This window comes from Shewanella sp. FDAARGOS_354, from assembly GCF_002209245.2.
Lineage (GTDB): Bacteria > Pseudomonadota > Gammaproteobacteria > Enterobacterales > Shewanellaceae > Shewanella > Shewanella xiamenensis.
This window is the reverse complement of record NZ_CP022089.2, coordinates 4,180,857-4,238,527: the sequence shown is the minus strand read 5'-3', so window position 1 is coordinate 4,238,527 and position 57,671 is coordinate 4,180,857. Positions and strand designations below refer to the sequence as shown.

At 47.3% G+C, this 57,671-nt stretch carries 56 protein-coding genes (2 of these 56 cut by a window edge); 30 read left to right on the top strand and 26 right to left on the bottom strand.

All coding sequences use genetic code 11. The features are described 5' to 3' along the window. The 3 genes in view from CEQ32_RS19135 to CEQ32_RS19125 are tightly spaced (at most 11 nt apart) and all read right to left on the bottom strand, a layout consistent with a single transcriptional unit that may run on beyond the window. Window positions 1-681, bottom strand: partial view of an SPFH domain-containing protein gene (locus CEQ32_RS19135; RefSeq protein ID WP_037422379.1) — the 5' portion only. Its footprint begins 252 nt before the window's first position; only the first 681 of its 933 coding nucleotides appear in the window; it begins with the start codon at window positions 679-681; its stop codon lies off the left edge, out of view. After that, on the bottom strand, window positions 681-1,616 hold the full coding sequence (locus tag CEQ32_RS19130) for an SPFH domain-containing protein (protein ID WP_037422376.1): 936 nt from the start codon (window positions 1,614-1,616) through the stop codon (window positions 681-683). Before CEQ32_RS19130 ends, CEQ32_RS19135 begins: the two co-directional genes overlap by 1 nt. A gap of 11 nt (window positions 1,617-1,627) precedes the next feature. Beyond that, complete coding sequence (locus tag CEQ32_RS19125) at window positions 1,628-2,098, bottom strand: NfeD family protein (protein WP_055648046.1); 471 nt, start codon at window positions 2,096-2,098, stop codon at window positions 1,628-1,630. 488 nt (window positions 2,099-2,586) lie between these two features. On the opposite strand from CEQ32_RS19125, the gene CEQ32_RS19120 reads away from it, so the two are divergent. Next, complete coding sequence (locus tag CEQ32_RS19120) at window positions 2,587-3,339, top strand: outer membrane protein OmpK (RefSeq protein WP_055648047.1); 753 nt, start codon at window positions 2,587-2,589, stop codon at window positions 3,337-3,339. 108 nt (window positions 3,340-3,447) lie between these two features. Here CEQ32_RS19120 and udp read toward each other — a convergent pair whose 3' ends face one another. Then, window positions 3,448-4,206, bottom strand: a complete 759-nt coding sequence (udp, locus tag CEQ32_RS19115; protein WP_037422367.1) for a uridine phosphorylase — start codon at window positions 4,204-4,206, stop codon at window positions 3,448-3,450. Window positions 4,207-4,619: 413 nt separating this feature from the next. On the opposite strand from udp, the gene CEQ32_RS19110 reads away from it, so the two are divergent. Further along, the gene (locus tag CEQ32_RS19110; protein ID WP_037428200.1) at window positions 4,620-4,832 is read left to right on the top strand and encodes a YdcH family protein; all 213 of its coding nucleotides are present in this window, start codon (window positions 4,620-4,622) and stop codon (window positions 4,830-4,832) included. Window positions 4,833-4,894: 62 nt separating this feature from the next. Here CEQ32_RS19110 and CEQ32_RS19105 read toward each other — a convergent pair whose 3' ends face one another. Both CEQ32_RS19105 and CEQ32_RS19100 read right to left on the bottom strand, forming a co-directional pair. Next, window positions 4,895-6,070 (bottom strand): type III PLP-dependent enzyme, encoded by a 1,176-nt coding sequence (locus CEQ32_RS19105; protein WP_037428201.1) that lies wholly within the window; start codon window positions 6,068-6,070, stop codon window positions 4,895-4,897. A gap of 418 nt (window positions 6,071-6,488) precedes the next feature. Beyond that, window positions 6,489-6,971: a hypothetical protein gene (locus tag CEQ32_RS19100; RefSeq protein ID WP_037422362.1), complete on the bottom strand. Its 483-nt coding sequence runs from the start codon at window positions 6,969-6,971 to the stop codon at window positions 6,489-6,491. A gap of 236 nt (window positions 6,972-7,207) precedes the next feature. Between CEQ32_RS19100 and CEQ32_RS19095 the strand changes: the two genes are divergently transcribed. After that, window positions 7,208-8,746, top strand: a complete 1,539-nt coding sequence (locus tag CEQ32_RS19095) for a tetratricopeptide repeat protein (protein ID WP_122040777.1) — start codon at window positions 7,208-7,210, stop codon at window positions 8,744-8,746. Between the two features lie 64 nt (window positions 8,747-8,810). Here the strand turns inward: CEQ32_RS19095 and CEQ32_RS19090 are convergent, their stop codons facing one another. Next, window positions 8,811-9,650, bottom strand: a complete 840-nt coding sequence (locus tag CEQ32_RS19090) for a LysR family transcriptional regulator (protein ID WP_088586608.1) — start codon at window positions 9,648-9,650, stop codon at window positions 8,811-8,813. 159 nt (window positions 9,651-9,809) lie between these two features. Here CEQ32_RS19090 and CEQ32_RS19085 point away from each other — a divergent pair, with 159 nt between their 5' ends. The 5 genes from CEQ32_RS19085 to CEQ32_RS19065 all read left to right on the top strand — a co-directional run bounded on the left by CEQ32_RS19085 (window position 9,810) and on the right by CEQ32_RS19065 (window position 16,141). Then, on the top strand, window positions 9,810-10,541 hold the full coding sequence (locus CEQ32_RS19085; RefSeq protein ID WP_055648049.1) for an SDR family oxidoreductase: 732 nt from the start codon (window positions 9,810-9,812) through the stop codon (window positions 10,539-10,541). 493 nt (window positions 10,542-11,034) lie between these two features. Next, window positions 11,035-11,364, top strand: coding sequence for a c-type cytochrome (locus CEQ32_RS19080; protein ID WP_011718452.1), 330 nt, complete (start codon window positions 11,035-11,037; stop codon window positions 11,362-11,364). A gap of 178 nt (window positions 11,365-11,542) precedes the next feature. After that, the gene (locus tag CEQ32_RS19075) at window positions 11,543-13,273 is read left to right on the top strand and encodes a DUF3373 domain-containing protein (protein ID WP_055648050.1); all 1,731 of its coding nucleotides are present in this window, start codon (window positions 11,543-11,545) and stop codon (window positions 13,271-13,273) included. A 47-nt stretch (window positions 13,274-13,320) separates the two neighbouring features. After that, window positions 13,321-14,709 carry a tetrathionate reductase family octaheme c-type cytochrome gene (locus CEQ32_RS19070; protein WP_055648051.1) on the top strand — a complete coding sequence of 463 codons (1,389 nt, stop codon included), beginning with the start codon at window positions 13,321-13,323 and terminating at the stop codon, window positions 14,707-14,709. A 271-nt stretch (window positions 14,710-14,980) separates the two neighbouring features. After that, the gene (locus CEQ32_RS19065) at window positions 14,981-16,141 is read left to right on the top strand and encodes a putative sulfate/molybdate transporter (RefSeq protein WP_055648052.1); all 1,161 of its coding nucleotides are present in this window, start codon (window positions 14,981-14,983) and stop codon (window positions 16,139-16,141) included. Window positions 16,142-16,201: 60 nt separating this feature from the next. On the opposite strand, the gene CEQ32_RS19060 is transcribed toward CEQ32_RS19065, so the two are convergent. The 3 genes from CEQ32_RS19060 to CEQ32_RS19050 are packed head-to-tail and all read right to left on the bottom strand — an operon-like array spanning window position 16,202 to window position 18,983. Beyond that, the gene (locus CEQ32_RS19060) at window positions 16,202-17,206 is read right to left on the bottom strand and encodes a polysaccharide deacetylase family protein (protein WP_088586606.1); all 1,005 of its coding nucleotides are present in this window, start codon (window positions 17,204-17,206) and stop codon (window positions 16,202-16,204) included. After that, the gene (locus tag CEQ32_RS19055) at window positions 17,203-17,847 is read right to left on the bottom strand and encodes an ester cyclase (protein WP_055648054.1); all 645 of its coding nucleotides are present in this window, start codon (window positions 17,845-17,847) and stop codon (window positions 17,203-17,205) included. Before CEQ32_RS19055 ends, CEQ32_RS19060 begins: the two co-directional genes overlap by 4 nt. After that, window positions 17,847-18,983 (bottom strand): alkene reductase, encoded by a 1,137-nt coding sequence (locus tag CEQ32_RS19050; RefSeq protein WP_055648055.1) that lies wholly within the window; start codon window positions 18,981-18,983, stop codon window positions 17,847-17,849. The genes CEQ32_RS19055 and CEQ32_RS19050 overlap by 1 nt, the downstream gene beginning before the upstream one ends. Window positions 18,984-19,094: 111 nt before the next feature. On the opposite strand from CEQ32_RS19050, the gene CEQ32_RS19045 reads away from it, so the two are divergent. Continuing rightward, the gene (locus CEQ32_RS19045) at window positions 19,095-20,006 is read left to right on the top strand and encodes a LysR family transcriptional regulator (RefSeq protein WP_055648056.1); all 912 of its coding nucleotides are present in this window, start codon (window positions 19,095-19,097) and stop codon (window positions 20,004-20,006) included. Between the two features lie 78 nt (window positions 20,007-20,084). Here CEQ32_RS19045 and CEQ32_RS19040 read toward each other — a convergent pair whose 3' ends face one another. After that, window positions 20,085-21,890 carry a sensor histidine kinase gene (locus tag CEQ32_RS19040; protein WP_088586605.1) on the bottom strand — a complete coding sequence of 602 codons (1,806 nt, stop codon included), beginning with the start codon at window positions 21,888-21,890 and terminating at the stop codon, window positions 20,085-20,087. 208 nt (window positions 21,891-22,098) lie between these two features. On the opposite strand from CEQ32_RS19040, the gene CEQ32_RS19035 reads away from it, so the two are divergent. The 8 genes from CEQ32_RS19035 to CEQ32_RS18995 all read left to right on the top strand — a co-directional run bounded on the left by CEQ32_RS19035 (window position 22,099) and on the right by CEQ32_RS18995 (window position 29,879). Continuing rightward, window positions 22,099-22,701 (top strand): response regulator transcription factor, encoded by a 603-nt coding sequence (locus CEQ32_RS19035; RefSeq protein WP_055648057.1) that lies wholly within the window; start codon window positions 22,099-22,101, stop codon window positions 22,699-22,701. A gap of 424 nt (window positions 22,702-23,125) precedes the next feature. Then, entirely contained in the window at window positions 23,126-23,713 is a 588-nt protein-coding gene (locus CEQ32_RS19030) for a type II secretion system protein (RefSeq protein WP_047540133.1), read from the top strand. 244 nt (window positions 23,714-23,957) lie between these two features. Further along, the gene (gene fliB, locus CEQ32_RS19025) at window positions 23,958-25,136 is read left to right on the top strand and encodes a flagellin lysine-N-methylase (protein WP_055648058.1); all 1,179 of its coding nucleotides are present in this window, start codon (window positions 23,958-23,960) and stop codon (window positions 25,134-25,136) included. A 248-nt stretch (window positions 25,137-25,384) separates the two neighbouring features. Then, window positions 25,385-25,909, top strand: coding sequence for an ATP-dependent protease subunit HslV (hslV, locus tag CEQ32_RS19020; RefSeq protein ID WP_011073856.1), 525 nt, complete (start codon window positions 25,385-25,387; stop codon window positions 25,907-25,909). 18 nt (window positions 25,910-25,927) lie between these two features. After that, window positions 25,928-27,256 (top strand): ATP-dependent protease ATPase subunit HslU, encoded by a 1,329-nt coding sequence (hslU, locus tag CEQ32_RS19015; protein WP_055648059.1) that lies wholly within the window; start codon window positions 25,928-25,930, stop codon window positions 27,254-27,256. A 145-nt stretch (window positions 27,257-27,401) separates the two neighbouring features. Next, entirely contained in the window at window positions 27,402-27,788 is a 387-nt protein-coding gene (locus CEQ32_RS19010; RefSeq protein ID WP_055648060.1) for a gamma-butyrobetaine hydroxylase-like domain-containing protein, read from the top strand. Window positions 27,789-28,081: 293 nt separating this feature from the next. Next, window positions 28,082-28,669, top strand: a complete 588-nt coding sequence (locus tag CEQ32_RS19005) for a DUF4375 domain-containing protein (RefSeq protein ID WP_088586604.1) — start codon at window positions 28,082-28,084, stop codon at window positions 28,667-28,669. Between the two features lie 745 nt (window positions 28,670-29,414). Then, window positions 29,415-29,879: a hypothetical protein gene (locus CEQ32_RS18995; RefSeq protein ID WP_088586603.1), complete on the top strand. Its 465-nt coding sequence runs from the start codon at window positions 29,415-29,417 to the stop codon at window positions 29,877-29,879. A 277-nt stretch (window positions 29,880-30,156) separates the two neighbouring features. On the opposite strand, the gene CEQ32_RS18990 is transcribed toward CEQ32_RS18995, so the two are convergent. Continuing rightward, window positions 30,157-31,053: a GGDEF domain-containing protein gene (locus tag CEQ32_RS18990; RefSeq protein ID WP_088586602.1), complete on the bottom strand. Its 897-nt coding sequence runs from the start codon at window positions 31,051-31,053 to the stop codon at window positions 30,157-30,159. Between the two features lie 124 nt (window positions 31,054-31,177). Between CEQ32_RS18990 and CEQ32_RS18985 the strand changes: the two genes are divergently transcribed. Continuing rightward, window positions 31,178-32,386 carry an IS4-like element IS10A family transposase gene (locus CEQ32_RS18985; RefSeq protein WP_001206290.1) on the top strand — a complete coding sequence of 403 codons (1,209 nt, stop codon included), beginning with the start codon at window positions 31,178-31,180 and terminating at the stop codon, window positions 32,384-32,386. On the opposite strand, the gene CEQ32_RS18980 is transcribed toward CEQ32_RS18985, so the two are convergent. Then, window positions 32,370-32,651 carry a hypothetical protein gene (locus CEQ32_RS18980; RefSeq protein ID WP_088586601.1) on the bottom strand — a complete coding sequence of 94 codons (282 nt, stop codon included), beginning with the start codon at window positions 32,649-32,651 and terminating at the stop codon, window positions 32,370-32,372. The two genes, CEQ32_RS18985 and CEQ32_RS18980, sit on opposite strands and share 17 nt — an antisense overlap. A 94-nt stretch (window positions 32,652-32,745) precedes the next feature. Continuing rightward, a complete protein-coding gene (locus CEQ32_RS22990) occupies window positions 32,746-32,916 on the bottom strand; it encodes a hypothetical protein (RefSeq protein WP_192959132.1) in 171 nt (56 codons plus the stop codon). Between CEQ32_RS22990 and tnpA the strand changes: the two genes are divergently transcribed. From tnpA to CEQ32_RS18955, 5 genes are all read left to right on the top strand, one after another. Next, window positions 32,915-33,199, top strand: a complete 285-nt coding sequence (gene tnpA, locus CEQ32_RS18975; protein WP_088585668.1) for an IS66 family insertion sequence element accessory protein TnpA — start codon at window positions 32,915-32,917, stop codon at window positions 33,197-33,199. The two genes, CEQ32_RS22990 and tnpA, sit on opposite strands and share 2 nt — an antisense overlap. 2 nt (window positions 33,200-33,201) lie before the next feature. Further along, a complete protein-coding gene (gene tnpB / locus CEQ32_RS18970) occupies window positions 33,202-33,558 on the top strand; it encodes an IS66 family insertion sequence element accessory protein TnpB (RefSeq protein WP_057786146.1) in 357 nt (118 codons plus the stop codon). 92 nt (window positions 33,559-33,650) lie between these two features. Then, a complete protein-coding gene (tnpC, locus tag CEQ32_RS18965; RefSeq protein ID WP_088585667.1) occupies window positions 33,651-35,210 on the top strand; it encodes an IS66 family transposase in 1,560 nt (519 codons plus the stop codon). A 914-nt stretch (window positions 35,211-36,124) separates the two neighbouring features. Continuing rightward, window positions 36,125-37,702, top strand: coding sequence for a cryptochrome/photolyase family protein (locus tag CEQ32_RS18960; RefSeq protein WP_088586600.1), 1,578 nt, complete (start codon window positions 36,125-36,127; stop codon window positions 37,700-37,702). Window positions 37,703-37,726: 24 nt separating this feature from the next. Then, the gene (locus tag CEQ32_RS18955) at window positions 37,727-38,437 is read left to right on the top strand and encodes an SDR family oxidoreductase (protein ID WP_088586599.1); all 711 of its coding nucleotides are present in this window, start codon (window positions 37,727-37,729) and stop codon (window positions 38,435-38,437) included. Window positions 38,438-38,481: 44 nt separating this feature from the next. Here the strand turns inward: CEQ32_RS18955 and CEQ32_RS18950 are convergent, their stop codons facing one another. From CEQ32_RS18950 to CEQ32_RS18935, 4 genes are read right to left on the bottom strand one after another with little or no spacing between them, the layout of a single operon-like run. Continuing rightward, the gene (locus tag CEQ32_RS18950) at window positions 38,482-38,958 is read right to left on the bottom strand and encodes a hypothetical protein (protein WP_122040775.1); all 477 of its coding nucleotides are present in this window, start codon (window positions 38,956-38,958) and stop codon (window positions 38,482-38,484) included. Between the two features lie 36 nt (window positions 38,959-38,994). Continuing rightward, window positions 38,995-39,540 carry a response regulator transcription factor gene (locus CEQ32_RS18945; RefSeq protein ID WP_037428969.1) on the bottom strand — a complete coding sequence of 182 codons (546 nt, stop codon included), beginning with the start codon at window positions 39,538-39,540 and terminating at the stop codon, window positions 38,995-38,997. Then, window positions 39,537-40,820, bottom strand: a complete 1,284-nt coding sequence (locus tag CEQ32_RS18940) for a sensor histidine kinase (protein WP_088586598.1) — start codon at window positions 40,818-40,820, stop codon at window positions 39,537-39,539. The genes CEQ32_RS18945 and CEQ32_RS18940 overlap by 4 nt, the downstream gene beginning before the upstream one ends. A gap of 2 nt (window positions 40,821-40,822) precedes the next feature. Then, window positions 40,823-41,743, bottom strand: a complete 921-nt coding sequence (locus CEQ32_RS18935) for a dTDP-4-dehydrorhamnose reductase family protein (RefSeq protein WP_088586597.1) — start codon at window positions 41,741-41,743, stop codon at window positions 40,823-40,825. A gap of 180 nt (window positions 41,744-41,923) precedes the next feature. Between CEQ32_RS18935 and CEQ32_RS18930 the strand changes: the two genes are divergently transcribed. Further along, on the top strand, window positions 41,924-43,771 hold the full coding sequence (locus CEQ32_RS18930; protein ID WP_088587013.1) for an alkaline phosphatase D family protein: 1,848 nt from the start codon (window positions 41,924-41,926) through the stop codon (window positions 43,769-43,771). Window position 43,772: 1 nt separating this feature from the next. Here CEQ32_RS18930 and CEQ32_RS18925 read toward each other — a convergent pair whose 3' ends face one another. From CEQ32_RS18925 to CEQ32_RS18910, 4 genes are all read right to left on the bottom strand, one after another. Continuing rightward, window positions 43,773-44,129, bottom strand: a complete 357-nt coding sequence (locus CEQ32_RS18925; RefSeq protein ID WP_088586596.1) for a hypothetical protein — start codon at window positions 44,127-44,129, stop codon at window positions 43,773-43,775. Between the two features lie 147 nt (window positions 44,130-44,276). Next, on the bottom strand, window positions 44,277-45,194 hold the full coding sequence (locus tag CEQ32_RS18920; protein WP_088586595.1) for a pseudouridine synthase: 918 nt from the start codon (window positions 45,192-45,194) through the stop codon (window positions 44,277-44,279). A gap of 52 nt (window positions 45,195-45,246) precedes the next feature. Further along, entirely contained in the window at window positions 45,247-45,822 is a 576-nt protein-coding gene (locus CEQ32_RS18915) for an LON peptidase substrate-binding domain-containing protein (RefSeq protein ID WP_047536660.1), read from the bottom strand. Between the two features lie 141 nt (window positions 45,823-45,963). Then, entirely contained in the window at window positions 45,964-47,019 is a 1,056-nt protein-coding gene (locus tag CEQ32_RS18910; RefSeq protein WP_088586594.1) for an alpha/beta hydrolase, read from the bottom strand. A 306-nt stretch (window positions 47,020-47,325) separates the two neighbouring features. Here CEQ32_RS18910 and CEQ32_RS18905 point away from each other — a divergent pair, with 306 nt between their 5' ends. From CEQ32_RS18905 to CEQ32_RS18890, 4 genes are all read left to right on the top strand, one after another. Then, window positions 47,326-49,719, top strand: a complete 2,394-nt coding sequence (locus CEQ32_RS18905) for a TonB-dependent receptor plug domain-containing protein (protein WP_088586593.1) — start codon at window positions 47,326-47,328, stop codon at window positions 49,717-49,719. Window positions 49,720-49,845: 126 nt separating this feature from the next. Next, entirely contained in the window at window positions 49,846-50,307 is a 462-nt protein-coding gene (locus CEQ32_RS18900) for a YhcH/YjgK/YiaL family protein (protein WP_011624946.1), read from the top strand. A 130-nt stretch (window positions 50,308-50,437) separates the two neighbouring features. Beyond that, a complete protein-coding gene (locus tag CEQ32_RS18895; RefSeq protein ID WP_055647626.1) occupies window positions 50,438-51,358 on the top strand; it encodes a manganese-dependent inorganic pyrophosphatase in 921 nt (306 codons plus the stop codon). Between the two features lie 168 nt (window positions 51,359-51,526). Then, a complete protein-coding gene (locus CEQ32_RS18890) occupies window positions 51,527-52,138 on the top strand; it encodes a DedA family protein (protein ID WP_037422677.1) in 612 nt (203 codons plus the stop codon). Between the two features lie 63 nt (window positions 52,139-52,201). Here CEQ32_RS18890 and CEQ32_RS18885 read toward each other — a convergent pair whose 3' ends face one another. The 4 genes from CEQ32_RS18885 to CEQ32_RS18870 all read right to left on the bottom strand — a co-directional run bounded on the left by CEQ32_RS18885 (window position 52,202) and on the right by CEQ32_RS18870 (window position 56,010). Beyond that, window positions 52,202-53,644 (bottom strand): hypothetical protein, encoded by a 1,443-nt coding sequence (locus tag CEQ32_RS18885; RefSeq protein ID WP_055647627.1) that lies wholly within the window; start codon window positions 53,642-53,644, stop codon window positions 52,202-52,204. A 140-nt stretch (window positions 53,645-53,784) separates the two neighbouring features. Then, complete coding sequence (locus CEQ32_RS18880; RefSeq protein WP_088586592.1) at window positions 53,785-54,825, bottom strand: MJ1255/VC2487 family glycosyltransferase; 1,041 nt, start codon at window positions 54,823-54,825, stop codon at window positions 53,785-53,787. 72 nt (window positions 54,826-54,897) lie between these two features. Further along, on the bottom strand, window positions 54,898-55,410 hold the full coding sequence (locus tag CEQ32_RS18875; RefSeq protein ID WP_088586591.1) for a phosphatase PAP2 family protein: 513 nt from the start codon (window positions 55,408-55,410) through the stop codon (window positions 54,898-54,900). A 351-nt stretch (window positions 55,411-55,761) separates the two neighbouring features. Next, the gene (locus CEQ32_RS18870) at window positions 55,762-56,010 is read right to left on the bottom strand and encodes a YgjV family protein (protein ID WP_011073879.1); all 249 of its coding nucleotides are present in this window, start codon (window positions 56,008-56,010) and stop codon (window positions 55,762-55,764) included. Between the two features lie 323 nt (window positions 56,011-56,333). Here CEQ32_RS18870 and rraA point away from each other — a divergent pair, with 323 nt between their 5' ends. Together rraA and CEQ32_RS18860 are read left to right on the top strand one after the other, a co-directional pair. Further along, complete coding sequence (gene rraA / locus CEQ32_RS18865) at window positions 56,334-56,819, top strand: ribonuclease E activity regulator RraA (RefSeq protein WP_037422666.1); 486 nt, start codon at window positions 56,334-56,336, stop codon at window positions 56,817-56,819. 130 nt (window positions 56,820-56,949) lie between these two features. After that, on the top strand, window positions 56,950-57,671 hold the 5' portion of the coding sequence (locus CEQ32_RS18860) for a formimidoylglutamase (protein ID WP_088586590.1). Its footprint extends 331 nt past the window's final position; the window shows 722 of its 1,053 coding nt (coding positions 1-722); it begins with the start codon at window positions 56,950-56,952; its stop codon lies beyond the right edge, outside the window.

Here is a 57,671-nt window from a genome sequence, read left to right as displayed (position 1 = left end):
ACGCTGCATTTCCCCCTCAGAACGGTTAATCGTTTCCGCTTTAATCCCTTCGGAACGATTGATCTTACTCTGCTTATCACCCTCACTCTTTGCCAGTAATGCACGGCGCTCACGCTCGGCATTCACTTGCATTTCCATGGCGTTTTTCACCGTCTCGGGCGGCGTGATGTTCTTAATCTCATAACGATGCACGCGGATCCCCCACATGGCGCCTGCTTGGTCGAGCACTTCGACTACCTTGGCCGAAATCACATCCCTCTCTTCAAAGGTGCGGTCGAGATCTAAAGTGCCGATCACAGAGCGCGTGGTGGTCTGTGCCAGCTGGATAGCCGCATAACGATAGTCGGTGATGCCGTAGCTTGCCTTCACAGGATCGGTAACAGAGATATAAATCACCCCATCGACTTCCACATTTACCTCATCGCTCGAGAAGCACTCCTGTGGTGGCACGTCGATAGTTTCCTCTTTTAAGTCATGGATATAAGCCACTTTATCGACAAATGGGATCAGGGTGTGGAAACCCGCATCTAACGTCGAGTGGTACTTACCTAAACGCTCAACGATATAAGCCGATTTAGTCGGGACTAAGCGAATGGATTGGAACAGCTTAATCACAAATATGGCGAAAATCAGTCCCCAAATAACCATTACTGCGACATCAGTATTCAATGGGATTTCCATTAGCGTGCTCCTTTGCTAGTTGCATTATGGCCAGCCACGGTTTGGGTGACTTGTTCCATTCCTTCGAAGAATCCTTCGAGTTTTGCCATTTCAGCCGGGACGACCGACACTTGCGAATCGTTGAGGATCTTACCAACCTGAGCAATAAACTGCTCTTTTAACAACATATTCATCGCATCGGTACCGCCATTAACCGCTAACGCTTGGGAAATCATTGCCATGCCTTCGGACTTTGCCTTAGCAATAATGGCAATCTCTTGGCCTGTGCCCTTAGCTTCGTTGATACGCTTCTGTTTTTGGCCTTCAGAAATGTTAATCGCTTCTTGGCGTTCACCCTCTGACATATTGATCATCGCGGCCTTTTCAGCATTGGCTAGGGTAATTTCAGCGCGTTTACGGCGCTCAGCTTCCATTTGTTTTTCAAGGGTATGGATCACGTGGCGCGATGGCGTGATATTGCGGATCTCATAACGTAACACTTTGATCCCCCAAGGCTCAGACGCCTTATCAATCTCGCGCACTATGGATTCGTTTAAGCGGTCACGCTCGGAAAAGGTTTCACTCAAAGTGAGCTTACCGATTTCAGAACGCATCGTAGTTTGCGCCAGATTGACGGCAGCTTTACGATAGTTTTCAATACCGTAGCTCGCTAGTTTTCCATCCATAACCTTGAGATACACTAAACCATCCACTTCAAGCTGAGTGTTATCCTTGGAGATACAGCTTTGTGGCGGCACGTCGAGCACTTGCTCACGGGTATCGTGGCGATAGGCCACACGGTCGAAAAAGGGAATTAAGAAATGAAATCCCGGTTGTAACACAGTGCGAAATTTCCCTAAACGCTCAATGACATGCACCTCACGCATTGGCACTATTAGCATGAGCTTATAGAGAATAAACAAGACAAATAAAATGATTAAGGTAAACACAAACATAGACTCATCCTTTAGTTTTGAGACGTTGCCTGATGAACAGGCTCAACCACTAGGGCAATGTTTTCACGGCAGATAATCCTGACCTCAGAGCCCGCAGCAATGACACTACCATCCCCCAATGCGGGCCATTCGCTCCCTTGAAACTCGACTCTTCCTGTCGATTGTCCTGGGCCTATGGTTTGTTTCACTCGAGCGATTTGATTGTAGATATCAAGTTCTTCATCGGTGTTGTCCACATGGGAATCCCCACCGACCAATTTTTGTGTGACTTGCCGAAAGGCAAGCAATAGGACAATGGCCGACATAAACCACAGTGTCAGACTTTGAACTAAGCCTTCCACTAGGCCAATACCTAAGGCACCTGCGACCACTAAACAGGCGGCACCAAGAAGCACAACTATACCTCCGGGTATCACCAGTTCCGCTAGCATCAAGATAATCCCGATAATAGACCAGATGACAATCAGATTCGAAAACTCCATATTTCCCCCTGAAATGAGAGCATCCAGTGCAGCACTATAGCAGCAGAACAACAGACGCGCGACATAATATGTCATAAATTTATACGCCGATTTTTAAACGACAGCAAGGGAAATAACTGAAGCTGACTAATAGGCTGAATCGCTTTATAGGGAAAACGCTATGGGTTTCTGTTCTAAAATTAAGCACAATCAATTCAAAAAGTTAGCTTAAAACATCAACAAACAAGAATGAAAACAATAAATAATCATACAAAATCAATAAATTAAGCAAACACAAACCCACAATATGATTATGTGATTTTCACAACAACATTCGATAAAAACTTTGAATAATTGTAAATTTTTGCATATATTGCCCGCACTTTTGACCTAGCTCTCTGTCGGGGGTCGACTCAAGACACAACACCTGAGTCGCTTTGCCATACAGTGCACAGAGCAGGAACTGAGTACAACCTTATTAACCTCTACCCCTACAACAGGAAATAACAATGAAAAAGACATGCCTATGTCTAGCATTAATGCTTTCACCTCAAGCATTTGCTGGTGACTTAGTACAGTGGTGGGATTTCAGTGCAACCGCCCTTTATGGCGAAGACTACGACTTGGCTCCTTCGGACAAGCAAACGACAGTCACACTCGAAACCGCTGGTGCATGGAAATACGGTGATTGGTTTGCCTTCCAAGATTTTATCTATTTCAAAGGCGACCACACGGGCATGGATAGCACCACCTACGGAGAGATTTCACCGCGCTTTAGCGCGAGTAAAATCCTCGGCGAAAAGATTGCCTTCGGCCCAATTACCGATCTTTCATTAGCCCTCACCTACGAAGAAGGTGAAGGCCCTGTGCATAGCTTGCTCTATGGCTTAGGGGTCGATGTTGCCGTGCCTTACTTTACTTACCTTAACTTCAACACCTATCGTCGCGATGCGATGAGCTCAGGCAACATCAGTGATGGTTGGCAGTTCACCCCAGTATTCAGAATCGATATCCCTGTAGGGTCTGCTAACATCATTCTCGATGGCTTTATCGATTGGGTATTTGCAACAGACAACAGTGGTTATGAAGAGAACTTCCACTTTAACCCTCAGCTTAAATACGATTTAGGTAAGAGCCTATTTGGTGACCATAAGGCAAATAAACTGCTGGTAGGTATTGAGTACGATCTGTGGACCAATAAATACGGCGTGAAAGGTATCGACCAAGACACTTACTCTGTGATTGCTCAGTACCACTTCTAACAGTGACTGGCAAAAGTCAAAGTTACTTTTGAAAATTAAAAAGGTGCCCAAGGCACCTTTTTTGTTATTGAGCCACTCGCTTTGCAGGGGAGTGATATTGAACCAAGATTACGCGAGTAACTTCTTAGCCGCTGCAACCACGATAGAAACCGCACTGACTTCGGTTTTCTTCATTGTTGCTTCATCAGGAATTTCTTGTTGAGTACGGTTTACGATCACACCCGCCACACAGGCAGCGCGCCAACCTTGAGTCGCACACATAGTAAATAGGGTGGCTGATTCCATTTCATAGTTCAGCACGCCCATTTCTTGCCACTCTTTCATTGAACCAGCAAAACGGCGGGTCACACGGCCAGTGACAGTGTCGTAACGCTCTTGACCTGGATAGAAGGTATCTGAAGATGCGGTAACACCAATATGTGGCTCTACGCCCGCATCGCGGCACGCAGCAACCATAGCTGTGGTACATTCAAAGTTAGCCACTGCTGGGAACTCCATTGGTGCAAAATGTAAGCTCGCGCCATCTAAACGCACTGACGCTTGAGTCACAATCACATCACCCACATTCACATGGGGTTGAATCGCACCTGTAGTACCAACACGTAAGAAGGTATTCACGCCTAATTGCGCTAACTCTTCTACCGCAATCGATGTTGATGGACCACCGATACCGGTAGAACAAATCACCACTGGCTTACCGTCAGCATACGCTAAGTAGCTGGTGTACTCGCGGTGGCTTGCAAGAAACGTTGGATTATCCATTAACTCAGCAATACGTTTTACACGCTCAGGATCGCCTGGCACAATCGCCAACGTAGCGCCATCGAGCATCGCTTTGGTCAAACCTAAATGAAATACATCAGCCATCGTGAAAACCCCTTTCATTTTTGATAGTAAAATTCTTATATAATCGACTTTAACCTAGTATCGAAGCGGTGAAGGTTAACTTGATCACAGAATTATCGGCAAGAAGAATTGTTCATCCGTAATGTAATTACCAAATCTATTACAGCTTGATCACAAAGATAGCAAATCTGTGATGCTTCTGTGAGCTTGTATCAATTACGTGGAATAAAGTGTGAGTCAGATCTGACTCAATCGCCACATCAAGCAATATAAAAGATATAGATCATTGATTTATAGCTGATTTGCTGAAATCACGCTTTAGTATTAACCTGTAGAAGGACAAATATTGATCCATATCACGTTTATTCATTATGCCTAAGGTTAGGGTTAAGACGAGACCAAAGCACAGTAGAAAGACGACAAGGAGAACGCCAATGTTTCCAGAGTACCGAGATCTGATTACCACCTTAAAGACCCAAGATGCTCATTTTCAACGTAAATTCAACGAGCACAATCAATTAGATGAGGAAATCAAACAACTGGAAAAACGTGTCGGTAGTGATTTCAATCCCGCAGTGAAAGAGCTCAAGAGCAAAAAACTCCACTTAAAAGAAGAGATCTATCAAATTCTCAAATCCCACAGCTAAGCTGCTATCACGGGAAAAACTAAGGGCGCCGCAGCGCCCTTTTTGTTGCTATCTAAGACCGATTACAAATAGTAATCCTTCAGGGGTGGGAAGCCATTAAAACACACCGCTGAATAAGTCGTGGTGTAAGCACCGGCGGTTAACCAGTACATACGGTCTCCAATCGCTAGGTCATTCGGTAAACCATAGCTGTAGTGCTCATACATAATGTCGGCGCTGTCGCAGGTTGGGCCAGCAATCACACACTTATCCAGCTCACCCTGTTTATGGGTGAAGATTGGGAATTTAATTGCCTCATCCATGGTTTCGATTAAACCAGAGAACTTACCCACATCGGTAAATACCCAACGCTCTAATGCGGTGTAGGATTTCTTACTGATCAACACCACCTCAGACACCAGCACCCCAGCGTTAGAGATCAGCGAACGACCCGGCTCCAAAATAATTTGGGGAAGATCATCACCAAAATCTTCCTTCAGGAAGTGAGTGATTTGCTCAGCATAGACACCGAGTTGATTGGTTTTGTCGATATAATTCGCAGGGAAACCGCCCCCCATGTTGATCATCTTCAATACAATATTGTGCTCATCGCGCAAACGATCGAAGATACTTTTCACTTTACCAATCGCCGAATCCCAAGCACCGATATCACGCTGCTGTGATCCCACGTGGAATGAAATACCGTAGGGTTCTAAGCCGAGTTCCTTCGCCAACACTAACAGCTCATAAGCCATCTCATTTTGGCAACCAAACTTACGAGACAGTGGCCAATCGGCGGTGTCTGTGCCTTCGGTCAGGATACGCACATAGATGCGTGAACCTGGTGCTTCTTCGGCGATCATACGTAAGTCAGCTTCAGAATCCGATGCATACATACGCACGCCACGCTCATAAAAAGCACGTACATCTTGGCGCTTTTTAATGGTATTGCCATAGCTAACACGGTCAGCTGTAACGCCGACATTCATAACCATATCTAGCTCATAAATCGAGGCAATATCAAAGTTTGACCCTTTATTTTTTAGTAATGTCAGGATCTCAGCCGCTGGGTTTGCCTTAACTGCATAATAAACATTGGCATAAGGAAAACTATTAACCATGTCATCGTATTGTTTCGCAATGATACTGGTATCAATCACTACGAACGGGGTCGCCTTATCCTTCGCAAACTCTTCAATACGTTTGAAGGTTTGAGCATCATAATAGTCAGCAACATCAATAGATTGAAATTGGCTCATTGGGCCAGAGTCTCCTTTGGGTCAGATGATAAAAAGTCGTTATGTGTCTTAAAAACGTGCGCAGTAAACGCTATTTTTTTAGTTAACGCAACGAATTTTTATGCTTAATAACTAACTTTTTATTCCAACAAATATTAAGCCGAGTTGGACCTAAAAAAACTATTTTTAAAACAAATAATTATGCATAAGAGTTCAGCAAAGAATCTTAAGCTTTATTAACGCTAAAAATGAATTTTTTAAGATGGCAGCCCGCTTTAGCTAAGGGCAGATTATCAGGGAGAAAACGATAGGATGAACCTTAAGTTCCACGGCGTAGTAATACCGAGCGAGAAAACACATCTGTAGTGTTATATAAGGATTAGTCAGATATAAAAGAGGGGAAATCTCTCCCCCTCAGATAGGGCGTAGTCCTACGACTTTACTGCTGTGACTCATTTAATTTGACTAAGGCTTGGCCTAGGGCTTCGCTGGAGTCAAAGTAAGCAATATCTTGAATATTGAGATTATCCAATAAAATCATGGTTGCCATATCTTTGGTATCGGGCAATAGGCGGCTAATCTGCCCTTCCCTGTCTAAACCAATGGCAAAAGGCAGTTCCTGCATTTGTGGTACAGCCACAAATTTGGCTATCAGCGATGGCATACCACTGATATCAGCCACATAAACTAAATGCGCAGGAAACTTATCCCCCGTTAAAGGCGTTAGAGTTTCTTTAATGATATCGCCACCTTTCATGCTACGACTAAAGAGCACTACTTTGGTTTGTTCGGTAACACTGACCGCCTTATCATTTTGATCTTGCAATGAAATAGGACTTATCGCGTCTCCCGCTACATAACTTGTAGCCAACGCCATCATGGGAGTGAAAAGGAAGGACAGGCACAACAACAGCTTTCTCATAAACACTTAGCTCCATTTTAGATACGGGCAATAGCATACCCGAGTCTGGTAACCCGCTCATTTAATCCGAGCTATTACATGATACGCTTCACAATGCATCACGAATACGTCTTTAAAAGACGTCCACTCACATGGGATATATCAGACTTAGCGACCTAACTTCAAACACTACACTTGCAATTTTAGTCTGTTACAAGTTTACTGTGCTGCCAAAATATCGATAGTGACGGAATACTATGTTGTTGATACTTATCATTATAGCCTTTATCGTACTCTTTGTTTTTTTCGCAAAGTACCAAAAAAAGAAGATTCAAGCCGAAGCGCTTACCGCAGGGGAACCCTCAGCGCTACTCAATCATGGACTCACATTAATCAATCAGGGCGAAGTCAACTCAGGCCTAGACTATATTCAGCAAGCCGTTGATAAGGGCTTTGCCGTGGCCGCCATTGCCATGGCCGAGCTGTATTCGGGTCGATTCCAACAAGTCCCCGCCGATCCCAAGGCATCTGAATATTGGTATCGAAAAGCCGCCGAGATCGATCCGCAATATTTACCCATGCTCACCCTAACTAGCTTGGTCGCCACAGAGGCACAAACACCCGAGCAGTTACGCGAACAGGTAGAACAGCTCAAAACCAGTGCAGAAGCGGGGCAAGTCGAGTTTCAATATGAGCTCGCCTATTTGTATCTCAGACAACCCTTTCTCGATCCCGATGCAAGCCAAGCCATTTACTGGTTTGAAAAAGCCATCGCCCAAGGAAACCAAGATGCCTATTACCACTTAGGTACACTCTACTGGCACGATGAACGTGTCACTTCTGACTATGTTAAAGCGCGGGAATACTTTGAGAAAGCCGTCGCCGCCGGTGATGAACTCGCAAAAGATAACCTAGGCCATATGCTTGCCGCAGGCCAAGGCGGCCCTAAGGATCTCGTCCGTGCCGAAGCCCTACTCAGCGAATATGCCGTAGAAAATGATTTTCGTCAGTATTACCTAGGTAAACGTTTCCTCTATGGTGAAGATTTTGCCGTCGACTATGGTAAGGCTCGCTATTGGTTAGAAAAATCCTGCGCCGCTGACAATGTTTTTGCCAAGTTAGCGCTGGCACACCTTAAACTACTCGACCCACAAACGGATAATGACTACCAGCAGGCAAGAACAGAATTCGAGACGCTAGCGCCCCAGTGGCAAGAGGAAGCACTATTCGGCCTAGGTAAAATCTATGAAGAAGGCTTAGGTGTCTCGCGCCAACCGATTAAAGCCTTAATGTATTACCAACTCGCAGCGATGAGCCATATCAGGGACTATCAAGACGCATATGAGAAGCTCAGTAAGCGCTTAGGAACCTTAGAGATCCGCGAAGCCCAAAGCCTGTGTAATAACTTTCTACATCAACATCCTATCCCCAATGAGCAGCAGGCTTATTACTACCTTAACCAAGCAGAAATCTACCGCAAGGGTGAGCATCCGAGCCGCGAAGCGCTGCAAACCGCAGAGACTTGGTACCGTAAAGCTGCCGACTTGGGCAGCCAAGATGGTATGCAAGCCCTCGTTGATATCAACCGCCATGAGTCGATTGATAAACCGGTTCAGACATATATTTGGTCGAGCATATTACTGCGCAACTTTGGCAAATACGGGATGAATAGCGATCAGCTTTTGTATCAACAACAAGTCCTGCCGCGCTTAACAGAGTCCGAGTTGTTGTATGCCCAAGATGAAATCGAGAGGATTGAAACTCAGCTAGCACCTTACTTACAGAGTAATGAATAAGGATTAAATTGCTGATTACTAGGGTTTAGCCGTTTGGCCAAACCCTATTATTAAAAACCACGGCTTAAGCCGTGGTTTTGCTCAAATGCCGCAGCAATGTTGCCAACGTAGGCGCAACGGTTTGATGGGATGGATAACACAAACCAATACGGCGAAACATCCGAGGCCCATCGAATTTAATCTGTTTAAGCCGAGGCTCGTCTTCGATTAATCCATCGGGAAGAAAACTCACCCCAAATCCCGCCAATACCAGCGACATCACTAAAGACTTAGATTCTGCCTTCGCCACCAAATTAAGCGACAAATTACTGCATGCGAGTAAGCCTATGGTTTGCTGATGCGCTTCGCAGGGTGGGCACTCAATAAAATCGTACTGACTTAACTCTTCGGGACGAATACTGCTGAGCTGCGCAAGCGGATGCTCAGTCGGCACGCATAGCACATAATCCTCCTCCCAAAGCGGAAAAAACACTTCATCCTCATGGCGTAAACTGTCTAAAGTTAATCGGCAATCCGCAGGGCTTTGATAATCCAGCAGTTCTAAATCTAAATGACTAATCGCCTGATTGATTTGAGTTAATAATCCTGCAAGACGACGCTGACTCAGATCGGGCATCACGGCTAAGCGCAACTTTTGCCGACTCGCCTTAGCCATAAATAGAGCAGGTAATTTACTGGCCTCCTCCACCAACTTAACCGCCAGTGGATAAAGATAGTGAGCACTGTCTAAGGCCTTTACGCCCTTTTTACTGCGCTCGAATAAGGCACCGCCAAGCTCTTCCTCTAACTGTTTAAGCCCAGCGGAAAGCGAGGGTTGACTGACATAACAACGTGTTGCCGCCGCGGTAATATTGTTTTCTTCATAAATTGCGATAAAAAACCTTAATAGGCGTAAATCAACCATTTGCCTTCACCAGTCTGCCCAGCATATGTCATAGGCAAATCCTATCATATCCAGTGGGAATAAGTATTTTCCAGCCTAAAAATCCCCTTCTATACTGATGAACAAGCTAGATATTGCTCAATTAACCACATTCTTCGCAGATAAAGATAGGAAACTCAAATGACAAAGCCCACTAAATCCCTCGTTGTGATCACAGGCGCTTCATCTGGTATTGGCGCAGCTATCGCTAAAAGTTTTAGTGCTGCCGGACACCCACTCTTACTGTTAGCGCGCCGAGTCGAGGCAATGCAAGCCCTTGCTTTACCAAACAGTTTATCTATCAGTGTTGATGTAACCGATGCAGACGCTATCAAGGCGGCGATTAATCAAGCGGAAGCACAGTTTGGCTCTGTGGGTTGCCTAATCAACAACGCAGGCGTCATGTTGCTTGGGCAAATCGATACCCAAGATCCTAACGAGTGGAGCCGTATGCTCAATATCAATGTAATGGGCGTGCTCAATGGTATCCATGCAGTTTTAGCCGGAATGAAGGCGCGCAAAACGGGCACCATTATCAACATCAGCTCAGTGGCGGGACGTAAGACCTTCCCCAACCATGCGGCTTATTGCGCGACTAAATTTGCCGTGCATGCCTTAACCGAAAACATCCGCGAAGAAGTGGCAATGGACGATGTACGCCTAATCACTATTGCACCGGGAGCGGTCGAGACAGAACTCTTAAGCCACACCACGGATGATGCTATCAAAGCGGGTTACCATGATTGGAAAACACAAATGGGCGGGGTGATTGCCCCCGAAAACGTTGCCGCAGCAGCATTATTTGCTTGGCAACAACCGCAAAATGTGTGTGTGCGTGAGATAGTGTTAGCGCCGACACGCCAGCAACCTTAAGCGACTTACTTGGCGCGACCTCGCCAGAATCATGGGTGAAACGCAGTGTGCGAGTGCCGCTGCGTTAAAAAATTTAAAACTCAGTCAAGCGTTATCAACACCTAGTAGGCAAAATCTCCCCCTCCATAAAGCGAAAATGGAGCTAAATCATTTCGAACAACTACTTTAGATATTGCAAATTTTACAAAGTGTTAACTCGATCACTATCCATTTTCAGACCTTTACAACCTTAAATCCACTCTATTACACAAAACACTAATTTAGCTGTAAAAACAACCTGTTGTTTTTGAAAATGTAAATATCTGTCAAAGTCACTCCCTCATCAGTCAATTAGATTTTTATCAATGAAATTTTTATCAATTAGATTTTTTTAATGGAAGTGATATACCTCAAATAAACATCCCATCACCTTTGATAAATTTATTCACAAGGTGGAAGCAATAGCCACATTCCACCAACAAAGTCATGTGAATGACAATTAAGAAAGGATGAGATGATGAAAACTTCAACTAAGATCGCAATTGCCGTCGCACTAATTAGCAGCTTAGGCCTCCAAGCCTATGCCGCCGAAGGGGGTAATCCTAAAAAAGGGAAACACCTCTATAAAAAAGAATGTAAAGCCTGCCATAGCCAAGGTGGTGAAGGTGGCGAGCTAACCCCAATGAGCAAAACCATGAGCCAATGGGATCGCTTCTTCGACAAAGATAAACACAAACTCAAACCTGAGGTATTCAACGGCCTCACCGAGCAAGATCTCAAAGATATACAGCAATTCCTGTATGACCATGCCGCCGACTCGGAGCAACCGCAAACCTGCGGTTAATTGCTGCTAAGCCTAAATCAAAGGGATAACCGCAGGCCTGCAACTGCAAGTTAACCCATTGAAATAAAATCCAAGCCCAATAAGAGAAAAATGGGGAGCACACCTCAGGGCCTCCTGTTGGGTAAATTTGGCACAGAGCCTTGAGCCAGTGCCAGCGGAACACTCAGGGAGAAACCCTATGCGTACACGTACACTCATTTCGATATTGGTTGCTAATGCGCTGTTTATGTCCGGCCAAACCTTTGCCGCAGCCAACGAAACGCCAGCCGACACCCAAAAAATGGCCGAGCTGAAACAACAGCTTGCCGATATCACCGAACAGCTCGATGAACTCAATAGCCGCGTCGATAAAACCGAACGCCACACCTCGTTAGACCGCCTTGAAATCACCGGAGATTTTAGAACCAAGGCCCACTCACTGCATTACCGCGATGTTGTTTGGAACCCCGCCATTAAGGTGGACTTTAATGACTTTGGCGCCAAGGCCATGTCCGGCGCCTTTGGGATGCCAAACGATCCTAACTCACCACTCGGCCAGATGATGCAAGCCAACCCAGACCTTGCCGCCGCCTTTCAAAATGGCATGTTACAGGGCGTGATGCCCTATGTACTCGCGCAGCAACATATCCAAGATATTGATAACGATATCTTTTACACCACTCGCCTGCGGTTAAATCTTAAGGCCAAGGTATGGGATAACGTCAGCTTTGCCGGTCGTCTGAGCATGTACAAAAACTGGGGCGACTCCACCGGCGTACAAGTGTTCGACTCTTGGCGCTCATTCACAATGGATGGCACCAGCAGCGGCAATACCAGTGGTGACTGGCTGCGGGTCGAGCGCGCCTATTTCGACTGGAAAAACATCAACGGCTCCGAGTTTTACCTCTCCATTGGCCGCCGCCCATCCACCTATGGCCCACCAAGCCACTACCGTGAAAACGAACTGCGTGGCGGCACGCCTTCAGGCCATTTAGTTAACTTTAACTTCGACGGTGCCACCTTAGGCTACAACCTAGGGGAAATCACTGGCGTTGAGGGGCAAGTGGTTCGCTTCTGTTATGGCCAAGGCTTTGAATCCCAATGGGGTAATGGCGAAATGTTTGGCGATATCGTTACCAAAGATACTCACCTCGGCGGCTTTAATATCGATGCCATTAACGATGGCACTAACTTCCTGCAATTTACCCTGTTTGGTGCCAAAGACGTGAACGACGGCTTTAAAGGCACAATGGCCTTCCCGACCCAACTGGCGGGGATTTTTGCCCCCACCATGTACCAGGATATGCAAAAGTTTGACAACTTTAACTTTGTCACCCGAGTACAACCTAGCGGCGTCATTGGTGATATGTACCTTGGCGGCATTGGCTTTGCGCGGGAAGAAGCTAACGATATCAAATGGTTTGCGTCACTGGGTTGGACGCGCGCAGAGCCAAATGGCAATGCCGGCATGTTCGGCGGCATGTTATCCGATGCGGTGTTTGAAGCGGAACTCAACAGCACTGGGACCGAAATCATCATGGTGCCGAAAACCAGCGATGATACCGAGACCAAAGATGGTTATGGCATCTATGTGGGTATTCAAATCCCCGCGCCCTACGGCAAGTTTGGCTTGGAATATAACTATGGTTCCGAATACTGGACGCCCTTCACCCAAGCTCAAGATGACCCTATTGGCAGCAAGTTAGCCACCCGTGGCCACGTTGGCGAAGCCTATTACATCTTTGATATCAATCCCAAGATGTTTATCAAACTGGCCGGACTCTACTACGACTACGAATACACAGGTAGCGGCACGCCTGTGGGCGCACCACAAAAAATCGATGACGTGTTAGCGGGCTCAGCCTACTCAATGCTGCCTGTGGTAGATAAGGCCTTCGATGTGAACGCCTCACTGACTATTAACTTCTAACCTAGACGCCATTCAGCCCTCGGTATCGCCGAGGGCAGGAGTACAGAATGAAAAAACTCATTGTTATTGCCTTGGCGGGTATAGCGTTGCAAGCGCAGGCCGCTAATCCCCATAAAGACGTCCTTAAAGGCCCCTTCGCAACCGGTTCTGAGGTCACGACTAAGTGTTTAACCTGCCACGAAGAACAAGCCACAGATATGATGAAAACCTCCCACTGGACATGGGAATTAGAACAAAAGCTCCCCGATAGAACCGTATTACGCGGTAAGAAAAACAGTATCAATAACTTCTGTGTGTCAATTTCCAGCAACGAGCCTCGCTGCACTAGCTGTCACGCAGGCTATGGCTGGAAGGACAACACTTTTGACTTTAAAGACAAAACTAAAGTGGACTGTCTTGTCTGCCACGACACCACAGGTACCTATGTGAAAGACCCCGCTGGTGCAGGCGAGCCTATGGCTAAACTCGATCTGGTGAAGATCGCGCAAAACGTGGGTGAACCCGTGCGGGATAACTGCGGTAGCTGCCATTTCTATGGTGGCGGTGGTGATGCGGTCAAGCACGGGGATCTCGACTCTTCTATGGCCTATCCCGATAAAGCCACCGATGTGCACATGGACAGCGACGGCAATAACTTCCAATGCCAAAACTGTCATACCACTGAAAAACATAAAATTTCGGGTAATGCTATGGGGGTATCTCCAGGTGGTATCGACCATATAGGTTGTGAGAACTGCCACGATAGCGCGCCGCACAGCAACAAAAAGCTCAATACCCATACCGCAACCGTGGCCTGCCAAACCTGCCATATTCCATTCTTCGCTAAGAATGAGCCAACCAAGATGCACTGGGATTGGTCAACTGCGGGCGATGATAAACCTGAGACCGTAGATCAATACGGCAAACACACCTATCAGAAGAAAAAGGGTGACTTTGTGTGGGAAAAAATGGTCAAGCCACAGTACGCTTGGTACAACGGCACGGCTAACGCTTATATGGCGGGGGACAAGATGGACCCGAAAGTCGTCACCAAGCTGACCTACCCTATGGGCGACATTAACGACGCTAAAGCCAAGATTTATCCCTTTAAGGTACATACAGGTAAGCAGATTTACGACAAAAAACTCAATATCTTTATCACCCCGAAAACCTACGGCAAAGGCGGATATTGGAGCGAGTTTGATTGGAATTTAGCGGCGAAACTGGGCATGGAGGTTAACACCACCATGATTGAAAAAGGCATCAAATACAGTGGTGAATATGACTTTGCTGCCACCGAAATGTGGTGGCGGATCAACCACATGGTCTCACCAAAAGAACAAGCACTTAATTGTAATGACTGCCACAACAAAGGCACTCGCCTCGATTGGCAAGCCTTGGGCTATCAAGGCGACCCGATGAAAAACAAACAAGGCCCTAAACACAAACAACAATAATTGTACTGACTCGCTGAAAGCCTATCCGAGGCTAAAGCGATTATCGCTCCCCTGCAACCTTCGAGAGCTGATGCCGTTGGCTAAGCTCTCTTTTTTATCAGCTATACTCTGCCAACAAAGACAAATCGGCACAGAGAAAAAACAATACTGTCCCAGTTTGTCTCAACCAATTGGCGTGGAAAGGAGTTTGGCTCTGTTTATAAGTCAAATCAACTGATTTTTATGGCATTTATTTTGCCTAAGCAGGCAATGTTCAATTGTGGCAACCTCTATGACCGCGGGCAAAACCCCAACACAGCACCCCACTCAACCGCTCAACCGTTTACTCGGTGAAACCAGCGGTGCATTCGCCGACCTAGGCACATTTTTACCTTTAGTCTTGGGCTTAATTGCCCTAAACCAATTTTCGCCCCAAGGGATATTTTTAGGCTTTGGCCTATTCGCCATCTTAAGCGCCTTATTTTATCGCCGTCCGATCCCCGTCCAGCCCATGAAGGTCATCGCCGCCCTTGTGATCGCCCAAGGCTTAACGCCAGGGATGCTCCAAGCCAGTGCCATGCTGATGGGTATCATACTGTTAATGTTAGCGTTTAGTGGCGCCATCACTTGGCTTGCCAAGCAATTATCCCAAGCAGTGAGTGTGGGGATTCAATTAGCGATTGGTCTGCAATTGATGTGGATGGGCACTAAGATGATGAGTGACTTTTGGTTGCTCGGACTCGGCGCGTTTGCCTTGCTGTTTGTGAGTAAATTCTTACCATTGCGTTACCTTGCCATGCCACTCGTTATCGCAGCTGGGATGTTGTGGCAAGCCAACAGCCAAACCGAAATAACTAGCAGCCTGACGATTCCCGCCTTAAGCGCCTCACTGCATTTAGCTTGGCCTAGCCTTAACGAGTGGAGTTCAGCAGCAATTTTACTGGTACTGCCACAGCTCGCCCTCACCTTAACCAATGCAGTGATAGCCACCTCGGCCATGGCGCAGGAAAAATTCCCCGAAGATGCCGCCAAACTCACGCCTAAAAACTTGGCCATTAGCTCTGGGCTGGCCAATTTGTTACTCGCGCCTTTTGGGGCGGCGGCCATGTGCCATGGCGCGGGAGGCCTTGCGGTGCAGTATCACTTTGGCGCGCGCACTCACCTCGCGCCATTAATCTTCGGTGGTACTTGTGTGGTGATTGCCCTGTTTTGGGATAGCCAAATTGCGTGGTTGCTCGGACTTATTCCTGTGGCGATTCTCGGCAGTTTGCTGTCCATCGGCGGTTTACAACTGGCGTGGTCAAAACGCCTAATCGATGGTAAGCCCTTCTGTATCTTTGTGATCTTATCTACCGCTGTGACCTGCCTAGCCATTAACGCCGCGGCAGGGCTTGCCGTGGGGATTCTTCTCGAGCAAGGTCGCCGCACTTGGGCCATGCTCGCGATGCGTTAAGCGCCAATATCCCCAAGAAAGTAAAAAACACAGCACATCCCTGTGCTGTGTTTTTATCTCTTAAAATGTTCTTGCAGGATTGGTTGGCGTATCCTTTTGCGCCAGCGCCCATTTAGCAATCGCATCCTTACGCATAAAACCCACTTTTGAGTGTTCTCTCGCGTATTGAATAAACTTGTCTAAGGCATTGGCAAGACCTGGCGTGCCCCCGATACGGTCATGCACACTAATCGACATCATCCGCCGCTGCGATGCTCCTTCCTGATAGAGCATATCGAATTCGTCTTTAAGCTCCTGTAAGAAGGCGGCAGCCGTCATCGCAGTGTTACCATCAAAGCGACCTATATCATTGTTGCGCAATGTATAAGGCACCACGGCAAACGGTTTACCCTGCACAGGGATAATTGAAGGTTCATCCCTTGATAAATCATCAATGTGATAGATAAAACCTAAGTCCTGCAGGATATTTAAGGTTTGGGTACTGTGGCGCATCCAAAATGCATTAAACCCGACAGGACGCTGACCAGTGATCTTTTCTAAGGTATTGATACTCTGGATATAAGAATCACGCTCCTGCGCTGGCGACATACTGTATTGCGGCATCCACATCTGCCCATGGCCTGAAATCTCATGGCCTTCATCCACCACTTGTTTAGCAAGTTGTGGATGTAATTCGGCGGCGCGGCCCACCATATGGGATGTCACCTGAATATTGTGCTTACGCCATATACGCAGCAAACGCGGTATCCCTTCATTCATCCCGTAGTCGTACCAACTGGGAGTAATCGTATCTGGGTAGCCTTTCTCCATTGGTGGAAACGGCCCTTCAGCGTTTTTATCCTGCGCGCCAGCCTCAAACTGCATGGATATCGAGATCACTAGTTGCTCGCCATTAGGCCAAAAACGCTTATTCATATTGCCTCCTACCGAAGTTTGAGTTTGATCATCGACCGCCACTAAGCTCGGAACTCCCATTGAAAAGGCTGACTGACTCAGCCCTACCCCTGCAATCAAAGCGCCGCCCGCCTGTAAACTGGTCTTTAAAAATTGTCGACGTTGATTCATGACTTCGCTCCTGTGGTCACAGCGTTAGAGGCAAGCTGGTTAAATAGCGTTTGATAATCCTCTAGATGCCAGTTATCAGTAATAAAACCCTCACGCACGCGGTACATATCTACGGCGCGAAAATCAATTTTTTGCCCTTGACCACGCTGTTCACCAAAGGTACCCGTAAAGTGGCCATTAAAACGGAAGCGCACAACCGCACGGTCACCGACCACCAGCAAGTGCTCAACGGTTACCGAGAGATCTGGCACCGCCGCCCTAAAGGTTTTAGAGGCGTCGAGCGGTCCGCTAATCCCCTGTGCACGACCTTCGGGCAAGGTGCGATCAATAAAACTGGTCGCTAATGCCCAGCGGGCAAATGTCGGGTCACCGGTATCCCAAAAACTAGCGTATAGCAAAGCGGCGTGGGCAATCGATTCAGCCTGTGGTGAACCATCACTGATCAGTTCCATTGCCGTCACCTTAGGGGTAAGGGCAGTTTTGACATCGACACTGGCTTGAGTAGAACCACCTTGAGCGGCAAACACCGTCATGCTAAGGCTGGCGAGCACAAAACCCAAAAGCGCTAAGCCGAGTAATCCTGAGCTCCACAAACCTACTTTTATCCAAGGAGAAACAGGGCAATAAATACGGTTTTGCATTATGCCACCTCATCATCACTAGAGCGGATGACGGCGCGCAGTGCCGCTTGATAGCTAGGATAATCGGTATAGCCCGCCGCACTGCCGCCAAATAATGGCCCCTTATCGAAGGGCGATAAGGGCAATTGATTGGCTAATCGATAAGGCAGATCGGGGTTAGCAATAAAGGCACGACCAAAGGCCACTAAGTCGGCATAACCTTTTTCGATAACCTCATTGGCACGCTCGACATCGTAACGCCCCGCCACAATAATGCTGCCTTTAAACACTTTGCGTAGCTCAATTCTGAAGGACTCAGGCACCTGTGGCGCATCGTCCCAATCGGCTTCAGACAAGTGCAAATACGCTACGCCCAACGCCGATAAGTGTTTGGCGGCCAACAGGATAGTATCGACAATCTCTGGGCAGGCCATATCCTTAAAGGTCACATAGGGTGCAAGGCGAACGCCCACTTTATCGGCACCAATCTGGGCACTTACCGCTTTAACGACTTCCAATAAAAACCGAATACGCTTCTCCGGCGTACCGCCGTAGGCGTCGGCTCTATGGTTAGAATTAGTCCGCAGGAATTGGTCAATGAGATAACCATTGCCGCCATGGATTTCGATGCCATCAAAACCCGCGGCAACGGCATTTGCCCCTGCGTTGGCAAAGTCGGCCACCACGCGGTCGATATCCGCTTGCGTCATTTCCCTCGGCTCGGGGCAATCTACCATTTGTCCCTCGGGATGCTCCTCATCAACGATCCATACCTTAGTACCAACAGGAGCAATCGCTGAAGGTGCAATCGGCGCTGCACCCTGCTGAAAAATCGGATGGGACACTCGGCCTACATGCCAGATTTGATTAAAGATTTTTCCACCCGCTTGATGCACCGCCGCAGTAACCTTTTTCCAGCCATCAATTTGCGCCTCGGTATAAACTCCAGGGGTAAAAGAATAGCCTTGGCTGTCGTCAGAAATTTGGGTCGCTTCGGTGATGATAAGCCCTGCTGACGCACGCTGGGCGTAATATTGCGCCATTAAATCATTAGGGATATTACCCGGTTGCGTGGTACGCGCCCTTGTCATCGGCGCCATAACAATACGATTTTGCAGTGTCAGTGCCGCTGACTCATAGGCTGTAAATAAACTCATATGCACTCCCGAACCATAAATGATGATTGAATATCTAGGTGCAATTGTGCATTAGTTAATCTATATTGATAATTAGCCTATTATTTAAATCATTTTCAAAAATATTTTGATATGTACCATATAAATGATCTGCAACTCGCCCTGCGTATCGCTGCGCTTGAAAGCCTGTCCGCCGCCAGTAAAGAAGTCGGCATGACGCCCGCAGCAGCGAGCGCGGCACTGCAACGGCTTGAAAAAAAGTTAGGATGCCAACTATTTGCGCGTTCAACTCGGCGGTTGCAACTCACGGAAGAAGGGCGAATATTTCTCGATGCAGCTAAACCAGCCCTTGCGTTACTCGAAACCGCTTCCGCTAATTTGGCCGAGCATAGGGGCGAGCTTAAGGGCGAAGTGCGCATTGCTCTGCCCTCGGACATTGGCCGCAGTCGGATCCGCAATTGGCTAGATGAGCTGATGGATAGCGCGCCTGAGCTGTCGATTCAGCTGTACTTTGGCGACCATATGACAGATCTCATCGATCAAAATATCCATTTAGCCCTGCGTTATGGCCAACTGGAAGATTCCAATCTAAAACGGCGCCAACTGTCGATGACGCCAAGGGTGCTCGTCGCCTCCCCCGCTTATCTTGCGCAATATGGTGAACCGCAAACACTGAACGAGTTGAGCCAACACCAAGTGTTGATCTTAAATCGTGGCGGCGAGCCATGGCAGAAATGGAAATTCAGCCATAATGGTGAAACCGTAGAGATTGAAGTAAGAGGAAAACGCTTTTGCAATGATGGCGCCGTTGTGCGCGATTGGGCACTGGCGGGGCGAGGTATAGCCTATAAAAGTTGGCTCGATGTGGCGCAGGATGTCACCGAAGGCAGACTACAGCTTATCCTAGCCGATAAACTCGCGCCTGCGGTGCCACTGCAATTAGTCTATCTACAAACCGACTATCCTAGCCATAAAATCCGCCGCACTATTGAATTTTTAGCCCAAAAACTGCTGCAATTTAGCCAAGAATATCCCGCGCCTTAAACGATAATTGGGCTTGATAAAAAGCAGCTTGCACCCGCAACTGAAGATAGATACTTAAAAACTCTGCGGCGATTCATTCTAGCCCCGAGGTAATATCACCGTCACCACACAGCCTTGCTGCCAAGGCAATGGCGTTTGTGTCGATTGCTTGCAGTTTTCAATCTCAATACTGCCGTGGTGACGGCTAACGACATCCTTACAAATCGCTAAACCTAATCCGAGCCCTGCATCTTTGGTAGAGGCAAAAGAGGCCATCAACTCATTAGCTTGCCCCTGTAAACCTTGGCCATTATCAATTACCAATACTTTGATTTCAGTGGGTTGATAGTGGATCTCAATCCTTAACTTACGTGCACGGTTATCCTCACATGCTTCCAGCGCATCGAGGCTATTTTTCACCAAATTGACCCACATTTGACTTAAGCCAACACTATCCCCCATCAATTCATAGGGACGACCTTGCACCTGTACGTCAACTTGTACCCCCGCTCGGTCTAATTCTCGGCGTAATAAGGCCAGTGCCTCTTTGACGACTAACGTCACATCCAGCGGTTCAGCCTTCGACTGACGGCGTTTAAGCAAGCCACGAATACGGTGCACAACCGCCCCAGCCCGTATCGATTGTGCGTTGATTTTACCCAAAATATCATAGAGCTCTGGGTTGTCCTGTCCCAGCCTTTCTAGCTGTATCATAGCGCCCTCACTGTATTGGGTTATCGCCGCAATCGGTTGATTTAGCTCATGGGCCAACCCGGCACCAATCTCCCCGAGAATCGCCGCACTTTGTAAGCGTTCTAACTGCAATGCCTTGTCTTTTAATTGCCGCTCAGTACTGACTAAAAACTCGCTCTTTTGGCGGAATTTATATTCGAGCCACAGGTGATAAATGGTCGACACAATAAAGATCAGCAGTAATACCCCACCCCACTCTTTATTTTTCTCCATCCATTTATACACGGTTTGATATAAGGGAGGTGATGCACCTTGCAGCTGTAATTCTTTAAATAATTCAATCACCTTTAGCTGGCTTACCGGCGCAGTCCAACCTAAAGTATCGGCGGTAATCGCCGCCACATGGTCTGGGGGCAGGTCAAACAAGGCGCGGGTGATTTGCATGGTGATCCGTGGCGAAACCGTATCCGCCGCCGCAAATGACCAATTAGGATAGAGTTGGGTGCTCACCTCGCAGTCATATCCAGGAGGATGGGTTGGATGAATGACACGATAGTCCGTCTTATTGATAAGCCCTGTTTCAATCATTTCCTCTAGGGTACAAAAAGGCGCAATGGCGGCATCGGCACTCCCATCGCGCACTTGATAGATCAGCGGCGCGAGGGGAAATCCTAAAAATCGCACTTGGCCAAAGAATTGCTCCGGTAAATAACCCATTTTATGCAGTAATCCCATCGCAGCCTGATAGCCGCCAAGTGCCTGCGGATCGCTAGCAACCACATTCTTACCGCGTAAATCCTGCAAGCTACGTATAGGGCTATCGGCACGCACAATAATGGTCGCGCCTATGGTGAAAGTGCTGCCCTGATGTTTACGGCTTTTCATGGTCGCGAGCCAAGAGAGGGGGAAATTATTACTCAAGTGCAGATACTGGCCGGGGTTAGTCACAATAAACTGCAATTCATTGCTCAGTAACTGGCTACGCATACCATTAAAGTCGACGGGCACTACTTCAAAACGGCTATTAGGGACGTTTTCGCTAAGGTAATCCATCATAGGCTGCCAGCGCTGTTTTGCCTGCAACACCCCATGATTCGCCAGCACTCCCACTTTAAATTCATGAACGGGAATGTCTTCATCGGCATAGGACAAATTAAGCATCATTACGCTCAATATGCAGCTCACGAGTATTGCCCTACACCAAGTTCTCATTGCTATCGCCTTGTCTTGTATGCTTTTGTATTCGGAGTACTTTATACACAAGGCCAAAATGATGCTGTGAATAACACCAAACTCTGGCATTCCCCCTAAAGTGATTTGACTAATTTAGTGATAAACCTCCCAAGACCTAGGCTTAAAATTGAGCCTACGACAAGGCAGGCTTAAGCTGATAAAGAGTCCCACCACCAAAAGGAAAACCATGTCCACTATGCTGCCGCTGTATTTAGTCGATGATGATGAAGCGATTCTCGACTCTTTAGGATTTATGCTCAGGCAATTTGGTTATCAAGTACAAACCTTTAGCAGTGGACGGGATTTTTTAGCCCAATGCCCGTTAACTCAAGCGGGATGCGTGATCTTAGATAGCCGAATGCCAGAGATCAGCTGCCAAGAAGTGCAGCAAAAGCTGCTTGAAACCCAAAGTCCATTAGGAGTGATTTTTCTCACTGGGCACGGTGATTTACCCATGGCATTAAGCGCTTTTCGTAAAGGCGCATGCGACTTTTTTCAAAAACCTGTGTCGGGTAAAGCCCTTGTACAAGCGATTGAAAAAGCACATAAAGAAAGCCAATCCAGCTTTGAGCAACAGAGTCTGCAGCAGAAATTTGCCCAACTGACTGAGCGCGAACAACAAGTATTAGCCCATGTGGTTCAAGGCATGACCAACAAACAGATCTCCGAAGCCATGTATTTATCCTTAAGAACCATCGAAGTGCATCGCGCAAAGATTATGAAAAAGCTTGAAGTGAACAATATGGCAGAGTTAGTACAACACTTAGGAAATCTAAATTCTGTTTTATAAATCAGTGACCAGCACGCTAAACAATCGCAATATATTCTCGCCACGCTTGTCACGATTAAACCGCTAATTCCATATAACTCAGACCATTTAGAATGCGCTGATGGCGACGTTTTCATCCAAACTGCGACAAGCTGTCGCAGTTTGCATCTTTGGCTTTGTATCAAACACCATTCACTGCCACACTCAAGTTAGGTTCTGTCATTTATGCTCCGTAGGCATTAACGATCCACTGCTTTTGAACCTTCCCCCGAGTACGGCCAGTGTCCTCGGGGATTTTTTTATCCCTACAAACCTCGCCTCGCCTCCCTAAATCCGAACAATCAATGTAGCATTGTTGTTAATTAAATTAATATCTATCAATAACTTAATGATAATTTTTCAAAATGAAGTTAGAATGCGACTATCTTGGCAACAGGTGAGCAGTATGAGTCGTTTACACACATCTAAGGGATTCACCCTAATCGAACTGGTGGTGGTTATCATCATTTTAGGCATTCTTGCTGTAGTCGCAGCCCCGCGCTTTATGAATCTAAGTCAAGATGCTCACGATACTCGGGCAAAAGCTGCTTTTGCTGCTTTTACCTCTGGCGTCAAGCTGTATCACAGTTGTTGGCTTGCGGGCGGACACTCGGGATATACCCAAAATCTCGCTTGCTATGGTGATGGCACTATCGACTCGACCACCACGGGCTTTCCACTCGGAAAAGACACGGCTCAAAGCAGCAGCCAAGGCACTCAATTACAAGGCGCTTACTGCGGAGAACTGTGGCAATCGTTACTCGATAATCAGGACTTTGTCCTTACCACACACACGGATTGGGAAACGCAACAAGCACCCAATATCGACATCGTCTACTGGTATAGCGGCGGCGCGATAAGTGATCCTAATACTTATTGTTACTTTAACTATGTGTCGGATGATCGCCGCCTTGGCAGCGAGAATTGGGAGCTAAAATACTATCCCCTCGATGGACGAACTGTTGTCGGCCGCTCCTCGTTATCTGCACCTTAACCCACCCAGCATATCCGCTTTCGCCACAGGGCATAAAATCAACAAAGTCCTGTGGCTTTTTTTGCAATAACTTGAATTCTGACTATCCATCCTATAGTGACTTTGTTTTCCTCCGCATCATTTTCATTGCGGGCAGACACTAAGATTCCTTTTACATGTGGTTGTCAAACTCACCAAAGATTGGCCTTAATCCTATAGATTTGTTACCTTTTTGTTTATGGAACACTCAGATGAATAAACGCCAATGAATAATCTCATTGTTACACCAGGCTACGCTTCACAATTCAGTTGTATAGGTGCCGCATGTGAAGACAGTTGCTGCCATGACTGGACCATCATTTTTGACAAAAAAAGCTACAAAAATACCCTTAACCATCCAAAACTCGCTTCGCTTGCCAAAGAGGCATTTATTGAAACCAAAACCGATGCTAATCAGTGGGCAAAAATCAAACTTAACGCCAATGGAATATGCCCGTTTGTAAACGAGCAGAAGTTGTGTGCCATCCATGCGGCTGCGGGTGAAACAGCCTTAAGCCACACCTGTAAAACCTATCCTCGTAGTGACAATGTTATCGCAACCACTAAATACGAAAGTTTAACGATATCTTGCCCTGAAGCTGCCCGTCAGGTGCTATTTGACGCCAATGCATTTCAATTTGAGGCAAAGAGCGGTGGCGCCAAACGTCCAACCGCGGCCAATCCTGCATGGTTAGAAAAAACCTACGATTACAGTTTGGATTTATTAATTAATATGGGTGTGGATTGGCAACAGGCACTCATGGCTATAGGATTATTGGTAAAAGTCAGTGACCAAGTGAGGCAAAATACTCTTCCTATTGCACAAATAGATCAGCGTTTTGAACAATTAATCTTGCTGGCCCAAACCAATCAAATCGATGAGCAATATCAAAAAATACCCTACACACCACAGCCTCAAACCCATGCTTTTGTGTCGATACATGACCAATTATGCAAACTTCACTCAAGAAGCTTAAAGCCTCGTTTTACCTCGCTTAATGATGCAATTGGTTTGTTATGTAATGAGAGTAATCAATATCAAATTGACGATTTAAATAAAGCGTGGGAAGAAAAAGCCTTGCCTGCGTTGAGCAATTATCAGGATTTATTTGACCGTTATATTTTATATTCGCTTTACCATGAGCATTTCCCCATGAGTGATTCACAGCAGCCTTGGATGGCATTTCGCCTGCTCGTGATAGATTGCTTTATGATCCGCTGTTACTTATCTGCCATGGCATTTAAAAATAATGGACTGACAGAAAGTGACATAGTGCTGTGTTTTCAGCTCTATAGCGTTGTGCGCCAACATAAAGCGAAATTTGCCCAGGGCATCAATCAGACCCTACAAGAATGTGGTATTGATAGTATTCCCGCCGCCATCAGTCTATTAAAAACCTCGTGATCGCCCAGGAGAGACTGCCGAAATAGCGCCAACGGCAGTCTTTGCGAATCAGCCGACGCTTCAGTCGTAGCAAGACTGAAGCAGGCCGCCATTTCTCTGTAAGCTGTTATTTTGTTGCAAAAGGCGCGCGAACACGTAAACCCCATTGGCTTTTTCTGCAATAACTTGAATTCTGACTATCCATCCCCATATTTACTCCATCATCCACCGCAGGATTTTCATTGCGGGCAAGAGAAGAGGATTCAAAAGTGACCACTATCGTATCAGTACGCCGTAATAACCAAGTTGTCATCGCCGGCGATGGCCAAGTCTCCCTAGGCAATACCGTGATGAAAGGTAACGCCAAAAAAGTGCGTCGCTTGTATCACAACAAAGTGTTGGCAGGTTTTGCTGGCGGCACCGCCGACGCTTTTACCCTATTTGAGCGTTTCGAGTCCAAACTCGAGATGCACCAAGGTCACCTGTTACGCTCGGCTGTTGAACTTGCCAAAGATTGGCGTACCGACCGTATGCTGCGCAAACTCGAGGCCATGCTTGTGGTCGCCGATGCCGAAGCCTCACTTATCATCACAGGTAATGGTGACGTAGTGCAGCCAGAGCATGATTTAGTCGCCATTGGCTCGGGCGGTAACTATGCCCAAGCGGCGGCGTTAGCACTACTGCAAAATACCGAATTATCGGCGCTGGAAATTGCTGAAAAGTCATTGACTATTGCAGGCGATATCTGCGTATTCACCAATCAATTCAAGACAATTGAAGAACTTAATTACTAACAGGGCGTGAGGAATATTATGTCTGAAATGACCCCCCGTGAGATTGTCCACGAGCTGGATGCCCACATTATCGGCCAGAAAAAGGCCAAACGTTCCGTCGCCGTCGCCCTGCGTAACCGCTGGCGCCGCATGCAGCTAGATGCCGATTTCCGTCAAGAAGTTACCCCAAAAAACATTCTGATGATTGGCCCAACCGGCGTAGGTAAAACTGAAATCGCCCGCCGTTTGGCAAAGCTCGCGAATGCCCCATTTATCAAGGTTGAAGCCACTAAGTTCACCGAAGTGGGTTACGTGGGTAAAGAAGTCGAGCAAATCATCCGTGATTTAACCGACATCGCCATCAAGCTGACCCGCGAGCAGCAAATGGGCAAATGCCGCCAACGCGCCGAAGAACACGCTGAAGAGCGCATTCTCGATGCCCTGCTGCCCAAGCCGAAAAATGACTGGGATAACACGGAAAGCGATACCAGCTCCAATACCCGTCAAATCTTCCGTAAGAAGCTGCGCGAAGGCCAATTAGATGACAAAGAAATCGATATCGACGTGGCCCAGCCACAAATTGGTATTGAAATCATGTCACCGCCCGGCATGGAAGAAATGACCAACCAACTGCAAAGCCTGTTTAAAAACATGGGCCAAGCACCGGCAAAACGTCGCAAGATGAAGATCAAAGAAGCCTTTAAGCTGTTGATCGAAGAAGAAGCGGCCAAGCTGGTAAATCAAGAAGATTTAAAAGAGCAAGCCATTGAATTGGTTGAGCAGCACGGTATCGTGTTCCTCGACGAAATCGACAAAATCTGTAAGCGTGGCGAAACCTCAGGCCCAGACGTTTCCCGCGAAGGGGTACAGCGCGACCTATTACCTTTAGTCGAAGGCTGCACGGTAACCACTAAACACGGCATGGTGAAAACCGACCATATTCTGTTTATTGCGTCGGGCGCATTCCAGATGTCAAAACCATCGGATTTAATCCCTGAGCTACAAGGCCGTTTACCGATCCGCGTTGAGCTAGATGCGCTATCAGCCGATGATTTTAAACGCATTTTAACTGAGCCACATGCCTCACTGACCGAGCAATATATCGCGCTGATGGCGACCGAAGGCGTGACCATTGAGTTTACCGAATCAGGTATTGAGAGCATCGCCAAAGCGGCATGGCAGGTGAACGAGCGCACCGAAAACATTGGTGCCCGTCGTCTGCATACCGTAATGGAAAAGCTGATGGAAGATATCTCCTATGAGGCGTCTGACAAGTCTGGCAGCTCATTTGTGATTGATGCCGATTATGTGAGTGCTCACTTAGATAATCTGGTTCAAGACGAAGACCTAAGCCGCTTTATCCTCTAAGCGATTAGCACACAACATCTGCCATGCATATATGGCGGAGATAAGTTCGAAATTGTGACAGTGGCTAAGGCTTACACTTTGTAACCTTAGCCACAAATTGTTATGTTACAGCTTGTCCATTCTCAGCATTTTCTTGGCACTACCTATGACCACTAGCACACCCAATGTCACCGATCTTAAGCTCAAGCGTAAATCGCGCATTTTAGAAATCAGCTTCGATAACGGCGAGCAGTATCAACTCACCTGTGAGATGTTACGCGTCTATTCTCCCTCCGCCGAAGTGCATGGTCACGGTAACCCTAAGCTGGTCACCCATAAGAAAAACGTCAATATCACCAGCATCGAACCCGTAGGTAACTACGCGGTAAAAATCGTCTTCGACGATGGCCACGATACCGGGCTGTTTTCCTGGCAAGTGCTTTACGATCTCGCCACTCACCAAGTGGAATTATGGGAAAAGTACTTAGCACGCCTGCGAGCCGAAAAGGCTTCTCGCGAACCCCTGATTGCGATGAAAATAAAGTACAACTAATAAATTAGGATAGCTGGCTGTTAATTGTGATATTTAAACAATTACATTACAGCTAACGACAGATGTTTAAGAGTATTCGGCCATAGATTAAGCACAGTTATTCCAGTGACACGCCGTAAATATATCCCTATAGGCTCGACGGCGGCATCCATGCCGCCAACGGTCACTTCCATACCAATGCTTAATTCCACTAATCTCTGCGTATGCTTTAACTCTAAAAACAGGTCATTTTACAATGGGTCGTTTGTGAATCTGTTACTTCTCTTGCTGACCTGAATATCTAAGGAAAGATAATGTCGGAAAAAGTCCCTTGCACAGCCTGCCAAACCTTAATCATGCCCAGCACTGCCGAGCGCAACGCGGGCTTATGTATGCCCTGCAAAACTGGCAATCGTGAAAATATCGAGCAGGCAAAAGCCTATTACCAAAAGGAGCGGGAATTAGATAAAACCTGCCCTTTTAGAGCCCTGTGGCGAGAGATAGTGGTGCAGGTGCATAACGATAAGCAGGGCTTTCACACGCTAAGCGAAGCGGCGCAGCACTATTACGCAGTCAATTGTCTTTCGGGCGAAGTCTACAACGGCGGCTTTATCCAGTATTTCGATAACTCATCGGGTGAGCATTATGCTGTTGCCGAGCGCGGCCTTCAGCAAATTGGCGCTTTGCACTCATTAGCTCTATTACAACAGGCTAAACGGGCGGTATTTGGCGACCTTCCCGTGCCAACTGACAGAGACCAACGCCTCGCCGCAACCGATAATTCAGTCGCCGAAGCCCGACTCAATCAACTCGATGATGAGTTTTATCAAGATTTGGATAATCTTGATATCAAGCTAGAGAGCTATGCAATACAAACTGGATTGGTTAACGCAATCGAATGATTGCGGGTTTATTTTGAATACTTTACGCAAGTAATTAAGCAATACCTTTCAGTAGTCTTTTTAAGTTTAAAGTCGTGGGGCTTCACCCCATACCCGACCAAAAGGAGAAAAGCGCCTGTTCCCCTTTTGGATATCCCCCGGCGTCCCCAACGGAGTTGAAAGCCCCTTGGGCATTAAGCATCCTTATGCTATCGCGTCAGACGCTCGGCCCTGATTCGACTGACGCTATCTCGGCCTCTGATAGGCAGGATGACTGAATGTCGTGAAGTGCATGGTCAATGATGTTCCATACATCATACTGACATTTTCCATTTCCTTATGGATCAGATGCACATGAACGACCATGCCTCGCTCACGCAACGAACGCAAATGCCCTATGGCAACTCCGAGGGTATGTGTATTCTGTAACTTCTGTGTAAGCTTTAATCTAAAAGAGTTTTGCATGTCCTATCTTTCCATATCTTTCAATGAAGCGTCATTGTCAGCCAATGAAACGGCATGAAACCCTTGCCTTCGTAGCACTATTTTAGGTCAGCGAAGGCGCACTACCCATTTCAATGCAAAGCGGCACCAAAGTAACTCCTAGCGACCACTGCTGGCAGCGTTTAAGAACTTAGGTGCTTAATCGCTTAAGCCACACCAACGCTTATTGACAAATTGCTATGATAACGATATTCATATTGGGCATTTTTCGAGCAGTTTCAGATAACACAGTCTCTATCTACTCATCATTAAAGGGAATTATATGAAATCACACAATTTAATTTTGATGCTAGCCACTGTTTTTTGGGGTACATGCTTTTCCATCCAAACAGTGGCCAACGATAAGTTACCGCCCTGCAAAGAAGGGTACTGCCAGAAAATTATTCAAGATATAGGTAATGATAAAGCAACACTGCAGGTATGGACTGAAGACGGCAAAGTGATTTATTCAAATAGCCTTGACTTGGATAAAACAGCAAAGTTAGCACATATCACTCGCGACAACGAATCGGTAGATATCAGTCAAGCTTCCTTCTCCCCAAAACTGTTGCCGATTGATTGTGCTAAAGAGAGCTGCTCAACGACAATTTTGACAACCTACGCCACTGAGACAACGTTGGAGAGCGTCCTCACCTTATTTGTTTACCACAAAGGTGAGCTACTCTCGGTTAGTGCAACGCCGATGAAAGCCCTGATACCTGTTGAATTGACCAAGAATCAAGGTTAAATTTTGCCGCCAACCCTCACCGAATAAAGGGCGAGGGTTTCGCTTAAAACGACTTTGCGCTGATCCCGCTCCCCATTTCACCGTAACCCTTAATTGCAATAGTCATCCACCAGAGTCCACCTAATGCAATCACAGCAGCAATTACAGCACTTCCATACGGTCAGGCTAATTTTAGGCAATCAGCTTAATACCCAGCATACTTGGTATAAGCAAGTCGTCATTAAGGCTGAGTGTCCATATTGCATTATTGTTTTTTGAAAATAAAAAGACGCATATATTATTCCATTGTACAAAGTCGATTACGCCCACTTCTCTTTGCTTGATATAATGCTTTATCGGCACGTGATACTACGCTGATATCAGTGTCAGAATCCTTCAACACAGCCAAGCCAAAACTCGCTGTAACCGCAATGGATAAATCATCAAGCTTCAGCGGCTTTTCATTAAGCGCTTTAATTAATTCTTCAGTCCGTTGTATTGCACTTTGATAGCAATAACCTTCAAATATAAGCAAAAACTCTTCACCACCAAATCGATACACTTGGTCGGTTGAGTGGATTGAATTTTTTAAGAAATGGGCAAAACAAACTAAAACCTGATCGCCAACGTCATGACCATACTCGTCATTGATTTTCTTAAAATAATCAATATCTGCTAATACAAAGTAGACATCACTGTCAGAGCCTCTAAACCTGTTTGCCATTCTCTGATATGTCACAAACGACTCATAGAATGCTCTTCGATTGTTAATCTTAGTAAGTGGATCCTGAAATGCCATGTTTTTCATATCTGCGGCAAAATTTTGTAGACACTCTTTTCTGTAATAAAAACGTCGCTTTAGGGTATGCTCATGAATAGAGATAATCACACCGGTTAAATTTGTAGCAAGATATCCCATGCCAACAATAAATAAAGAATAGGCGTCAATATCTTTCGATACATAAATAATTAAAAAACCGGTCAAGGAATATAAAGAACATAAAAAAATCGACAGTAACACATTAAATAGTGTTGAAAAATAAATTGCAATTACAATGATAATATCAAATAAAGCATGGAGAAAATAATCGTCTTTATAAATCAATACCATGCCTTGTAAATTCGCAAAAATAAATGCTGTCAGTATAAAAGTCACCACCCTAAAGGAAGCGACATTTTTTAAATGACGCAACATAAAAATAGCCGCTATACACTGAAGAATCCCCTGATGATTTACAAATAAATCATCAAATTAGAGTGGAAGCGCATCTTGTTGCATGATCAAATGGTTTCGCTAAAAACTACACTTGGACAACAAGATGCGCGAAGCCAATATCCTACAACATTCTTTACACCAATACTGCCCAGAACTTCACCTAAAACGATTAAACAGCTTGATGCTGGCCTCTAAGGCACTGATTGAATGTAAGACACTGACCTTGACTGAGTTAGGTCGAAATTTACCAACCACGGCCCGAACCAAGCACAACATCAAGCGCATTGATCGTTTGCTCGGCAACACGCATCTGCATCAAGAACGGTTAGCTGTCTACCAATGGCATGCCAGCCTCATCTGTTCTGGTAACCCTATGCCGATTGTGCTCGTCGATTGGTCAGACATCCGAGAGCATAAACGCATCATGGCTCTGCGCGCCTCAATAGCCTTCAATGGCCGCTCTATTACCCTGTATGAGAAGTCCTATCCCCTATCAGAACAATGCTCTAAGGCCTCCCACAACGGTTTTTTAGCGGACTTAGCCAAGATTTTACCTTTGCATGTTACCCCTCTCATCGTGACTGACGCGGGGTTCAAAGTGCCTTGGTACAAAGAGGTTGAGGCGCATGGTTGGTTTTGGCTAAGCCGTATTCGCGGTACAGTTCAATTTGCAGATATTGGCGCTGAAAATTGGCGTGCAGTTCGCAGTACACATGACTTGGCCAACGGTCAAGCGAAGAGCCTGGGTTGTAAGACCTTGACCAAAACTAACCCTATCAATTGCCATCTCACGCTTTATCGTAGCAAACCTAAGGGGCGTACAAATCAGCGTTCAACGAGGACTAATTGCCACCATCCATCGGCAAAAACGTACTCAACATCGGCGAAAGAGCCTTGGGTGTTAGCCAGCAATTTACCACCAGAATCTCGGAGCCCAAAGCAGCTGGTAAACCTGTACGCCAAACGTATGCAAATAGAGGAAACCTTTCGTGACCTCAAAAGCCCGGCATACGGCTTTGGCTTACGCCAAAGTCGTACCAACAGTCCAGAGCGATTCGACATCATCCTACTGATAGCGTTGATGGTTCAATGCCTGTTGTGGCTAGTTGGTTTACACGCACAGCAACAGGGCTGGGATAAGCATTTTCAGGCCAATACCATTGGGCATCGAACGGTACTCTCAACGATTCGCTTGGGATTGGAGGTGCTCAGGCGGCCTGATTATCAAATCACGGAGAAAGAATTGCTGGCGGCCTGGGTATTATTCGCCAATCAGTTGCTCAAATATGGCTATGCTATGGCTGATTTATGAGGGGATCCTTCAGCGCTATACAGCAAATGACTAATCCGCCACGCCAAACTAAGGCTATCGCAGGCCAGTACTGCTGCTTGATAACCATATGGTCAAAACAGAGCAGGATAGATAACACTAATGCAATGACGGCAAGTAGCAGTCTAGCAATGTGCTTGTCTTGATTTATTTTTACGCCAATAAAACGACTTTCTAACTCAGAGTCCTTAAATTGGCGGGTCCTCGTAAGTAATGTCTGTTTTTTCTCATTCGATAATGCCTTCATAGCGTAATAAATTCTCTTTTTAAAATTTTTGGCCTCTAAAGGACTATTGTCATTACAACTGATAATAAAGAGACGGTGATTTGGATCTAATACTTCAATCGATACTTTTAGCCATTTTGGTAGAACGCAATGCAACCAAGTTAAATATTAATATTTTCAATGCATTAAGCTCATAAACCGTAAGCGTAACGCCAACCACACATTCCAATCCTAACTGATCAACTTTACCCTGTCTGCCATTATCAACTGCCAGGGTAATCATCATGCACCGTACCAAAGAACAATGGCTGGCCTTGTTTGCCGAGCAAGCCCAAAGTGGTCTCACCCAAACTGAATTTGCAAAACGTCAGGGCATCATTCCTACATATTTTAGTTATCGCAAGCGTCAGTTGTTGGCGTTTCAGGATGATGACGGTGGCTTTGTTGAGCTGACGCCACAGGGTTTGCAGCTGAATCAATCCATTTTGCTACGCAAGCGCGATATCGAATTGCAGTTTCCAGCCGGCACCGATGCACAGTGGTTAGCAGCCTTGCTAAGAGCGCTCTGACCATGAAAATGTTCCTCGATGTGCCTAAGGTCTATTTGCATAAACAGCCGGTCGACTTTCGTAAATCCATTAATGGCTTATCGTTGCTGGTCGAGCAAGAGATGCAGCTCTCGCCATTTAGCGGCGCACTGTTTGTGTTTTGTAATCAGCAGCGTACCCGGTTAAAAGTACTGTACTGGGATAGCACCGGGTTTTGCCTGTGGTACAAACGGCTTGAAAAAGACAAGTTCCGCTGGCCACGGCAGATGCCTGGCAAAATACTGTCTATTAGCGAGCAGCAATGGCATTGGCTGTTGCAAGGTGTCGATATCCAAAAAATCACCGCCCATCAGCCACTGCATTACCAGAGTGTGGGCTGATATGACGATCGGCTATAAATCCTTATGATCGCATCCAAAACAATCTAAATTTTACCAAGCACTTAGCTAAATTGGCCGTTACAATAGCGGCCATGAAAAAGACACCTCAATCCTTACCTGATGACGTTGCACTGCTCAAGAAAATGCTGCTTGAGCAGACGCAAAAGCTTGAGCGCAAACTGGCGCAAAAAGATAAACGCATCGCCAAATTAGAGCGGGTTAACCAGCAACTGTCGGACAAGTTGCAGCAGTTGCTGGAGCGTTACAACCTGAAGAAGTACCAGAAATTTAGCCCCAGCAGTGAAACCTATGAAGGTGAAGGCGAGGTGTTAAATGAGGCCGAACAGCTTATTGAAGACGAGTCAGTAGCGACAGAGCCAGATACTCAGACGACCGAGAGCGCTAAGAAAGCTGCTAAGCCACGCCGCCCACGGATTGCCCCTGAGCTGCCGCGCGTTGATGTTATCCATGACATTGACGATAAAACCTGTGCTTGCTGTGGCCATGCGCTACATCAAATGGGTGAGGAAGTCAGTGAGCAAATCGAGTTCGTACCGGCACAAATCCGGGTGCTCAGAAACGTGCGGCTGAAATACAGCTGCCGGCAGTGTGAAACCACGGACACCAAGGTCGACATTAAAATTGCCGATGTGCCACCGGCGGTTATCCCTAAGAGCATGACCACACCGAGTCTGCTTGCCCAAATCATCAGCAGCAAAATGCACTATGGCTTACCGCTTTATCGTCAGGAGCAGTTGTTTAATCAGGCCGGTATTGAGCTTAGCCGTCAAACGATGAGCCGCTGGCTGATAAGCTGTGCAGAGAAACTGAAACCGTTACTGGCGTTAATGAAAGCTGAGCTTCTGAAACAGCCCGTGCTGTGGGCAGATGAAACCACGGTTAATGTGCTGGATGTTGAGAAAAGCACCTGTTATATGTGGGTATATGGCTGTGGCTTAGAAAAAAGTACCGGCCCCAAGCTCGTGCTGTTTGATTATCAGGATAGTCGCAGCAGTAAACATCCCACCGACTTCCTGGCGGGGTTTAACGGTTATCTGCAGGTCGACGGTTATGCCGGATATGAGAAAACCCACGCAACCTTAGTCGGCTGCTGGGCGCATGCCAGACGCAAGTTCGTCGAAGCCCAAAAAGCGCAGGGCAAAGGCAAAACGGGTAAGGCCGATGTGGCCCTTAACCATATCCAGAAACTCTATGCGCTGGAGAGTAAATTAAAAACTGCGCCGCCTGATAAGAAATATGAAGCCAGGCAAACGCTAGCCAAGCCGTTGCTCGCGCAATTCAAAAGCTGGTTGGATAAATCAAGCGAGAGTGTCACGAAAGAAAGTTTACTGGGAGCGGCTATTACGTATAGCCTGAATCAGTGGCCCAAGCTTGTCCGCTATCTGGATGATGGCTGTCTGAATATCGACAACAATCGTGCGGAGCGCGCCATCAAACCGTTCGTGATTGGTCGCAAGGCGTGGTTGTTCGCTAATACCAAGACGGGAGCACAAGCCAGTGCGGCACTGTACAGCCTGGTCGAGACCTCAAAAATCAACGGACTGGAGCCGTATGATTACCTATGCCGCTTATTAACCGAGCTACCCAAAGCCAACACCCAAGAGAAACTACAGCAACTCCTGCCTTACTGATCACCAGCCACACCGCAAGGTGTGGTTGGCGTTACGCTTACCATAAACCTTCTTCATACACTAGAGGATTCAACTCACTACATATGTAACATGTGATCGCTATTTTTTATTGTGAGCTATACAACGTAAATTCGTCAAAAATAAAGTGAGAAAGTTCGGGCATACTTTTACGCCAGAACAATGACTTAATAGCCTCAGAGGCTAAAGGATATACCATCCCCTCGAGGTCGCCGCAGGACATTAGCGTTAGTAGCGTGAGCAAGTCGTGGCCTTATCTTGTATCTGCTCCAAAGGGTAATGGAGAATATCAGCATGATATATGGAAGATCTTTGACCATGCACTTCACGACATTCAGTCATCCTGACTATTAGATGCCAGATAATATTAGTCAAATCAGAGACAAACCTCTGACGCGATAGCATTCTCACGCTTAATGCTCAAGGAGCTTTCAACTCCGTGAGGGGCGTCTTGGCTGCGAGTGAAAACATTAGCAAGGAGGATATGCTTAATCGAAGTAAGTTGAAAATCAGGAGGGTGAAGCTCCACAATTTTGACTTTGCGATTAAATAATGTCAGCTAAATTAGGGCGTGTTGACGTTTCGAGATTGGATTTTGTTCGTTCTGGCAAGCACATGCTCGTGAAACGAGGAATGATGTGTCGTTATTCTACTCAAATGACGAGCGGCTCTTATGACAGAAAGTAAGCGCAAGCACTTACCAGACGAGCCCTTCGGGCAGCATTTGGCTGCAAAAATAACCCTGAAACGTCAACACGCCCTAGGCACTCAAAGAAGTAAATCAATCCCAAATCACAGTGATAAAACTACCCTCCTAAAGCAACCTTCAGATTGATCCCAACTACCCATATCATCGTAATCCTCAATTGCAAATACCATCCACCAGAGTCCACTTAATGCAATTACGGCAGCAATCACAGCAGCAATTACAACACTTCCATACGGTTAGGCTGATTTTAGGCGATCAGCTTAATGCCCAGCATACTTGGTATCAGCAAGTCGATCCCAAGGTGCTGTATTTAATTGCAGAGTTGCATCAAGAAAACACCTATCTGACCCACCATGTGCAAAAGATTTGCGCGTTTTTCAGTGCCATGCCGCAGTTTGCCAGCGAGCTTGGCGCGGCGGGGCATCGAGTGCGTTACCTCACCCTCGACGATACCCAAGACTTTGCCGACCTCAACGCATTGCTAGAGTATTTTGTCGCCGAAACGGGGGCGATTAAGTTTGAATATCAACGGCCTGACGAATATCGACTCCTAGTGCAATTAAGCCAGTTGAAGTTGGCCAATGCCGTTGTGAATTGCGTCGATACTGAGCACTTTTTATTACCCTTTGACGAAATTGATAGGGAATTTCCCCAAGGGCAACACAGGCTGATGGAGCATTTTTATCGGCGAATGCGCAAAAGATTCAATATCTTAATGACAGATGGCAAGCCCGTTGGTGGGCAGTGGAACTTTGATGCGAGCAACAGGCAAAAGCTTAAATCCCAAGATATTAAATCATTACCCACACCCTTGATGTTTGGCCACAATGTGCAAGACATTCTCGAGCGTCTTCAACGCCATGGGATTAATACTATGGGCAAGGCGGATACGCATTTACTCTGGCCGATAAACCGCGCACAAAGCCTCGAATTACTTCAGTATTTTTGTGAATACTGCCTGCCCGCCTTTGGCCGGTTTCAAGATGCGATGACCCAGCAACATCCGGCGCAGTGGAGCCTGTACCATAGCCGGCTGTCCTTTAGCCTAAATGCTAAACTTATCAGTACATTAGAAGTAATCAATGCGGTGATTGAGCACTATCATGCCAATCCTTTTATTGAGATAGCTCAGGTCGAGGGCTTTGTTCGACAAATCCTCGGCTGGCGTGAGTATGTGCGCGGTATCTATTGGGCCAATATGCCCAACTACGCCAACATTAATGCCCTCGAGGCCACGCGCAAGCTGCCCGACTACTTTTGGCATGGTAAGACTCGAATGAATTGCCTGCACCACGCCTTATCTCAGTCACTGGATTTTGCCTATGCCCATCATATTCAACGCTTAATGGTGATTGGCAACTTTTGTTTATTGACCGAAATCGCCCCCGATGAAGTGGATAAATGGTACTTAGGCGTGTATGTGGATGCGATTGAATGGGTCGAAATGCCCAACACTCGTGGCATGGCGCTATTCGCCGATGGCGGCATCGTCGGCACTAAACCCTATGCCGCAAGCGGCAGTTATATCAATAAAATGAGTGATTACTGCGGCAGTTGTCATTACAAGATAAAAGAACGTAGCGGCGAATCAGCCTGCCCATTGAACAGCCTGTATTGGCGCTTTATGGATAAACACCGCGCACAGCTCACCCATAATCCACGCATCGCCATGCTTTACCGCACTTGGGATAACACCGAGGAGTCGGTTAAACAGGCGATGTTGGCCACTGCGGAACAGCATCTAGCGCAACTTGAACGGCTATAACACTGAGTATTGAGGAGAAAAGCCATGCATATTCTAGTACTGGGCGGCAGCGGTGGTATAGGTCAAGCGATGGTCAATAAGCTTGGCGAAACCTATCCCGAAGCCACTATTCATGCGACCTATAAACAGCATCGGCCAGATACTGGGCGAGACGATGGCGTTATCTGGCATCAGTTGGATATCACCCTTGAGGAGGAAATTAAGCAACTGAGTCAAAATATCCCCCAGTTAGATTGGCTGATTAACTGTATTGGCATGCTGCACACCGAGGATAAGGGGCCAGAAAAAAGCTTACAGACCCTCGATGGGGACTTTTTCCTGCACAATATCCAGCTAAATACGCTGCCGAGTATGATGCTGGCAAAGCACTTTGAACCAGCGTTAAAACGCAGTGCGTCGGCAAGATTTGCGGTGATTTCGGCGAGAGTCGGCAGCATTAGCGATAACCGCTTGGGTGGCTGGTACAGTTATCGAGCCTCGAAAGCTGCGCTGAATATGTTCCTCAAAACGCTATCGATTGAATGGCAAAGAAGCATCAAACACTGCGTGGTGCTGTCACTGCATCCCGGCACCACGGATACGCCACTATCCAAACCTTTTCAGCAGAGTGTGCCCAAAGATAAATTGTTTACACCAGAGTACGTAGCCCAGTGTTTAGTGGGCATTATTACCAATGCCACCCCAACTCAAACAGGGCAATTTTTGGCCTACGATGGGGTAGAACTGCCTTGGTAGCGAGACAAGCGTTTAGCACTGATACAGATAAACCTTGGCACCTCTTAACCCTGGCAAAAGTAGGCATAATTGATGCGGCCGCCCTGCTCCCATACGGCGGTCCAGCCGTTCACATCGCTCATATAGCTAAAATAAATGGCATGGGATTCAAGGCAAGTTTCTTGGAAGGCAGCTTTATTGTCGTTAATAAACTGCGCCGAAGCCGCCAAAATATCACTGCACTCCTCATCGTCGGCAACTAACCAGATAAAGTCCTCGCGGCAATCATCCCTCGCAACCATCTCTTCGGGGGAATATAAGTCCAGCTTTTGCTTGAGTGTTTGCCACTGCTCGGGCGTGATATTGCAGGAGATCGCCAGTTTATCAAGCACCCCGGCACCGCCCGCCCAAAAGGATAAATCAAAGTCTAACAGCAGCGGATCGGGTGCAAAGTCCAATAGATTTTCAACCACTTGCAAGCTTTTAGCTAAATCGGCATCGGGCCTGCAATAACGCACCTCAACACCATCATACTCACGCATTCCACGCCTCCTTCCTTGAGCGAATGCTCGTTTACTTTAGCGGCCCGTTTCACTCACCGGTTTCTTTAATAACTTACGCTGCAAGGTGCGGCGGTGCATACCCAGTTGCCGAGCGGTAGCCGACACATTGCCCTGATTAGCATTGAGCACCTGCTGAATATGTTCCCACTCCAGCCGTTTAGGATTAAGCGGTGAGTCGTCAACATCATCTTCTTGCAAGGTATTAGGGTAAGCATCAAGCTCAAAGGCAGCTAGCAGGGTTTGGGTATCGACGGGTTTAGCCAAATAGTTATCCGCGCCAAGACGAATCGCCTCCACCGCGGTGGCAATGCTGGCGTAGCCCGTCAGTAGCACCATCACCACTTTGGGTAACAAATTACGCAGCGGCACAATTAAACTCAGGCCGTTGGCCTCGGCCAATTTCATATCCAGCAGGATATGGGTTGGGCAACACTCACGCGCCACCAGCAGGGCACTACTGGCATCGTGACTTAAACGGCATTCAAACCCATGGCGAGTCAAACGCCGCGCTAAAATACCTGCAAGCGCTTGATCATCTTCAATAATCAATAGCCGTTTCATACTGTTTCTCCAGTTGGCACTTTAGGCGCCAAGAGTGTAAAACGAATTTGCGCCACTGTGCCGCCTTGGGGATGATTTGCCAGAATAAGCTCCGCGCCTAAACGCTCCAAGCTAGCATGGCTCAGTAACAAGGCTACGCCTAAGCCTTTAGGGCTTTCGATTAATAAGGTGCCTAATTGTGGCAATAATGAAGGGGCGATACCCGCGCCATAATCACGGATCTGCAAATAAGCCTGCCCCTCGCTTGGCGAACAATCGACGCTAATATCCACCTGCGAAGTACCTATGGTTTCGACACTGGCGCGGGCGGCGTTTTCAATCAAGGCCATAATCGCGGGGGTTAAGCTCATATCGGTTAAGATCTGCTTTTCTTCTAGCAGCTTAGGCTCACAGGTTATCAACCAATTGAGTTCTGTTTGCGGCATCAATAACTGGGTTTTCTGCTTTAATCCAGCCACCAGCTCAGTGAGATTTTGAGGCCGCTGACGACGGTCACGAATCGACTCGGTCGCCAATCGCAGCTCCGCCAAGGTGTGCTCACAACGCCCTAGTGCAGTTTCCATTTCAACTAAGGTTATTGAGGGTTCGGGGGTTTCTTCCCTTAATTCATCGAGCAATAAATGCAGTGTTGAGAGTGGCGTCGCTAATTGATGGGCCATTTGCGCCGATACAGTGCCGAGCGCCACTAACTGTTCCTGCCGCAGTTGTCCTTCGCGCATATAGGCAAGCTGCGCATCCTGACGGCGCATGCGTTTGGCGATCAGCGCCACACTGGTGGTAAGCACTAAAGCTGAAATCACAAAGTTAAACCACATGCCTAAATAGTGGGAACTCATATCCATGCCGTGGTGCTGCATCTGCGACTCTGGCACGGTAAAAATCATCAGGCTATAGGCAAGCGTTGATATCGCGGTCAAGCTCCAAGGCGCCCAAATAGGCAATGTGACCGCGGCCAAGGCGATAGGTAACAATAATAGTGAAATAAACGCATTGGTCGCCCCGCCCGAAAAATACAGCCAAGAAATCCAAAACAACGTATCCAGACTCAGGGCAATAAACAGGCCACGCTCTTTAGCAAACAAAGGTTTACGTAATGCTAATGTGAGCGAAAGATAGAGCACCTCCAGCACAAACACGTGCATGAGCGGCTCCATTTGCAAACTCAGGCCAAAGGTATCGGCGGCAAACAACGTCAAACCAATTTGCAGCAATAAACCTAAGGTGCGCAGCAGCGCCACTTGGTCGGCCGCTTGCAGATTCGCTCCTAAAATTTTAACCATCATTATTCCTTAAGCTTAAGGCCAACAGCCGCAAGTGCTGCACTGGATTGAGCGAGCGCCTGATTAAGCCCTGCGCTAAATTCCAACTCAGAATAAATGCCCAGCGCCGCTAAACGCCCGCAACTTAAGGTGCAGTTCTGCGGCCTTTTAGCGCTATCCATCGGTGTCATTTCTGGAGTTAAATGCGCAGTATCAATTGCCAATAACTCACCTAAGCCCAGTAGCATTTGGTACTTAGTCATGGTTTGCGGCGCACTAAAATGATAAATCCCTGACACATCGGCAGCATGTAATTGCCGCTTGATCAGCTTAGCGATGGCGCCAGCAATATCCGCCGTCGAGGTCGGCGAGCGAATAGCCCAAGCATCGACCCGCTGTGGCCTGCTATCTAACAATTGATTGATTAACACTAATACCGCAGATTCGCTCAGTTGAGTCACTTCGCCGTAGAGGATCGGTAAACGTAACACCGCAAAACCGCTGTCGGTATTCAGCACACAGGTTTCGCCCTGTAATTTAGACTCACCATAAAAGTTAACCGGATTGGGTGCGGCATCTTCGGCATAGGGCGGCGTTGTGCCATCAAACACATAGTCGGTTGAGATATACAGCAGCCAAGCTCTATGCTGTTTAGCGGCCTTAGCATGGGTTTGGCTAGCGCTCAGATTCAGCGCCAAAGCCTGCTCAGGCGAGTGCTCGGACACATCGGGGCGACGCTCTGCGGCGCAGTGCACGATAACCTCTGGCCGTTCGTGGGCAATAAAGGCTTCTACTGTAATAGCTTGGGTTAAATCGAGTTTATGGATATTCGCTTCGGCGCGGCTAAAGCCGGTGGCAATCACCTTATGCCCTGCGGCAGTTAACTGTTTAACGACCGCCCTGCCGAGTAATCCGGTTGCGCCCGTCACCATAATATTTGCCATATTGCCCCAAACTCCTTAGCCACCCATTTGGCGGATAATTCTAAAAGCTTTTCATATTCAACGCACTTGTTTACTCTTATTTGCCCGTACTTAAGCTGATTTGGGTTTATCCCACTCGACCTGATTAACAATAAAAGGCTGAATTTGACTCAAGCACTTCCCCTTATCCTCGCAGGCCCGATGCTGCGCCACTGTGATGCCTCGCACTTTACTCTCTGGTTTGTGAGCCGCGAGCCATTGACTGAGTTACAACTGGCCTTAGGGGAGCAAAGTTATGGGTTAACAGAGGAAGAAGTGCATTGCATCCCACTCGGCAAACACGCCTTTCAGTATTTGATTAGTGTGTCGCGACCTACACTGCTTACGCCTGAAACGGCTATTCCATACCGCGTTTCGGCTAAGGGGATTGGCGATATTTTCAATGGTGTCAATGGATTGCACTATAGCGGTGCCGACTCACCCCAGGTTTACTTTTGCACCGAACTCAAACAGGTATGGCATGGCTCATGCCGCAACCCCCACCACCATAGCGAGGATGCCTTAGTCGCCGCCGATACCAGGCTAGCACAGCTTATCGATAAGGATTCGCAGCAGCGCCCAGCCCTGTTAATGCTCAGTGGCGATCAAGTTTATGTGGATGATGTGGCTGGCCCCATGTTATGCGCCATTGGTCAGGTGATCGAAAAACTCGGCCTGCACCATGAAGCCTTTCACGGCGCCACTATTGCGGGAAGCGAGGCAATCCGTTATCAAGCCGATAGCTTGTACTTACGCCATAAAACGCTGCTGCCACGTACCGAATATCCCGCCAAAACTGCGCTTTGGCGCTGGTATGTCAACCATCCGATATTTACCTCATCCATCGCAGAAAACCATTTAGTTAGCCTGAGTGAAATGATCGCCCTATACCTACTCACTTGGTCGCCCGAACTATGGGAGTTGGTTGATTTACCCAAGGATGTCGACAGTCTCTCTGCCGCCAACAAGCTGCGTTGGCAAAAAGAATGGCAAAACTTACTGGCCTTTAAAGCAGGACTCACTCAGGTTAGGCGCCTTATGGCGCATATTCCCGTGTATATGATGTTTGATGACCATGATATTACCGATGATTGGAATCTCACCGCTAAGTGGGAACAAGCCGCCTACGGTCATGCATTTTCTAAACGAATCATTGGTAATGCCTTGATTGCCTACACCCTATTCCAAGGATTAGGTAATGCACCGGATAAATTTAATGCCGAGGTTCGCCCAAAGTTAGATGCGTTTTTCAATCGCCCCGAGCCTAACACTCAGGATGCTTTGATTGATCTTTTACTGACATTTGAGCAATGGCATTACAGCTTAGACACCTCACCCAAGCTGGTTGTACTCGATACTCGCACCCGCCGTTGGCGCAGCGAATCGAATCTCGCCAAACCCTCGGGCTTAATGGATTGGGAAGCCTTGATGGATTTACAACAGGCGCTACTTGGTCAATCTAAGGTCATTATCGTCTCGCCCGCGCCGATGTTTGGTGTCAAAGTGATTGAGGCAGTGCAACGCATGGCCACTTTTATGGGCGCTTCGCTGCTGGTTGATGCGGAAAACTGGATGGCGCATCCGGGCGCAGCCAATGCTTTGCTAAGCATCTTTATGCACCGCAAGACCCCAGAGCAATTTGTGATCCTCTCGGGGGATGTGCACTATTCCTTTGCCTATGACATCAGCATTCGCTTTCGCCGTAGCAGCCCAAAGATTTACCAAATTACCTGTAGCGGGATTAAAAACCAGTTCCCCGAAAAACTGCTGCCACTTTTCGACAAGCTCAATGGTTGGCTTTACGGCCACTTCTCACCATTGAACCTATTTACCAAGCGAAAGCGAATGTCATTACGGGGCAGACGGCCAAATGGCGAACGGAGCAAGCGTTTAGTCAACCGCAGCGGCATCGGCATTTTGGTATTAGCGGATAATGGCGAGCCCACTAAAATTGCCGTATTACATGGGGATATGAGCGAAACTCGGTTCGAACCACCGAGGCAAGAATAGCTTATTGCAACGGTTCAACACGCTTTTCAACCACGGCCGAATTAGCTGGCGTTACCGCGCTATCTTCTTGCTTGGGTAAGCTCTGATTAAATAGCTGTGACTCGGGACGCTTTAGCGGCGAGGTATTATCTAACATCTGATCCCAAATGACCTTTGGTGAGGATGACGATTCGGCTTTACTCTCATCCTCCTGCATGATCTCTGCACTTGGCTTTTTGGGTTCGATTAGCGCACTCGCTTTACGGATCTCTGTTGTCAACTCATGAACATAAGGATGTTTCGTCCAGTTACCAACATACATGGCGCCTAAAAGCACTGCGAGACAGAGCAAAATTGAAATGATTGCAGATTTGGTCATGCTATTACTTCCCTCAAACAACCAATACAAGACTCCTTACTGCTAGCGAGCGTAATTCCGTCTGTATTCTTATCATCGCTGAGAAAACCACACAATCATATTGCACTAGCCCACTTTTCTCATTGTGGCAATAATGCTTTCCGCTGACTAAAGTGTTAATCCATCACATTGAATATCGTGCGTGCGACCACTGATTGGATCGACAAAACGTAATCGCTGCGCCAAGAGTTGTAGTGGCTTGGTAAAATCATCCGGCCCTTTAGGTAATAATGTCGGATAAAAGCGATCATTTAATAATGGCATACCAAGGCTTTGCATATGCACCCGCAATTGATGAGTTTTACCGGTAATAGGGCTTAAATGAAATAAACCAAACTCGCCTTTAATCGCAACCAAGCTTATCTCCGAGTGAGTATTTGCCATGCCTTCAACTATTTTCATGGTAAAACTGGGTTCGCTGCGTTGCATGCGATTTTTGACCGTCCAATGCTTTGGCAAAGTTAATTCGCCACTGACATATTGTGCCAAAAGTTCAGGAGTGAGTTTGGCAATCGCTTGATAATCTTTACGGATCGCATCATCGATAAATAATTGGTGATAAATATGCCGCGTCTCTGGGCGAGTCGTCATCAGGATTACGCCAGCGGTTTCCCGGTCTAGCCTGTGGGCTGGGGCGATAGTGTCTATCCCAGTGCTTAAGCGTAAACGGTGAACTAGGCACTCATTCACATAATCACCGCTGGGGGTGACGGGTAAAAAATGCGGCTTGTAGGCCAAGATAAGGTTGTCATCTTGAAACAAAATCGGCGACTCGAAGGGGACTTTCGCTTCCACTGTGACTTCACGGTAGTAATATGCCCTCGCCGTCGGGCGATAGGCGGTATCTAATCCAATCAAGCTGCCGTCTTGCCAATGCACTTTGCCATCGAGGATCCGCTGGCGCCAAACCGCTTCGCCAATATGGGTATAATGCTCGATCAAAAAAGAAAATACGGTTGGTTTATCAACCACTTCTAGGGGGAGAACCACAAAAGAAGGTTGGGCGGCACGGGCGGTTTGAGTCATAGAAACAACTAGCGGCGATAATGAGCCGCTATTTTAGCCTTGGTGTGGTTTTTCAGTCCACATGGGACTTGATAAGTTGCAATACAAAATCCATGGTTTTATGGCAGTCGGGCTGATTCACCAACACCAGCTTATCGCGGTTATACATGGGCAGCACTTCTAACCAACGTTGGCTCACCCAGGCCGCATCCTCTAAATGCACTTGGGAATACAACTCCAGTAAGTCAGGGTTTACCTCATAGAATTGTTCAAGGGCAGCACTGATCAGTTCGAACTCCCCTTCTATCGGCTCTTCTTGCCAATTTTGGCAAGGCAAAGTGCGGGACATCCACAGCTTATCTTTTGCTTGCGCCGCGGAGAGAATACTAACCCTTTGGCGCCCCTCTAAAACGATGCTGAGGGTATCATCTTCTAACTGATTAAAATCGATAATCTCGCACTGTGTCGCAGTCGGATAACAGGGCGGATTGCCGCTGGGCTTACTCGCCGCAAACGCTAAATCGTATTTGCCTTTTAACACATCCGCGACCATGCGCAATTGGCCCGGCTCGACTACGCGGACCTCAATCCTTCCCTGTGGCAGCAACAAGGCATCGCGCATAATTAACGCCATTTCTCGTGTTTGCATAGCAACCTCCTGCCCACTGATACAAGAATGTGCTCAAAAATCAGCCACACCTTATTAATTTAGAGTGTAGCAGGAGAAATAATTTCCTTCCTAAAGTCGCTGACGGTAAAAAGCATTTAGGCCGAGTTTACCCCTCTCACCCTACAGCGGCGCTAAGTGTACTGCGACATTGCCCTTTGCATACACTTCGGCAAATTCGTCAGCAAGCCGCTCGCTTAAGGCAACAGAACGGCGCCAATACTGCATCCGCTGCGCCGTATCCAATTGTTTAAAGTCTTCACGGTCGGGCACCTTACCAAAAGGCAGTGACGCCACAAACTCCGCCGAAGGCGCAAGTATTAAGGCATTATGATAATTACCTTGAGCACGGCGCCAGGTTAACGATTTATCGAACCATCCAGGGCTCATATGGGGATAAAAATGCGGGTACAGGGTCAATCCCGTAGTATGGGATAAGGGCAAATCGAAGTGATAGTCGGTGATGCCGCCATCATAGTATTGCCCCGCGGGCGCGCCATCAATCCGTGAGACTGACGCAAGCACTAATGGAATAGATCCCGTTGCCAACATCACAGCATCCATATTGGCCTCGGTGAGCCTCGCCTGCTGGCTGGGTAAATCGTCAAGTTGCTTAAAAGGTGATGCTGCCACTTGCTGACTAAACACCACACGCTCGAAATGCCAGCCCAAGGTTTTGCGGCTAATGAGGTTGGTCGCAGCCGCCATCGCCAGCCCAGCCGCTAATGGCAATTTATGGCTAAGACGATTGATGTGTTTAGCGCGGCAGGCAATTAAGTGACTGTGAATAAAGGGATGATTGACTATCTCGCGACCACCCGTCTCGCCAAGAATTCCTTGGACTATGCCCTTTACCTGCTCGCTCACCGCATGCGGTGTCGGTATCGTTTCATACTGCTGGCCAATGTAGTAATCCTCTAAACGTGCGTAGGCTTGTAGTGGATCCTGCTGCGCCAAACAGGCTAAACGCCAAGCGCCAGAGGATGCCCCTAAGGTGTATAGCGGCGTTTGTCTATCTTTAAAAAATTCAGCAAAAAGATACTTATCAAGACCCGCAATCCCTAACCATTTAGGTCCACCGGATGCCGCCAATAGTTGTGTAAAAGCATCGGGATGCAGACCTTGCTCCCTGATAACGTTAAAGGCCGTAGGACCTGCAAGAAAGCGTAATGCGGGCAAAACTTAACTCCTTAAAGTGCCTCAAACCTGAGGTTTACGGCCATTAAAACACAGCCGCAAAGCGCGATAAACCTTCAGCAAACCTAATGGATCTAGATGATTTTATTCACTTAGCCAATCACATGAGCTGTGGCGACATATTCGACTAGCTTTAAATGATTATCTAGAACAGTAAGCTCTGAGTTAGTTCTTTTCTGTCTAGATGTAACAATTGTTACAGTGATAACCTTCGCCCTATCGAATTGTTACTTTCGTTGGTTCAATGTTTTCGTTCCAGCTTAAGGTTAATCCACATTGAGAGGTTTTATGCGTCCAGCCGTTATCGCATTAGCAGTATCTTCAACTTTGGTTTTTCCTGTCGTACACGCAGAAGAACAGGCCAGCAACGTTGAGAAAATTGAAGTCGTCGGCTCGCGGATCGCTCTGCGCACCGCAACCGACAGCGTTGCCCCCGTCGATATCATTACCGCGGAGCAACTCGAATCCACAGGTATGACCGAAACCGCTAAGGCGCTGCAATTTGCCGCGCCAAGTTACAGTTTCCCCTTCTCATCGGTGACCGATGGCTCAGATGCGGTGCGTCCTGCCAGCTTACGCGGCCTGTCGCCAGACCACACGCTAGTACTCGTAAACGGTAAACGCCGCCATGGTTCGGCGCTGGTGCATTTAAGCGGCACTGTCGGCAAGGGCTCATCTAACGTCGATTTGAACGCAATCCCGATGACATCCATTAAACGCATTGAAATCCTGCGTGACGGCGCCTCGGCACAATACGGCTCAGATGCGATTGCCGGTGTTATCAACGTAGTCTTAAAAGACAACGACCAAGGCGGTAGCGTCTCGGCCCAAGCGGGCCAAACCTATCAGGGTGACGGTGAACAATGGCGCGTTGGCGTAAACCACGGGATGAGTTTTAACAACGACGGTTTTGTGAATATTGGCGTCGAAGCCCACCATAAAGACAGCACCAATCGCGCTGGCTTAGATCCACGTCAACAATATCCTAAGCTGCCAGACGGTTCGGCTGATCCGCGCGAAGCAACTTTCAACCGCAAGAGTCACCAAGTGGGCGACGCCGAATACGATAACTTAGGCTTATTTATCAACGCGGCGCAGCCTTTCTCAAACGACAGCAAACTCTATGCCTTTGGTGGCATTAGCCAGCGTGAAACCAAATCCGGTGCATTTTATCGCCGTGCGCTCGATGCCCGTAACTTGACCGAGCTTTATCCCGACGGCTTTTTACCGCAGATCAATCCTAAGATCATCGACTCATCATTCGTGTTGGGCTACGAGTTCAACCTCGGCGAGTGGAATATTGATACTTCAGCGGGCTATGGCGGAAACTCGTTCAAATACAACATTGTAAACACCCTAAACGCATCACTCGGCCCAGATAGCCCGACGGAATTCGATGCGGGCACCCTGTCCACCAGCGAAGCAAACCTGAACATCGATATCTCGCGCTACTATAACTTTGCCAATGACTCAGAGATCTTAGTGGCAACGGGTGTCTCTTGGCGCCAAAACGGTTATCAGATTGACGCAGGCGAACCGGGTTCTTACATCAATGGCGGTTATGATAACCGTGCAGCGGGCAGCCAAGGTTTTACCGGCTTTACACCTGAGTCAGAAGTCGATGAAACTCGCGACAATACTGGTGTTTATGTCGAGCTTGAAAACCAATTAACCACTGAGTTCTATTGGGCAGCGGCGCTACGTTACGAAAACTATTCTGACTTTGGCGGCAACACCAGCTGGAAGCTCGCGGGCCGTTACGACTTCACTGACCATTTAGCGCTGCGCGGCACAGTGAACACAGGCTTTAGAGCGCCGAGCGTACAACAGCTGTACTTCAGCAATATCTCGACCCTGTTTAATCCTGATCCGACTACGGGCCAGTTAGTGCCTATCGAATCAGGCACCTTCAACACCTTATCGCCAGTCACTAAGGCCCTAGGCATTAACGAACTCGACCCAGAGCTGTCGCAATCCTTCAGCTTAGGTTTGGTGTACACCAATGATACGGGTCTAGCCCTGACCTTGGATGCCTATCAGATTTCAATCGATGACAGGATTATCCTCTCAAGCTCAGTGACGCCAAACGACTCACCAGCTGTTGCAGCGGCGCTGGCCAATACTAATGCAGAATCGGCGCGCTTCTTTATTAACGCCGTCGATACCCGTACTCGCGGCGTTGATCTAGTAGTGAGCCAAGATTTTGATATCGGCTCTTGGGGCGATTTACGCGCCAACTTGGCGTACGCCTATAACAAAACTGAAATCCAAGATATTCATTTCCCTGAAATTTTGGACGGACTCGGCCCTAAACTCTTCGATAATATCGAACAAACCCGCATGACCTCGGCCACGCCGCACAATACGGGTAACCTAGGTCTGACCCATGAATTAGGTGACTTTAAGACTAACATTCGCCTCAGCTATTTCGGCGATTACACTGTGGGTTACTCAACGGGTGATGTGAATTACAGCGACCAATGGGTGATGGATTTATCCGTGCGCTACGCCGCAACCGATGCTTTAAGCTTCACCGCTGGTGTGCAAAACTTGTTTGATGTGTATCCTGAAAAACGCCCAGATGACAATAACTTCAATGGTATTTTCGTCTACCCATTAACCAACACGCCGTTTGGCTTTAATGGGGGATACTACTTCCTCGAGGCTAAGTACACTTACTAAGCCGCAAACCATCAAAACAGGCCATTTATGGCCTGTTTTTTATGTCTATCGCTTATGTTCTAACGGCGGTGAACTGATTATAATCTTTACAATTCACTCATTTACTTACGCCATATCGAGTACCCCATGATTGTCGATACCTTAGCTAATCGCCATATTTATCAATCACTCAGCCCACGCATTGCCACGGCATTAGCGCATCTTGCCAGCACTGACTTTAGCCAACTGCCCGTTGGCAATTATCCCCTCGATGGCGAGGATATTTTCGTAATAGTCAACGACTACCACACTAAGCCACAATCGACCGAACCCTTTGAAGTACATCAAAAATACATCGATGTGCAGTATGTGGTCAGCGGCGAAGAAGAGTTTGGTTATCTGCCATTGGCCGACCAAACACCCTCAAAACCTTATTTTGAAAAGCACGATTACGCCGAGTTCGATTACGAGTCGAATAAAGCCAACGCCTCCTACATTCAATTAAAGGCTGGGATGTTTGCGCTCTTTTTCCCTGGCGACATGCATATGCCCGGCACGAGTGATACACCGACAGCGGTGCGTAAAGTCGTGATAAAAGTGAAAATCTAAAATCTGAGTCAACAATGCCTAAGTTTTGACAAAAATAGCCGCTTAAGGCGCAGCGATATGCGCTTTGGCTATTTCCGAATCCGACGAAATATTGTTAAAATTGCCACAAATTTAAAGGAGAGTCCCTGAAATGCCTATGTACGTTGTCGGTCACAAAATCCCCGATTCTGATTCAATCTGTGGTGCTATCGCGTTAGCTTATCTCAAAAACCAAATCGGTGAAGAAGCCGTTGCCGCACGTTTAGGTGAGTTATCACCCGAAACCGCTTTTATTCTGGAGCGTTTTGGCTTTGAAGCACCAGAATACAAAACCAGCTATGCTGGCGAGCAGGTCTATATTGTTGACCACTCTGAACTAACTCAAGCACCAGACGATATCGCCAAAGCGACTATCGTGGGGATTGTGGATCACCACAAACTAGGCGATCTGACCACTGATACGCCATTAGAGTGTTGGATCCGCCCTGTTGGTTGCAGCAACACGGTCATTAAGATGATGTACGACTTTTACCAAGTCGCCATTCCTAAAAACATCGCTGGCATTATGATGTGCGCCATCCTAAGCGACACTGTGATCTTCAAATCACCGACTTGCACCACAGCTGACATTCGCTGCGTTGAAGCCTTAGCCGAAATCGCAGGCATCGAAGATTTTAAAGCACTGGGCATGGAAATGTTCAAAGTAAAATCGGCAGTTGAAGGCACGCCAGCACGCGACCTCGTGATGCGCGACTTTAAAGACTTCAACATGAACGGTAACTTAGTCGGTATCGGCCAATTAGAAGTAATTGATCTGTCAGTATTTGATGCAATCAAAGCCGAACTAGAAGCCGATATTAAAGCACTGAAGGCTGAAGGTAACCGCCACAGCGTACTGTTACTGCTGACCGACATTATGAAAGAAGGCTCAGAACTGTTAGTGGTTTCTGACGATGCCGATCTGATTAACCGCGCCTACGGTAAAACTCCAGTTGATGGCAAAGTGTGGTTAGACGGTGTATTAAGCCGTAAGAAGCAAGTTGTACCACAACTGCAGGCCGCTTTCGCTTAGGCGACCATTAAGTCGTAATGCCTAAAAAGCCGAACTGAGTTCGGCTTTTTTGTGCCTTCGATATGCTCCATTCCATAAAATCAGTATGAAACTTTGCTCATAAAGCTACCCTAAATTTGGCAGTGCCGAGTAAGATGGGATGATTCATTCACGCTCCCTGTTTTCATCATGCCAGAAGTCTTACAACACCTTATTACCGAAATGACCCCTTGGTTGCAGCAATACGGTTATCTGCTGCTGTTTATCGCTATTGCCGTCGAGGGATTTGGCATTCCAGCCCCAGGACAATCCTTACTCATTGTTGCCAGTTTACTGGCGGCTACGGGGCAAATGTCACTGTCATTAGTTTTGATCGTAGCCAGCGGTGCAGCCCTGTGTGGCAACACATTGGGTTATTTTATTGGTCGACGCTTTGGCGAGGTATTGCTGCGAAAAGGTTGGATAAAACCCAAACTAGAAGACAAAATTCATGATGTGATTGGCCAGTATGGCATTGCGGCCTTAGTGCTCAGCCGTTTTGTCGAAGGGCTTAAGCAATTTATGTTTATAGGCTGTGGGCTGGCCAAGATGCCTTTTAAACAATTTGTGATGGGCAACCTACTCGCCACCAGCATTTGGGTGACTCTTTTTGGTCTAGGGCCAGTGTTAATCCGCGATGAAATCGCACCAATACTCGCGTTTTATCATCAACATAAATACCCTACATGGGCGATCGTTAGTCTGTTGCTAATCTCGTTACTGCTGCTAAGTTGGCGTAAATGGCAAATGAAAAATCAATAAAGTGCGCACTTCCATATGCTCATTTTACCGCCGAGATTGTGGTAACCCAATTGTAGTAATGAGTTACTCATTCTCAACTTTAGGTCGAGGTGGCGTTTCCTCTAGCGGTTGATGCTCATTCGCTGGATTAGCCTGTGGCGATTCTTCCTTTACACCTTCCCGCGGTGGCAATTCCAAGGTTGATTCTGTCTTTATCGGTACTGGAGGCTCTGGTTGCTGTGATGGGTTTTCAGCTTCAGCAACAGGTTCAACAATAACCACAGGCTCGTCTGGAGTACTCGTTTGGCCACTGGTTGTATTTGTGGCTTCAGGCTCTGGCGCAAGGGCGGCTAAATCTTCATTCGCTGGGCTTTCAACCGCATGTTTAGGCAATTGATTTCGATATAAATCAATCATACCCATCACCTCGGACAGCGCCTTAGCGTGATCCGACGTTAAGATCCCATTATGCCCAGAGACAATTTCATCGGACACAGCGAGCACCCAAACCGCCTGCATATTGGCATCGGGACAGGTCTGTACACTGCGCCTTGCCTGTAAGCGGGCTCGAATTTTCCAGCCCGAATGCGGCAACGTCATCATACAACCGGGAAGCTGATCGTGAGCCATTAATGCTGAAGGCATTTTCATCGGCGTAGCACAGTTACCGCCTGAACATTTATCGATATCATGGGTTATTGCCCAAGAGTTACCCAGTGCCCGTTCGCCATCTTTTATGTAATTAAACGCCTCTTTTACCGCAAAATCGCCCTTAGATTGCAACACCACCATACTCGGTTTTTGCCTATCTAAGCTCATCAAAGTATCGAGCGGTTTAAAATCCTGCGCTGGCGCTGCTGGGTTTAACAGTAAGAATAGATTCGGGTTATCTTGCTCAGTATCGATAGCCGCCTTAATTCTATCTTTGCTGGCGTGCAACACGACTAAGCCACCAAGACTATGACCGATAACGGTATAACGCAGTAACTGATGCTCAGCGACCAATCCATCCAATTTATCCAGTAACTGCGATAAACCCGTTTGCCCTATGCGTTTTGCTACGGCTTTACGCTGCAAAATAGTCGGGAAATCCAATGGTTCAATCCAACTAGTAGCATCATCTGAACCATCGAGCCAGAAAGGATCGTACTTATCTCCCCGCCAGCCGATGTATAAGCCGAGCAAGTTTCGTTGAGAATCAGAGGCCGCCATTTGCTGATAAAACTGTTCGAAAGCGACAAAGTTTTCATCCTTGGGATTGGCACTGTGGTGCCAGCCATGGACAAAAATCAGCAACTCAGGCGCAGTGCCATTATTGGGTTGTAAAATCCGCGCCTTAAGCGCTTGCCATTGTCCATCATTGTGGGGCTGGCCTTGATCGTTAAATTCAATCACATGCAGATTTTGCTTGGCAGTATCAGGGCCGGGCATGTGGTAGGCTTGATCGGGAATAAAAGGAAGCAAAATACCGAGGGACAACAACATTAAAAACAGTAACTTGTACTGGGTAAACTTCTTAAGGCTCATTTATGACAACTAAATTGTGGCCAGACTAGGCCAATAAAGACACGCTGCAGGGGCTAACAGCAAATTGGCCAAATTATACGCTAACCCCAGATTCCCAGCTAGAGCGGAAATAGCCTTTTATCACAGTGCTCACATCAATCTTAGCGCCATGTGTCTGGTAATTTCACTTGGCTCCAAAGATCGGCGCACAATGGCGCGGTGTGCTGCCACTGACCACTCCCTATCCATTTCACTAAAGCATCACCGACTTGCGGATAGGCAATGGGATTTGGCGATGCGGCCTTAAGCCAACGCTTAACCGCGCTGATATCTAAGCTCATCATACAGTCACCCGCCCCCAATAATTGTAGCGCTGCCACATTCGATAGCTGCTCGAATTGACCAATCAGCGGTTTGACCAACAACTTTTTACCTAAGGTCAGCGCCTCACTCGCCAGCTCAAATCCCGCATTGCCGATGACACCACCGCAGCTCGCTAAATGCTGTTTAAATCCATCACGGTTAAACCCATGCCATTGAATATGATCGGCAATGCGTTTGGTAGGCTGCTTGGCGTGATACACCAAAAACTGATAATCCGTAAAAGGCTTAAAAAAGTCGGCAATCACATCCGCCTCTTCGAAGGGTAAATACACCAATATTTGATGGGTATGTTCAATAGGGCTGACATCCACTTCGACAAAGGGAGGCAAGATCGGAAAACCAAAATGATGCCAATGGCATCCTAAAGCCACATCCACCGGTGCAAAGTAGTTGAGTAGTAACTCATTCAACCAAGTGCTTCCCAATTTAGGCACAGGATGAGTCAAGGCAGCTTGATGACTTATCCCAATCGAGGGGACTCCCTGGCGCCTCGCCGCCCATGCGGATATGGGTTCAAAATCATTTAGAACGAGATCATAGCAACTCAGATCCAGCGCTTGAATATCCTTAAGCAACGATAGGGAACAATTCTGCTTCACCGTTTGCGTGATATTGACTCGCCCTGAGTGCGTAGCAAAAGTCATCCCTGCTTGGACGCGATACTCCCCAAAACACTCCATATCGAAAAAATCTTCAGGCTTGCGTCCCGAAAACAAAAAGTCGACTTGAATATTGTGCTCAACTAAGGCCTTTGCCATCACTCGAGCACGACTTAAATGACCATTCCCTGTGCCTTGCACTCCGTAGAGTATTCGCATTGCTTATCCTTTAACTGTGAATGAAAGAGTGGTGAATCAAGGAGGTATCCAACGAATGAGTGCCTGATTGTGTTAAATCACGGGATGCACAAGCAAAACAGCCCCCGTACCTAACAGAACACCGGCGACAATATCTGAGGGGTAATGCACTCCAAGCGCAATACGCGAGCCACCAATACAGAGCGCCCATACGTAAGCAAAAGGCGCAGCCACGGGATACACCTGCGCCACACTTGTGGCCATCACAAAGGCGGCCGACGTGTGTCCCGAAGGTAGGCTAAAACGATCTGAGGGTTCAAAGCCGCTTTCAAACCCAACCAAGGCATGACAGGGTCGAGTACGGCGAATGCTATTTTTGAGTAATATGTACAACGGCAATTCAATCAAAAAACTCGCCAACAGCAGATTGAACAGGTTCTGCCCTTGGGAGTGCGTCAGCATCAACCCAACAGAGAGATACAGATACACATGCCCATCTCCAGTTGCCGATATCCGCTTCGCCCAATCATAAAAGCCATGACGCTGGCTCAAATCCACAATGTGGTAAAACATGCGCTTATCTAAGTCTGTAATGTAACTCAACATAAAACAGGCTCCTTGCTGGCATGCCAGCGAGTATCATGACGATGTTAATGAGTGCATTCTCTCGACACCTGTTAGCGTCTGCATGTGTTAACGCCCTGTCAGACGACTATTTCACGATAGAACCCCACGCTAAACCTACGAAAACTTAAACAGAGATGGCTTAAGTGCTCAGTGTTAAGGTGAGACTAAGAACTGCCGATGACGGTAAAGTGACATCAGGCCTAAAGTTTTATGACACCTGTGGCGAAAATGGTGAGGAATGAAGCTATCAATTGGAGCAAGAGGGAAAACGTACGGGGAGAATACAGTGCTGCCCAGTTGCTATGAACGGGCAGCACTGTCAGAAAACCTTCAAGCGACAGCTTGTTCCAGCGCTTTAGCGCGGTAAATTTTCGTCAAATGGTAAATATTGATACAGGCAACAAAGGCGTTCATCCCCGCAACAGGCCAGGCTGAAATAAATACGCCATAGATAACAAACAAGGTACAACCGACAAAGTTTAACCATCTTAACCAGATGATATTCTTCATCATAAGTGAAATTGCCACCATTACTGAGGCAAAATAACCAATAATTTCAATCGTGTTTACAGCTTCCATAGGCACCTCTCGAAGGCCCTCTACCGTCCATAAGCGTAACGGGGGGTCCTTGCCCCTAAAGCAAATTAAGTTAAGTAAGTTAATTTAAACTTGGGATATAATACCAAAACGCGCAACAGAGTTGTAATAAAAAACCGTTATTTAATGACTGATATCAAGTTTTGAGGATAAACACCTGTTAAGTGACGAAAGTTTACAACATAAGTGTTAACGTCCAAGTGCAACAATACCGTGATTGATAACACTTTTCTTTTCAGGAATCCCTTTTATACTGGCGTAAACTCGCTAAACTGTACGCAACGCGGATCAATAGGAGTGTAAATATGGAATACAACACCTCAGAACTATGTGACATGTACTTAGATGTCGTAGATGTAGTCGAGCCCATGTTCAGTAACTACGGTGGTTGTAGCTCTTTTGGCGGTTCTATCAGCACCATTAAGTGCTTTGAAGACAACGGCCTAATCACCGAGGTCTTACAAGAAGATGGCCAAGGTAAAGTCTTGCTGGTTGACGGTGGTGGTTCATTACGCCGCGCCCTGATCGATGCATCTATCGCAGAAATCGCAGTCAACAACAACTGGGAAGGCATTATCGTTTACGGTTCAGTACGCGATGTGGATGCGCTGGAAGAATTAGACATCGGCATTCAAGCCCTTGCTTCAATTCCTGTGGGCGCCGATGGCAATTCAGTGGGTGAAGTCGATATCCCTGTCAACTTTGGCGGCGTGACCTTCCTCCCTGGCGATCATATCTATGCCGATAACACTGGCGTCATTCTATCGCCAGAACCACTCGATATCGAGTAATGCTAAATAACATCGAAAGAAAGCCAGCTAAGCTGGCTTTTTTATTGGCAGATACCATTAAGTACCATTGAATATTCGTCCTTGGGTACGCCACAATATCCCTGTCCCTACCCGATAAGAATACTAATCTATGTCTGAATTTATCCCATTCACCCAAGCCGATATCGCCAGTCTCGTTAGCCCGCGAGCCGGTGAAACCAAAATAGGCCAATGCGTACACTTGGCTAACCATGAACATCCATTAGAAGCGATACTCACCACCGCTAAAGCCCATGGTGCACAATTTGCCATTGTCGGAGTGGGTGAAGATATCGGCCCACGGGCTAACCTAGGCAGAGGCGGTGCCACCGACGCCTTTACCACCAGCATGCGCCAGTGGTTGAATTTACAGTCGAATCGTTTTCTTTCGGGCGCCGAATGCCTGATTTTAGGGCAAGTTCATACGGCGGATCTGCAATTACAGGCACAGGATGGCGAAGGCGCGAGCCTAACCCATCTACGCCAAGCAGTTGAGCGGCTCGATGAACGGGTGATTAAACTAGTCAGCGCCATACAAGCGGCAGGGCTTGAACCCATAGTGATTGGTGGCGGCCACAACAATGCCTATGGCCTGTTAATGGCGACCTCGGCCCATTATCAACGCCAAGTTGCCGCAGTGAATTTAGATCCACACAGTGATTTTCGCCTGCTCGAAGGGCGTCACAGCGGTAATGGCTTTAGTTACGCCGCCAATCGCGGCGCGCTGGGTTATTACCATGTACTCGGTTTGCACGAGCTCAAAAACAGCGAGGCCAATTTACAACAACTCACTGAGTTTGGTGGCACTTGGCATAGTCTGCAACAAATTTGGAT

Coding starts and splice junctions, on each gene's coding strand:
- CEQ32_RS18915 (WP_047536660.1), bottom strand. CDS start 45,822: ATGCAAACACGAGAAATGGCGTTAATTATGCGCGATGCCTTGTTGCTG.
- CEQ32_RS18885 (WP_055647627.1), bottom strand. CDS start 53,644: ATGAGCCTTAAGAAGTTTACCCAGTACAAGTTACTGTTTTTAATGTTG.
- CEQ32_RS19110 (WP_037428200.1), top strand. CDS start 4,620: ATGTTTCCAGAGTACCGAGATCTGATTACCACCTTAAAGACCCAAGAT.
- CEQ32_RS18945 (WP_037428969.1), bottom strand. CDS start 39,540: ATGAAACGGCTATTGATTATTGAAGATGATCAAGCGCTTGCAGGTATT.
- CEQ32_RS19005 (WP_088586604.1), top strand. CDS start 28,082: ATGTCGGAAAAAGTCCCTTGCACAGCCTGCCAAACCTTAATCATGCCC.
- CEQ32_RS18895 (WP_055647626.1), top strand. CDS start 50,438: ATGCCTATGTACGTTGTCGGTCACAAAATCCCCGATTCTGATTCAATC.
- hslU (WP_055648059.1), top strand. CDS start 25,928: ATGTCTGAAATGACCCCCCGTGAGATTGTCCACGAGCTGGATGCCCAC.
- CEQ32_RS18875 (WP_088586591.1), bottom strand. CDS start 55,410: ATGTTGAGTTACATTACAGACTTAGATAAGCGCATGTTTTACCACATT.
- CEQ32_RS18900 (WP_011624946.1), top strand. CDS start 49,846: ATGATTGTCGATACCTTAGCTAATCGCCATATTTATCAATCACTCAGC.
- tnpA (WP_088585668.1), top strand. CDS start 32,915: ATGCACCGTACCAAAGAACAATGGCTGGCCTTGTTTGCCGAGCAAGCC.
- CEQ32_RS19055 (WP_055648054.1), bottom strand. CDS start 17,847: ATGCAAAACCGTATTTATTGCCCTGTTTCTCCTTGGATAAAAGTAGGT.
- CEQ32_RS19075 (WP_055648050.1), top strand. CDS start 11,543: ATGCGTACACGTACACTCATTTCGATATTGGTTGCTAATGCGCTGTTT.
- CEQ32_RS18955 (WP_088586599.1), top strand. CDS start 37,727: ATGCATATTCTAGTACTGGGCGGCAGCGGTGGTATAGGTCAAGCGATG.
- CEQ32_RS19130 (WP_037422376.1), bottom strand. CDS start 1,616: ATGTTTGTGTTTACCTTAATCATTTTATTTGTCTTGTTTATTCTCTAT.
- tnpC (WP_088585667.1), top strand. CDS start 33,651: ATGAAAAAGACACCTCAATCCTTACCTGATGACGTTGCACTGCTCAAG.
- udp (WP_037422367.1), bottom strand. CDS start 4,206: ATGGCTGATGTATTTCATTTAGGTTTGACCAAAGCGATGCTCGATGGC.
- fliB (WP_055648058.1), top strand. CDS start 23,958: ATGAATAATCTCATTGTTACACCAGGCTACGCTTCACAATTCAGTTGT.
- CEQ32_RS19085 (WP_055648049.1), top strand. CDS start 9,810: ATGACAAAGCCCACTAAATCCCTCGTTGTGATCACAGGCGCTTCATCT.
- CEQ32_RS19030 (WP_047540133.1), top strand. CDS start 23,126: ATGAGTCGTTTACACACATCTAAGGGATTCACCCTAATCGAACTGGTG.
- CEQ32_RS19100 (WP_037422362.1), bottom strand. CDS start 6,971: ATGAGAAAGCTGTTGTTGTGCCTGTCCTTCCTTTTCACTCCCATGATG.
- CEQ32_RS18990 (WP_088586602.1), bottom strand. CDS start 31,053: ATGTTGCGTCATTTAAAAAATGTCGCTTCCTTTAGGGTGGTGACTTTT.
- CEQ32_RS18870 (WP_011073879.1), bottom strand. CDS start 56,010: ATGGAAGCTGTAAACACGATTGAAATTATTGGTTATTTTGCCTCAGTA.
- CEQ32_RS18905 (WP_088586593.1), top strand. CDS start 47,326: ATGCGTCCAGCCGTTATCGCATTAGCAGTATCTTCAACTTTGGTTTTT.
- CEQ32_RS18940 (WP_088586598.1), bottom strand. CDS start 40,820: ATGGTTAAAATTTTAGGAGCGAATCTGCAAGCGGCCGACCAAGTGGCG.
- CEQ32_RS18960 (WP_088586600.1), top strand. CDS start 36,125: ATGCAATTACGGCAGCAATCACAGCAGCAATTACAACACTTCCATACG.
- CEQ32_RS18935 (WP_088586597.1), bottom strand. CDS start 41,743: ATGGCAAATATTATGGTGACGGGCGCAACCGGATTACTCGGCAGGGCG.
- CEQ32_RS18980 (WP_088586601.1), bottom strand. CDS start 32,651: ATGAAGGCATTATCGAATGAGAAAAAACAGACATTACTTACGAGGACC.
- CEQ32_RS19035 (WP_055648057.1), top strand. CDS start 22,099: ATGTCCACTATGCTGCCGCTGTATTTAGTCGATGATGATGAAGCGATT.
- CEQ32_RS19105 (WP_037428201.1), bottom strand. CDS start 6,070: ATGAGCCAATTTCAATCTATTGATGTTGCTGACTATTATGATGCTCAA.
- CEQ32_RS18985 (WP_001206290.1), top strand. CDS start 31,178: ATGCGCGAAGCCAATATCCTACAACATTCTTTACACCAATACTGCCCA.
- CEQ32_RS19070 (WP_055648051.1), top strand. CDS start 13,321: ATGAAAAAACTCATTGTTATTGCCTTGGCGGGTATAGCGTTGCAAGCG.
- CEQ32_RS19125 (WP_055648046.1), bottom strand. CDS start 2,098: ATGGAGTTTTCGAATCTGATTGTCATCTGGTCTATTATCGGGATTATC.
- CEQ32_RS19040 (WP_088586605.1), bottom strand. CDS start 21,890: ATGAGAACTTGGTGTAGGGCAATACTCGTGAGCTGCATATTGAGCGTA.
- CEQ32_RS18890 (WP_037422677.1), top strand. CDS start 51,527: ATGCCAGAAGTCTTACAACACCTTATTACCGAAATGACCCCTTGGTTG.
- tnpB (WP_057786146.1), top strand. CDS start 33,202: ATGAAAATGTTCCTCGATGTGCCTAAGGTCTATTTGCATAAACAGCCG.
- CEQ32_RS19060 (WP_088586606.1), bottom strand. CDS start 17,206: ATGAATCAACGTCGACAATTTTTAAAGACCAGTTTACAGGCGGGCGGC.
- CEQ32_RS22990 (WP_192959132.1), bottom strand. CDS start 32,916: ATGATGATTACCCTGGCAGTTGATAATGGCAGACAGGGTAAAGTTGAT.
- CEQ32_RS19050 (WP_055648055.1), bottom strand. CDS start 18,983: ATGAGTTTATTTACAGCCTATGAGTCAGCGGCACTGACACTGCAAAAT.
- CEQ32_RS18880 (WP_088586592.1), bottom strand. CDS start 54,825: ATGCGAATACTCTACGGAGTGCAAGGCACAGGGAATGGTCATTTAAGT.
- CEQ32_RS19045 (WP_055648056.1), top strand. CDS start 19,095: ATGTACCATATAAATGATCTGCAACTCGCCCTGCGTATCGCTGCGCTT.
- CEQ32_RS19090 (WP_088586608.1), bottom strand. CDS start 9,650: ATGGTTGATTTACGCCTATTAAGGTTTTTTATCGCAATTTATGAAGAA.
- CEQ32_RS18920 (WP_088586595.1), bottom strand. CDS start 45,194: ATGACTCAAACCGCCCGTGCCGCCCAACCTTCTTTTGTGGTTCTCCCC.
- CEQ32_RS19120 (WP_055648047.1), top strand. CDS start 2,587: ATGAAAAAGACATGCCTATGTCTAGCATTAATGCTTTCACCTCAAGCA.
- CEQ32_RS19080 (WP_011718452.1), top strand. CDS start 11,035: ATGATGAAAACTTCAACTAAGATCGCAATTGCCGTCGCACTAATTAGC.
- CEQ32_RS18930 (WP_088587013.1), top strand. CDS start 41,924: ATGCTGCGCCACTGTGATGCCTCGCACTTTACTCTCTGGTTTGTGAGC.
- CEQ32_RS19065 (WP_055648052.1), top strand. CDS start 14,981: ATGACCGCGGGCAAAACCCCAACACAGCACCCCACTCAACCGCTCAAC.
- rraA (WP_037422666.1), top strand. CDS start 56,334: ATGGAATACAACACCTCAGAACTATGTGACATGTACTTAGATGTCGTA.
- CEQ32_RS18950 (WP_122040775.1), bottom strand. CDS start 38,958: ATGCGTGAGTATGATGGTGTTGAGGTGCGTTATTGCAGGCCCGATGCC.
- CEQ32_RS19010 (WP_055648060.1), top strand. CDS start 27,402: ATGACCACTAGCACACCCAATGTCACCGATCTTAAGCTCAAGCGTAAA.
- CEQ32_RS18995 (WP_088586603.1), top strand. CDS start 29,415: ATGAAATCACACAATTTAATTTTGATGCTAGCCACTGTTTTTTGGGGT.
- CEQ32_RS19095 (WP_122040777.1), top strand. CDS start 7,208: ATGTTGTTGATACTTATCATTATAGCCTTTATCGTACTCTTTGTTTTT.
- CEQ32_RS18925 (WP_088586596.1), bottom strand. CDS start 44,129: ATGACCAAATCTGCAATCATTTCAATTTTGCTCTGTCTCGCAGTGCTT.